Consider the following 57671-nt stretch of genomic DNA (forward strand, 5'->3'; position numbering starts at 1 on the left):
GTGTTGCGCCCGGGACGGCGGGTCCGCAGCCCAGCCGAGCGCCGGCCCGCAGGCGGGGCTCGGGTGCCCCGCCTCGGCGAACCTCAGTGCTGCATCGCGGCGAGCACTTCGGGATCGAGCACGGAGATCGAATGGGACTCCTGGAAGGCGCGGACGCCTTCGATGCCCTGTTCGCGGCCGATCCCGGAGTTCTTCACTCCGCCGAAGGGCGCGCGCAGGTCGAGCCGGGGTGCACCGTGGTCGTTGACCCACACGTACCCGCACTGGAGCTGACCGCCGACCCGTTGAGCCGCTTCGGGGTCGGCCGTCCACACGGATCCGCTCAGGCCCGCCCACGTGTCGTTGGCTGCGGCGATCGCCTCAGCCTCGTCGTCGAAGGGGATGAGCGGGATGACGGGACCGAACTGCTCCTCGGTGACCACGCGCAGCGATGTGTCGGGGTCGATGACGAGGGCCGGGCGGACGAAGTTGCCGCCGCTCATCTCCCCGTCGGGAAGCTGCGCGTACTCGCGGACCTCGGCGCCCGAGGCCTTCGCCTCGGCGATGAGCTCGTCGACGAACTCCTTCTGCTTCGGCGAGTTCAGCGGACCCATCGTCGTCTCGGGATCGAGCCCGTAGCCGAGCCGGACCTTCTCCAGCCGGGCCGCGAGTCCGTCGGTGAGTTCGCCGATGCGGGACCGGTGGACGAAGATGCGCTTGGCGTTCATACAGATCTGACCGGCGGTGTCGTAGATCGCGGAGAACAGCCGATCGAGGTGGGCGTCGTCGAGGATCGCGTCCTCGAGGATGAGCGCGGCGTCGTTGCCGCCGAGCTCGAGCACCACCGCGGTGAGGCTGCCGGAGGCCATCTCCATCATCTTCTTCCCGCCCCCGACGCTGCCGGTGAAGCTCACCTTCGCGATGTCCTCGTTGTGGATGAGGGCGGACATGTTCTCGTCCTTGCCGGTGATGACGTTGAGCACGCCCGGGGGCAGCTTCTCCGCGATCCGCTGGGTGACGAGCGTGGTGGCCAGCGGGGTCGACGGCGGGGATTTGACGATGACGGTGTTGCCGGCGAGCAGCGCGTGCGGCAGGGAGGCGCCGAGGATGGCGATCGGCCAGTTGAAGGGGACGATGATCGTCACGACCCCCATCGGCTTGTGCGCGACCTCGGTGCGGGTGGGGATCCCCGGTGCGGAGTCGAGCACCGTCGAGCGCTCCACCTCGTCGACGAGGTCGAGGGCGAGGTTCCAGCGGATCTCGAGGACGAGCGGGTCGACCCACGCCTCCTGGACGATCTTGCCGTTCTCCTGCGAGAGGATGCGGGCGTCCTCGTCGCGGTCGTCGGCGATCCCGGCGATCGCGGTGCGCATGTGCTCGGCGCGTTCGGCGGCGCTGAGCTTGCCCCAGGATGCGGCGGCGGCCTTGGCGGAGGCGACCGCCTCGGCGACGTCGTCCTTGCTCGCCGAGGCGGCCCGCCCGACGATCCGGCCCGGCTTCGCGGGGTCGGGAACGTCGATCGTCTCCGGCGTGCTGCGGTGTTCGCCGTTGATGTAGAGGTCGGTCTGCACGGTCGTGGTCTCGGTGGTGGCGGTCATGGTTCTCACCTCTCTGTGATGGTTGCGGTGGTGCGGTGGGTGTGGTGCGGTCGGTCTGCGGATGGACGGGGTCGAGAAGGGGTCAGTGGAACGGGTAGAGCGTCTGCGGATTGGTCACGAGGATCTTCTCGCGCGTCGCCGCATCGGGGGCCATCTCGGCGAGGAAGTCGAGGAGGTCGCCGTCGTCGGGCATGTGGCGCACGTTCGGGTGCGGCCAGTCGGTGCCCCAGAGGATGCGGTCTTCGGCCTTCGCGATGAGCTCGCGAGCGAAGGGGACGACATCGGAGTACGGCGGCTCCCCGGTGGCGCTGAGGCGTTCGGCACCGGAGATCTTCACCCACGCCCGGTCGTCGTCGAGGAGGTCGAGCAGGGTCGCGAAGGGCTTCTGGTCCAGGCCGTCGCCGGTGCGCACACGCCCCATGTGGTCGATGATGTAGGGCGTGGGCATGTTCGCCAGCAGGTTCGTGTAGTCGGGGATGTCCTTCGCATCGAAGTGGAGGACGATGTGCCAGCCTTTCGGAGCGACGCGGTGGACGAGCCGCCAGAACTTCTCGAGGTCCGGTCTCCCGCCGAGGTGGGCGACGAAGTTGAAGCGGATGCCGCGGACCCCGGCCTCGTGCATGCGGTCGAGTTCGGCATCGGTCGTCGCATCGTCGATCATCGCGACCCCGGAGAACCGGCCCTCACCGCGTTCGATGGCGTCGAGCATCGCGGAGTTGTCCGTGCCGTGGCAGCTGGCCTGGACGAACACGGCCCGCTCGAGGCCGAGCGTGGACTGGAGGTCGAGGAAGTCCTCGTACCCGGAATCCGGTGGGGTGTAGGAGCGGTTCGGCGCGAACGGGAACGTCGCGGCGGGGCCGAAGATGTGGCAGTGGGCGTCGACGGAGAGCGGCGGAGGAGTGAACGCGGTGGGTGCGTGCGGGTTGCGCACGGGGGCGGGAATCGTGGGGGCATCGGTCATATCGGCTCCTCTGCTGTGGTCCGGCGGTGCGGGTGACGAGTGGTGGCTTGGGTCCGCGGCGGTCAGGTATGCGGCTCTCGGGTCTGCGGCGGTTCGGACTCAGCGGCCGAAGGCCGTTCCGTCCATGAGCTTGCGGGCGGTGCGGACGATCCCGGCGCGACGGATCTCGAGACCGCCGGCACCCCAGTCGGCGTCGACGATGGCGGAGAACGTGCCGGTCGGGTGCTCGATGACGATGGGGGCGGGGCTGCCCGGGGCCGCCTCGGCGGGGGTGGTGGGAGTCTGTGCGAGGGCTGCCGCGGGGGTGCCGGGGATGAGGGTCGCCGTGGCGACGGAGACCGCCGCGAGGACCCCGATGGCGGCATGGACGCGGTGGGGGATGAACGACCGGGTGGAGACCGTGCCGCCGGCGGTCGGCGGACTGACGAGGACCATCTTCGGCACCGTCGTGTGCGAGACGTCGCCGAGGTTCATCAGGCGTCCCGCTTCGAGGCGGAGGCGTTCGACGCGCTCCCGCAGCACGGTGTCGTCCTCGAGTGTCCCGGGTGCCTCCCGGCCGCTCACCCCGAGGTCGGCGGCTGCAAGGACGACGACGGGCATCCCGTTGTCGATGAGCGTGACCTCGATGCCGTCGATGACGTCGACGGGACGGCCCGTGGGCAGCAGCGCCCCCGTGCTCGACCCGGCGATGTCCTCGAAGTCGAGGTCGACCCGGGCACCGGGGAACGGCACGCCTGAGATCATCGTCTGCCCCCGATAGTCGGGGACGCCGCCGATCAGCGGGAAGACCGCGGTGGCGAACGAATCGGTGTTGACCATGCGGATGCGCACCCGGGCCTGCTCACCCGAGGCGGCCACGAGGCCCCGCTCCACGGCGAACGGGCCGACCCCGGCGAGGATGTTCCCGCAGTTCTGCTTCTCACTCACCGTCGCCTGATCGACGCCGAGCTGGAGGAAGAGGTAGTCGACGTCGTGCCCCGCGCCGGCGGGGGAGACGACGGCGACCTTGCTCGTCAGCGTCGTCGCCCCGCCGAGGCCGTCGATCTGCCTGGCGTCCGGGCTGCCCATGATCTCGAGCAGCAGCGCATTGCGCGCGCCCGGATCCGAGGGCAGGTCGGAGGCGAGGAAGTACAGGCCCTTCGAGGTGCCCCCGCGCATGATCATGCAGGGCACCCCGAGCGGGGCGAGTGAGTGGAACGTCGTTGTGTCCGCATTCATGACAGCATTGTAGACATTATTGTTCACCATTGCTTGTGAATCTCATCCCGGCGCCGAGGCGGGGCAGCCTCGGCGCCGGGACGAGGGGTCTCAGAGGTTGAAGACCTTGCGGGAGGTCTCGCCGAGGATGTTGCGCTTGCCCTGGTCGGAGAGGAACGGGATGTGCATGATCCGTCCCGGCACGTCGAAGTCCCAGTGCGGCCAGTCCGAGGAGTACATGAGCGTGTTCTCGGCGTCGATGGCGTCGAACGTCGACTTGAGCAGGGCGTCGTCGGTGATCTCGAGCGGCTGCGAGGTGTAGTACATCTCGCGCATGTACTCGCTCGGCAGCTTCGTGAGCATCGGCGCATCTGAGGTCCGCAGCACGTACTCGTGGTCGAGGCGCTGCATCATGAACGGCAGCCAGGCGAGCCCGCTCTCGATCCAGATCACCTTGAGGTCGGGGAAGCGCTCCGGGATGCCGTTGATGATCCAGTTCGTCAGGTGCGTCATATTGCACGTGACGAAGGACATCGCGTGGACGGAGAGGAAGCGGTTCATCGTCTTCGTCATCGTGTCGCCCCACGAGGGTCCGGCGTGGAAGCCGATGGGCATGCCCAGGCGCTCGAGTTCGGCGTAGACGGGGATGTAGGCGTTGTTGTGCACGCCGACGTGCCGCTGCGAGGTGACGAGGAACCCGATGACGTCGGGGTGGTCGTGGTAGCGGCGGATCGTCTCGAGCGAGGCCGCGGGATTCTCGAATGGGAGTCCGAGCATCGTCTTGATCCGCGGGTCCTTGCCGAGCACGGTCGAGGTGAACCACTTGTTGTAGGCGTTCATCAGCTGCAGGCCGATCTCCGGGCTCGGGTGGAGCCCGATCTCGAGCATCGGCTGCGGGAAGACGACCTGGACGTCGATGCTCATCGAGTCCATGGCCCGCTGGATGAGGGTGACGTCGCGGTGGTTGTCCCCGGGCGGCACGTATTCGGCGAGCTGGGCCTGATGCGGGATGCGCCCGCCGACGTCCTGGAAGGTCAGGCCGGGTGTGAACGCCGAGAGCGCGGTCTCGCCCTGCGGCCAGTCGGCGAGGTGGCGGCGGCCGACGTCGCGGAGCACGGGATCCTCGATGTTCTCGATGATCTCCGGCCATGAGTCGAGTTCGACGTGGTGGGAGTCGACGTCGACGATGAAGTAGTCGTCGAGGCCGAACTTCGCCGTATCCTTGCGGGCATTGGCGAGGATCTCCCGGGAGTCGGTGGCTACGGTGATCTGCTGGGTCGGGTGGAGTTCGACCTTGGTCTCGCTCATAGGGAGAGCATTTCGTCGTCGTGGTCGGCGTTCTCCGGGTTCTCGCGGGAGAACCACAGCGCCAGATCGAAGGGGTTGATGTCCTGCGAGCGCATGAGCGCGGTGACGAGCCGCAGCACGTCCGTCGTCGTCGACTTCTCGCCGGGGATGTCGAGCTGGCCGGTCGGCGTCGTCGCCGCCGCCTTCGTGTACAGGGTCGTGAGGTCGGCGAGAGCGGTGAAGAGATCCTCGATCTCGATCGCGTCGACGCGTCCCTCAAGCAGTTCGCCGAGGTAGGCGTGCAGGTCCGCGGAGATGTCGGCGAACGTGCGCGTCGTCTTCGGGGCCCCGGGTGCCGCGGCGGTGGTGGTCTCAGCGGAGGTCGACATAGATCTCCCCTTCCTCTTCGGTGACGGTGTAGGGCTGGAGTCTGAGCTTGTCGGTCGTCGCGTGGCGGCCGGTGGTGACGTCGAATTCGGCGCCGTGCCACGGGCAGACGATGTGGAGGCGGTCGACGTCGTAGAGCATTCCGGTCACCGTCCGGTCCGGCTGCACATCTTCCTTCACCCGCGGTGTCAGCAGCCCCTGGCACACGGGTCCGCCCTGGTGCGGGCAGGTGTTCGCGTAGGCGTAGACCTCGTCCTTGAAGCGGAAGAGGCCGATCGTGCTCTCACCGATGTCGACGATGAGCCGGCGGCCGTTGCTGAGGTCGGCGCTGTGGGCGACCCTGACTCGACGGATCTGCTTTGCTGGCATGGTCATCCTTCTCTGGCCGCCGAGGCGGTCGGCTTCGTTGCCTGCCATCGCGGAGTGGGGTAGTGCGCCCCGCGATGTTGTTTGTGTACGAACGATCGTAGACAGACGATCGACGTCATGGCAAGGGTCTGCGTGAAATTCGCAGCTGTTACGATGACCGGGTGCCCCACGGAGATCAGATGTATCCGGAGTTCTTCCGCCTGGTTCGGCGCATGCAGCAGCGGCATGCGCAGCTGTGGGCAGCCGGCGACATCCCGATCACGCGGGTCCAGTTCGTCGCCCTGCGCACCCTCGTCGGCAAGCCCGGGATCGAACCGGTCGAGCTCGCCCGACTCCTCGAGATCGACAAGGCCACCCTCGCCGGAGTGCTCTCCCGGCTCGAGGCCACCGGCAACATCCGCCGCGAGGTCGTGCCGTCCGATCGCCGGCGCCGCCTCCTCTTCGTCACCGATGCGGGACGAAAGCTCGTCGCCGACTTCGAACCGGTGACGATCGAGATCAACCGCCGGCTCTTCGCGCCGGTGAGCGAGTCGCAGATGCGCGAACTCCTCAGGCTCATCAGCTACGTCGCCGATGAGGGCAGCGAATAGGCGACCGAACCGACGGCTGCCGCCGGATCCAGCCGGCCCGGTCCGGGTCGAAGCGTTCCCAAAGATTGTTGACAAAATGATTGACAATGTTGTGACGCGGTCGTTAGCGTGACGAGTGGGAGACCTCGCAACGGGCGAGTGCTCCTCCTGGTCACCGGGGACTGAGCCGGCGGACGCGCAGACGCAGCGCCGCCTCGGCGTCGTCGATGGGCCGGGACCGTGTCTCAGGCACCTGCACCCTCTGCGGGTCGGCCGGGACGTCGACTGTGCCAGGGAGAGGCTGAACATGACAACGAAACCGCAGAACCTCCAAGAGGTCATGGACCAAGCGGGAAGCACCGTCGAGCTGCTGCGCAACTCGCAGGTGGGCAAGTACATCTATCCCGTCGTCCCCTCCGAATTCACGAACTGGCGGCGTGAGCAGGAGGCGTGGCGCAACGCCGCGGTCCTCTTCGATCAGTCGCATCACATGGACAGCCTGCGCATCGCCGGACCGGACGCGCTCAAGCTCCTCTCCGACACGGCGATCAACTCGTTCGCGAACTTCCCCGTCAACGCCGCCAAGCAGTACGTGCCGACCGCCTCGAACGGCGGAGTGATCGGCGACGGCATCCTCTTCCACCTCGATGACGAGGAGTTCCTCTACGTCGGCCGCTCCCCGGCCGCGAACTGGCTGACCTGGCGCGCCGAGGACGGGGACTACAAGGTCGACCTGACGATGGACCGCCGTTCCCCTTCGCGCCCCTACGGACACGAGGTCAAGCGCGAGTTCTGGCGCTACCAGATCCAGGGACCGCGGGCCTGGGAGGTCATCGAGAAGCTCCAGGGCGGACCGGTCGACAAGCTCAAGTTCTTCCGCATGGGCACCCTCAACGTCGGCGGCACCGAGGTGCGCACGCTGCGCCACGGCATGGCCGGCGCCCCTGGCCTCGAACTCTGGGGACCCTACGCCGACGCCGATCGCATCCGCGAGACGATCCTCGAGGCCGGCGCCGAGTTCGGTCTCGAGATGGCGGGCATGCGCGCGTACTCCGGCAACACCTTCGAGTCCGGGTGGATCCCCTCGCCGCTGCCGGCGATCTACACCGGCGAGTTCGAAGAGGCCTACCGGAAGTGGCTGCCGGCCGACAGCTACGAAGCCGTCAACGCCCTGGCCGGCTCCTTCGTCTCCGACTCGATCGAGGACTACTACCTCAACCCGTGGGAGCTCGGCTACGGCTCGTTCGTCAAGTTCGACCACGACTTCATCGGCAGGGATGCCCTCGAGAAGGTCGATGTCGACTCCCAGCGCCGCAAGGTCACCCTCGCGTGGAACGCCGAGGACCTGACGAAGGTGCTCGGATCGCTGCTCGACCCGAATTCGGTGGGCAACCAGTTCTTCGACTTCCCGAACGCGAACTACGGGTCGAGCAACTTCGACTCCGTCATCGACGCCGACGGCAAGGTCGTCGGTTTCTCGATGTTCACCGGCTACACCGCGAACGAGCGCACGGGCCTGTCGATGGCCACCGTCGACCCGAGCGTGCCGATCGGCGCCGAGGTGCGCGTGGTCTGGGGTGAGCCCGACGGCGGCAGCCGCAAGACCACCGTGCAGCCGACCGACCAGGCCTTCGTCCGGGCGATCGTCAGCCCGGCGCCGTACTCGGCCGTCGCACGTGAGGAGTACCAGCAGGGCTGGCGCACCGCGAGCTGAGCCCACAAACTTCACCCGACGTCCCAAATGCGACCCGGCGCCGCATCCCATTTGGGACGTCGGGTGAAGTGAGGGAGGGATTCGGTCTGCGGGCCGGGTCCCTCCTCGGCGTGCCCGGGCCGGTTGTCCTCGAGTGCGCTGTGCCACTACACTGGGTGCGGACAATTTCATACGCCGTTAAGACATGACGTGGGAGAGCTGCGCAGCCGCATCAGCACTGTGCAGCGCCGTAGGTGCAATTCCCTCCCCGGGAAACTCTCAGGCCCAGTACCACCGATTGCAGGCATATCTGGAGGACCGCCACCTCGTCGCACCCCGTGCTGCGAACCGGCGCTCCGACAGATCGGGGAGGACCTTCACTGCTCAGTGCGTCCTCCACAGGTGGGCGCGACACCGACCAAGGACGGCAATTGACCAGTTCACTCGCCCACACCACGCAGGCCACCGGAGACACGGCGCGCCCGTTCTCCGACCGGCACATCGGACCCCGCGCTGACGACACCGAGGCGATGCTCGCCGAACTCGGCTACGAGTCCCTCGAAGCACTCTCCACCGCCGCCGTCCCGGCCTCCATCCAGATCGACGGCCTCAATCTGCCCACCGGCAAGTCCGAGACCGAGGTCCTCGCCGACCTCCGCAACCTCGCCTCCCAGAACGTCATGCGCACGCAGATGATCGGCCAGGGCTACTTCGACACCGTCACCCCGGCCGTCATCCGCCGCAACATGGTGGAGAACCCCGCCTGGTACACGGCGTACACGCCCTACCAGCCCGAGATCTCCCAGGGCCGCCTCGAAGCTCTGCTCAACTTCCAGCAGGTCGTCGAAGACCTCACCGGCCTCGACATCGCCAATGCCTCGCTGCTCGATGAGGCCACCGCCGTCGCCGAGGCGGTCCTGCTCATGCGTCGGTCCGTGAAGAAGGGCTCCACGGTCGTCCTCGACTCCGAGCTCCACCCGCAGGTCATCGCCAACGTCCACGTCCGCGCCCGCGCGCTCGACTTCGACGTCGTCGTCGCCGACCTCTCCGAAGGCCTCGTCGGCGAGGACATCTTCGGCATCGTCTGCGCCCAGCCCGGCACCACCGGCGCCATCCGCGACTTCACCGCAGCCGTCGAAGGCGCTCACGAACGCGGGGCGCTCGTCACCTTCGACACCGACCTCCTCGCCCTCACCCTGCTCAAGGACCCGGCCTCGCAGGGCGCGGACATCGCCGTCGGCTCGGCCCAGCGCTTCGGCGTTCCGCTCTTCTTCGGCGGACCCCATGCCGCGTTCATGTCCGTCAAGGACTCCTTGCAGCGTCAGCTGCCCGGCCGCCTCGTCGGCGTCTCGAAGGACGCCCAGGGCAAGCCCGGCTACCGTCTGGCCCTGCAGACCCGTGAGCAGCACATCCGCCGGCAGAAGGCGACGAGCAACATCTGCACCGCGCAGGCCCTGCTCGCCAACGTCGCCTCGATGTACGCCGTCTACCACGGCCCCATCGGCCTGACCCGCATCGCCTCCCGCATCCACCGCCTCGCCGAGGCCTTCGCTGCGGCCGCCGACACGGCACCGGGCGCCGAGGTGGTCACCCGTGACTTCTTCGACACCGTGGCCATCCGCGTCGCCGACGCCGAAGCCGCCCGACTCGTCGCCGATGCCGCCGGCTTCAACATCCGCGTCATCGACCCGAGCACGATCGGCGTCTCCTTCGGCGAATCCCACACGGTCGCCGACGCCAACGCCCTGCTCGCGGCCCTGAGCATCGCGGCCCGCATCGACGCCGATAACTTCGCGGCCGCCTCGGCGGGGACCTTCGGACCCAACCAGATCCCGGAACCGCAGTTCGATGCGAACCTGCACCGGGACACCGAGTTCCTCACCCACCCGGTGTTCAACACGCACGGCTCCGAGACCTCGATGATGCGCTACCTGCGCACCCTGGCCGACCGGGACCTCGCGCTCGACCGGACGATGATCCCGCTGGGTTCGTGCACGATGAAGCTCAACTCGGCCATCGAGATGGAGCCGATCACGTGGCCCGAGTTCGCCACGATCCACCCCTTCGCCCCGATCGAGCAGACGCAGGGATGGCGCACGCTCATCGGCCGCCTCGAGGACTCCCTCGTCGAGGTCACCGGCTACGACCGCGTCTCCCTCCAGCCCAACGCCGGTTCCCAGGGTGAGTTCGCGGGCCTGCTCGCGATCCGCCTCTACCACCGGGAGAACGGCAACCCGCAGCGCACCGTGTGCCTCATCCCGCAGTCGGCTCACGGCACGAACGCCGCCTCCGCGGTGCTCGCCGGCCTCGAGGTCCAGGTCGTCGCGACGGCCGACGACGGGTCGATCGACCTCGACGACCTCGACGCGAAGATCGAGAAGACCGGTGACCGGCTCGCCGCGATCATGATCACCTACCCGTCGACGCACGGCGTCTTCGAGTCCGAGGTCCGCGAAGTCTGCGACAAGGTCCACGCGGCCGGCGGCCAGGTCTACGTCGACGGCGCGAACCTCAACGCCCTCGTCGGTCTCGCGAAGCCCGGCGAGTTCGGCGGCGACGTCTCCCACCTCAACCTCCACAAGACCTTCTGCATCCCGCACGGCGGCGGCGGCCCCGGTGTCGGTCCGGTCGCTGTCCGCGAGCACCTCGCCCCGCACCTGCCCGGCAACCCCGTCAACCCGGACCTCGTCTCCGGCGACATGTCGACCGTCGATCTCCCGGTCTCCGGCTCGCTCTACGGGTCTGCAGGCGTCCTGCCGATCAGCTTCGCCTACCTCGAGCTCATGGGCGGGGAAGGGCTGCGGGAGGCGACCCGGGCGGCCCTGCTCGGCGCGAACTACATCGCGAAGAAGCTGGGCGACGTCTTCCCGGTCCTCTACTCGGGGGAGAACGGACTCGTCGGGCACGAGACGATCCTCGATCTCCGTGAGATCACCGCGAAGACCGGTGTCACCGCCGAGGATGTCGCCAAGCGCCTCATCGACTACGGCTTCCACGCCCCGACGCTCGCGTTCCCGGTGCCCGGCACCCTCATGGTCGAACCGACCGAGTCCGAGGACAAGGCCGAACTCGACCGGTTCATCGAGGCGATGCGCAGCATCCGGGCCGAGATCGACCAGATCGGCACCGACTACTCCTACGAGGAGTCTCCGCTCAAGGCGGCCCCGCATCCGGCGACGGTCGTCATGGACGACTGGGACGGCAAGTACAGCCGGGAGACCGCGGTCTTCCCGGTCCCCGGCCTGCGCCTGACGAAGTACTTCCCGCCGGTGAGCCGCATCGACGGCGCGTACGGCGACCGCAACCTGGTGTGCTCCTGCCCGCCCCCCGAGGCCTTCGAGACGACCGAGAACGAGGACGACTGATGAGTGAGACGACCCAGATCAGGCAGACCCCGCTGCACGGCGAACATGAGAAGCTCGGGGCGACATTCACCGACTTCGGCGGCTGGGACATGCCGCTCAAGTACGGCTCCGAACTCGCCGAGCACCGTGCGGTGCGCGAGGCCGCCGGCATCTTCGACCTCTCCCACATGGGCGAGGTGCGCATCACGGGCGCCGCGGCCGCGGCGTTCCTCGACTACGCGCTCGTCGCGAAGTACGCGACGATGAAGGTGGGCAAGGCGAAGTACGGAGTCATCGTCAACGCGCAGGGGTACCTGCTCGACGATCTCATCACGTACCGCCTCGGCGAGGAGGAGTTCCTCATCGTCCCCAACGCCTCGAACACGCCGGCCGTCGTCGAGGCCCTGCAGGAGCGCCTGCAGACCTTCCTCACCGAGGTCGAGCCCGGCGCCGATGTGCGCATGGCCGATGAGTCCGCGGACACTGCGCTCATCGCCGTCCAGGGTCCCACCTCGGAGGCCATCATCCTCACCGCCCTCGACGAGGGTGCCGACGGGGAGTTCGGTCCGGCGACGACGAGCGTCGATGAGGACCCGACCGGGACGATCACCGTCGGCCAGGCCGTGCGGGAGCTGAAGTACTACGCGTGGATGCCGGTGACGATCGCCGGGATCGACCTCGTGCTCGCCCGCACCGGCTACACCGGTGAGGACGGCTTCGAACTCTACGTCCCCAACATCGCCGCAGTGCGCCTGTGGGAGACCCTCGTCGCCGCCGGCGCCGAGCACGGCCTCGTGCCGGCAGGGCTGGCCGCCCGCGATTCGCTGCGCCTCGAAGCGGGAATGCCGCTCTACGGCAACGAGCTCACCCTGGACACGACCCCGTACGATGCGGGGCTCGGCCGGATGATCGGGTTCAAGACGAAGGAGACGTTCGTCGCCCGCGACGAGCTCGCCGCCCTCGGGGAGACCGAACCGCAGCGCGTCCTCGTCGGTCTCGTCTCCGAGGGCCGCCGCGCCGCACGTGCAGGGTCGGCGATCATCGTCGACGGCGCCGAGGTGGGGGTCGTGACCTCCGGGCAGCCCTCGCCGACGCTCGGCCACCCGATCGCGCTCGCCTCCCTCGACCGCGGCCTCGCCGTGCCCGGCACCGAGGTGTCCGTGGACATCCGCGGCAAGGCACACGACTTCCGCGTGGTCGAACTGCCGTTCTACAAGCGTTCGGCAAACTGACGCATCACAACCGGTGAGACTTGTCCGCGTGACTCGTACACTGGTCACACCTGCTCGCCACAACCGCTGTTCGACAGCAGAAAGGGAAGATCATGGCTGATCTGCCTGCACTTCCGAAGGACTTCTCGTACTCCGCCGAGCACGAATGGGTCAACCAGGGCCCCGACACGATCGCGGGACAGACCGTGAAGATCGGCATCACCGCGGTCGCCGCGGATGCCCTCGGCGAAGTCGTCTACCTCGATCTGCCGAGCGTCGGCGACGGCGTCAAAGCCGGGGAGACCTGTGGTGAGGTCGAGTCGACGAAGTCGGTCTCGGACCTCTACTCGCCCGTCGGCGGCGAGGTCGTCTCGATCAACGACAAGGTCCTCGACTCGCCCGGACTCGTCAACTCCGACCCGTACGGCGAAGGCTGGCTGTTCGAGGTCAACGTCGACGAGGTCGGCGTGGTCATGGACGCCGACAGCTACGCGAAGAACAACTCGCTGTAAGCCGTCCGCGGCCCCTGCGGACCACACGGTCGAACGGGTCGCACACCGAACAATCGACAGGGTCGGTCATATCCGAATGAGTCCGGATGCGGCCGACCTTGTCGTTCCCCCGAGAGAAACGTTGGACTACCCATGCCACTGAGCGTCTTCGATCTCTTCACCGTCGGCATCGGCCCGTCGAGCTCCCACACCGTGGGTCCGATGCGCGCGGCCGTCAGCTTCCTCGACCTCCTCGGCGAGAAGCTGCAGGCGGTGGCGAGCATCCGCGTCGACGTCTTCGGCTCCTTGGCCGCCACCGGCGCCGGTCACGGAACCTTCGACGCGATCCTCCTCGGGCTCGAGGGGTGCCGTCCCGACGCCGTCGACGGCAATGAGCTGACCGCGCGGCGCACGCGCATGTCCGAGACCGGGGAGATCATCCTCGGCGATTCCACCGGCAACGGCGTCGAACTCGCCTTCACCGAGACTGACATGGTCAAACGTCCGCTCACGGTCCTGCCCCGGCACACGAACGCCCTGACTCTGGCCGCCTTCGACGAGGCGGGACAGACCCTGGCCGAGGAGACGTACTACTCCGTGGGCGGCGGCTTCGTCACCTCGGAGACGGAGTTCGTCGAGAAGGAGAAGGCCGCCGAGGCGGTCGCGGACACGGGGGCCGCCGCCGGGCCCGCGGTCGGCGGTGGGGTCGGGGCCGCCGAGGCGGGGGAGTCCGGACGCGTCGTCGAGGACGCGGACGAGGAGTTCGACGATGAGCTCGACGATCCGTCGAACGCCGACGAGGACCAGGAGTTCGCCGTCGCCGAGGCGGTCGTCGACGCCGAACTCGAAGCCGCCAGCGAAGAGCTGCCGTACCCGTTCCATTCCGCCGCCGACCTCCTCGAACAGTGTCGGAGGCATGGGCTCTCGATCGCCGAGGTGATGCTCGCGAACGAGGAGACGATGCGGGAGAACGAGGAGATCCGGCACGGGCTCCTCCACATCTACTCGGTGATGGAGGAGTGCGCGTCGAACTCCCTCGACCGCTCCGGTTACCTGCCCGGCGGGCTCAAGGTGCGCCGGCGGGCGCATGACTGGTACCTCAAGCTCAAGGCCGAGGACCCCGACCGGGACCCGAAGTTCTACCTCGAATGGGTCAACCTCGTCGCGATGGCCGTCAACGAGGAGAACGCCTCGGGCGGACGCGTCGTCACCGCGCCGACGAACGGGGCTGCCGGCATCATCCCCGCCGTCCTCCACTATGCGCTGGGCTACGTCGACTCCGTCGTCGACGGCGGTGAGGGCGCCAAGCACGAGGCGATCATGACGTTCATGCTCACGGCTGCCGCGATCGGCGTGCTCTACAAGGAGCGGGCCTCGATCTCCGGCGCCGAGGTGGGCTGCCAGGGTGAGGTCGGATCCGCCTCGTCGATGGCTGCCGGAGGCCTGGCCGCGGTCATGGGCGGGACCCCCGAGCAGGTCGAGAACGCCGCGGAGATCGCGATGGAGCACAACCTCGGGCTCACCTGCGACCCCATCGCCGGGCTCGTCCAGGTCCCGTGCATCGAGCGCAATGCGATCGCCGCGGGCAAGGCGATCAACGCCTCCCGCATGGCGCTGTGGGGCGATGGTCAGCACCGGGTCAGCCTCGACGAGGTGATCGAAACGATGCGCCAGACCGGCGCGGACATGTCGTCTAAGTACAAGGAGACAGCGCTCGGCGGGCTCGCCGTCAACGTCGTCGAGTGCTGAGGGCGCGGGGTGCGTTCTCGTGTGCCGCGCCTGCTCCGGGTGCCCCGAGTGAGCACAACCTGACCTGCCTGCGCGCCTGGAACCCGAGTTCCACGTCACGATAAATGTAACGAACCGATAACGAAGATTCCCGCCGAGGCGGTCGCTGCCCTGCGATCGCTCGATCCCCAGCGATGCCCTGGGCAAGGTCGGGTGCCGCCTCGGCGAGGATGGACTCCGCACACGGCAGACGGGGCACCGGATTCGGGGCGAAACCGCCGATGCGAGATTGACGCTCGCGGTCATCTCGTTAGGTTGGTGGGCGTGAGAAACGCACTCGCTCAACCTCAGACGACCGATGTTCGCACTCCCACTCTCGAGGACGGACAGCATCTGTGGCGGCTGGCGAAGGATTCCGCCGTCCTCGATCTCAACTCCTCGTACTCGTATCTGCTGTGGTGCCGGGACTTCGCGGACACCTCGGCGATCGCCTGGATAGAGAACGAACCCGCAGGGTTCGTCACCGGGTACACGCGACCGGACAACCCGGACACCCTGATGATCTGGCAGGTCGCCGTCTCCACGGACTTCCGCGGGCGGGGGCTGGCCTCGACGATGCTCCACGCACTCGCCGACCGGACCAGGGCGCTGCGGTTGGAGACGACGATCACCGACGACAATGCGGCCTCGAACCGCCTGTTCCAGGCCTTCGCCGAGCAGCGCGGAGCCGGCCTCGACCGCAGGCCGCTCTTCACTCCGGACCTCTATCCGGACGGCCACGACACCGAGTACCTCTACGAGATCGCCCCGCTCTGATCTCAGCGGGAACCAGTCCCCGGTGACCGCACCCCGCCGAGGCGGTGGTCCGGAACGCTCCGACCGCCTCGGCGGCCATCCACGCACCGACGGCGGGCCCGATGCCCGACCTGCAGCCGACCGGCACGTCCGGCGGCCTGCACCAGCAGCCAGCCCGGGTCTGCCGGCGGCCTGCACCAGCAGTCGAAAGGAATCACACGATGACCACGACCAGCACTGATACGACGACCACGACCACCCCTGACATCTTCGAGACGCGGGAATCCGCGGTGCGCGGATACTCGCGCTCATGGCCGGCGACCTTCGCCAAGGCGCAGGGACCTCGGCAATGGGACGAGGAGGGCAACGAGTACCTCGACTTCTTCTCCGGTGCCGGCGCGCTCAACTACGGGCACAACAATCCCGTCGTGATGAACCCGCTCATCGAGTACCTGCAGTCCGGGGCCGTGCTCCACTCGCTCGACATGAAGACCCCGGCGAAGCGGGAGTTCCTCGAGACGTTCGAGGAGCTCATCCTCGCCCCGCGGGGACTCGACTACACGGTGATGTTCCCCGGACCGACGGGGACGAACACGGTCGAGGCCGCACTCAAGCTCGCCCGCAAGGTCACCGGACGCCAGCACGTGCTCTCCTTCACCAACGCGTTCCACGGGATGACGCTCGGGTCGCTGTCGGTGACGGGGAACTCGATGAAGCGCGAGGGTGCGGGCATTCCGCTGACGAACAGCTCGAAGATCCCCTACGACGACTACTTCGACGGGGAGACCCCGGACTTCCTCTGGCTCGAGAAGGTGCTCGAGGATTCGGGCTCCGGCGTCGACAAGCCGGCGGCGATCATCGTCGAGACCGTCCAGGGCGAAGGCGGTGTGCGCGCGGCGCGGGCGGAGTGGCTGCGGGGGCTCTCGGCGCTGTGCGGGAAGCACGAGATCCTCCTCATCGTCGACGACGTCCAGGCCGGCTGCGGTCGCACGGGCACGTTCTTCAGCTTCGAGGAGGCCGGGATCGAACCGGACATCGTGTGCCTGTCGAAGTCGATCTCCGGCTCCGGGCTGCCGATGGCGCTCACGCTCTTCCGCCCCGAACTCGACGCGTGGGAGCCCGGTGAGCACAACGGAACCTTCCGCGGCAACAATCCCGCCTTCGTCACGGCGACCGCGGCGCTGAAGACCTTCTGGGCCGACAATGCGTTCCAGAACGAGCTCGCCGACACGATCGCCCACCTCCACCAGCGACTCGACCGGATCGCCTCGATGGCCGAGGGCGCCACGGTGCGCGGGCGCGGTCTGCTCGCCGGACTGCTCTTCGACGACCCCGCAGTCGCCGGGAAGGTCGCGGCCCAGGCGTACGTCAACGGCCTGCTCATCGAGACCTCGGGTCCTCGTGACGAGGTCGTCAAGATCATGCCGCCGCTGACGATCTCGGATACCGACCTCGACGCCGGTCTCGACATCCTCGAGGCCGCGGTCCTCGCCGTCGCCCCGGCCGGGGCTGGGGCGGCGCCGGCGATGGCATGAGCGGGGCGTCGGACCTCCTCGGCGGGGATGCGGACTCAGACCACGGAACGCAGGACTGCCGCACTCACTCCGATTCGCTCTGACCAAGCGCACTGATTCTGAGGCAGCGCACTCACTCTGACGAAGCACATTCGCTCTCACGAAACAGCTCGAAAGGACACCACATGTACGTGATCAACCGCGATGACCTCAACGGAACCGACCGCGACGTCCAGTCCGAGACGTGGCGCAGTCGGCGGATGGTGCTCGGGCGCGAGGGCGTGGGCTTCTCGTTCCACGACACCGTCATCTACGCCGGCACCCGGTCGACCTTCCACTACCAGAACCACATCGAAGCCGTGTACTGCGTGCAGGGCGAGGGCACGCTCACCGATGAGGAGACGGGAAAGACGTATCCGCTCTCGGACGGGACGATGTACCTGCTCGACGGGCACGAGAGGCACACCGTCGTCGCCAACACCGAGCTGCGCATGGCCTGCGTGTTCAACCCGCCGGTCACCGGACGCGAGGTCCACGACGAGAACGGTGTCTACCCGCTCATCGTCGAAGAGACCATCCCTGTGTGAGGCATTGCCCGAGCGCACTCATGGTTGTGGCCGGTCTGCGCTGAGTTGGTCCGTTCGGTGACTGGCCATTTCTGGGGGCCGACTGTCACAACGGCCAGCCGCCCGGCCGCCGGGCGTGCGGTCTGGCGAAGACCCTCGGCTGCCGATCGCTCGCTTTGGCGAAGACCCTCGGCCGCAAAACGGAAAGGGCTCACTTGAGTCTGGAGGGCACAGTTGCGCAACTGTGCCCTCCAGACTCAAGTGAGCCCTTTGTCAGCTTGGACCGGCGAAGGGCGCCCATTCTCCGTCCCAGTGGGCACCCCGCGAGCCGCCTCAGCGGGTCTTCGCCTCCCGCTTCGCGTCCTTTTTCGCCTCCCAGTACGCGCGGGTGGTCACTTCGTCGGAGCCGTCCCATGCGTCGATGCCGTCGACTCCGGGCAGGTCGTCGCGGTTGAAGACGGGCTCGAGTCCCTGTTTGCGCTGTGCGGTGTAGTTCTTCAGCACCTTGAGCGCGATGCGTCCGAGGAAGAACACGGCGACGAGGTTCGTCAGCGCCATGATCGACATGAACACGTCGGCCGCCGACCACGCGAGCGGCAGGGCGATGACGGAGCCGGTGAAGACGGCCGTCATGACGATGAGGCGGTAGGTGACGATCGCCGGTCGGGCGTTCTTCTTGAACAGGTAGGAGATGTTCGCCTCGCCGTAGTAGTAGTTTCCGAGGATCGAGGAGAACGCGAAGAGGAAGATCGCCACGGTGAGGAAGTGGACCGCCCACGTGCCCAGTTGCGAGGCCAGGGCCGTCTGGGTGAGCGAGGCGCCCTGGGCTTCGTCGTAGACGGGGTTGGAGAGGAGGACGATGAACGCGGTGATCGAGCAGACGAGGATCGTGTCGAAGTAGACGCCGAGGCTCTGCACGAGTCCCTGCTTGGCCGGGTGCGACACCGACGAGGTGGCGGCGGCGTTGGGGACGGAGCCCATGCCGGCCTCGTTGGAGAAGAGACCGCGTCGGATGCCCTGGAGGATGACGATGCCGATCCCGCCGCCGACGACGGAGTCGATGCCGAACGCGTTCGAGACGATGAGCGCGATCATGTCGGGCACCTCGGTGATGTTCATGGCGACGACGAGGATGCCGAGCAGCAGGTACGCGCCGGCCATGACGGGGACGATGACCGAGGACCAGGCCGAGATCCGCTGCACGCCGCCGAGGAACACGGCGCCGGTGACGAGGGCGAGGAAGATGCCGAGGCCGACGGGCAGCCAGAAGCTCTGGGTGGTGTCGACGTTGAGGCTCGTCGCGGTGGCGTCGACGATCGAGTTCGCCTGCAGGGAGTTGAACACGAGGCCGTAGGTGACGGTGATGATGACGGCGAAGAATGCGCCCATCCAGGGCTGCTTGAGGCCGACGCTCATGTAGTAGGCGGGGCCGCCTCGGTAGGAGTCCTTGTCCTTGACCTTGTAGAGCTGGCCGAGGGTCGATTCGACGAAGGCGGTGGCGGCGCCGAAGATCGCCATGAGCCACATCCAGAACACGGCTCCGGGGCCGCCGATCGAGATCGCCAGCGCGATGCCGGCGATGTTGCCGGTGCCCACGCGGGAGGCGGCGGAGATCCAGAATGCCTTGAACGAGGAGATCGACTTCGTGCCGTCCTTGTTCTCGCCGGGGCTCTCGCCGATGACGCGGAACATCTCCGGCAGCATTCGCAGCTGAACGACGCCGGTGCGGATGGTGAGGTAGATGGCGACGCCGACGAGGACGACGATGAGCACCCACCCGAGCTTGTCATTGACGACTGCGATGAGGTCCTGGAGGGTTTGCATGCTGGTGGTCCAATTCGTCAGGAGTTCTTGAGAGTTTCCTCACCTCATTGTGCCACCTGGCTGTGAGCGGCGTCGCACGCGGTGGGAGGTCACGATGATCGGTGACCTTGTCATGGCCGTAGTTCTCCACCTCGCCGAGGCGGTCGTCCTATTCGACGACGGTGAGGTCCTCGCCGTGCATCGTGCCCCGAGTTCGCGTCGAAGGGCCCGATCGCCTCCTCGATGCAGATGCAGAGGAAGTCGAATCCGGCCGACGAGTTCGCGTCGTGTGCTCCTCATGCCACAGGCCTCCTTCTCCTCATCGCCTATTCCCAGCCTATTCCTGCGACGAATCAGCGCGTTCCGATCCATGATTCACATTCGCGCAACCCAAACAACACTCGATCATCCCCTGTCGAGACTAAGCTGATCCGCAATCGCCCTTGAGGTACCACGATGACGGCACCACCGGCACCACCTCGGCGATGATCCCCGAAGGAGTCCCCGCAATGCCCATCACAGTCCTCACCCATCCTCCCAAAGGCGGCGTGCGCACGCCGGTGCCGCCGCTCGTGATCGCACACCGAGGTGCGTCCGCGGGTTGGCCGGAGAACACGATCCCCGCGTTCGTCGCCGGGATCGATCAGGGTGCGGACATGATCGAGGTCGACGTGCACATGAGTGCCGACGGCGAGCTCGTCATCGTCCACGACGTCACGCTCGACCGCACGACGAATGTCCGCAGCGTCTGCCCCGAACGCGCCGACACGAGGGTCAAGTCGATGACTGCGGCTGAGATCGCCGAGCTCGACGCCGGAAGCTGGAAGGGCGAGGCCTTCGCAGGGCTGCAGGTCCCCACCCTCGCCGAGGTGCTCGCCCTCGTCCACACGACCCGCACCGGCCTGCTCCTCGAGGTCAAGCATCCCGAGCTTTACCCCGGAATCGCCGAGGCGATCGTGGCGGCCTGCGATGAAGTGCCGGACTACCTCGAGCGGTCGTTGGCGGCCGGTCTCCTCGTCGTCCAGTCCGCTGACTGGGGCTTCGTCCGCGAGTTCCATGAGCTCGCCCCCGAGGTGCCCGTCGGGCTGCTCGGTCGTCCCACGGAACAGCAGCTGCGTGAGTTCGCCGCCTGGGTCGATCAGATCAACCCCGAGCACATCGACGCCGATGCCGACTACCTCACGATGGTCCACGAACTCGGGATGTCGAGCCTCGTGTGGACGGTCGACGCGGTGACCGACATGGAGAAGTCGATCGACTACGGGGCGGACGGCATCATCACCAACGTGCCCGACCTCCTCGTCGAAGTCGTCGAGGAGCTGTAGGTCCAGCCGGTTCTTGACCGGTCGGAACAGTCTCAGTCCGGGTCGTGCGCGGTGAGGAACTCGTTCACGATTTCGTGCACTTCGGGGCGACCAGCCCAGTAGGCGTGGCGAGCTCCTTCGAACTGCTCGACACGGACGTTGGGAACCTGCTGACGGAAGACCTCTGCGTTGGCCGGATCGACGAGTTCGTCGGCGGTGCCGAAGAGGACCAGCGTCGGGACGCTGATGTCCGATGGCCGCGGGCCGTCACGGCGATCGGAGGCCTCGCCGTGCACGCGCATCGCCTCGGCGGACTGCGGTGAGAACTTCAGCTCAGAGACCTGCCGCGGATTCGCAGCGATCCACTCATCCGGGTAGAACAGTGCCGTCAGAGTCTTGGGGTCGCCGACTGCCAGCGCAGTCGCGCCCGAAGCCGGACGGGGAGGACCGGTCTCATCGCCGACACTGACGGCGCCGGCGACGACAGAAAGCGCACGGTCAGCGAAGTCCGCACCGATCCACTGGACGATCCGGCCGCCCATCGAATGCCCGTAGAAGTGCGCTCGGTCGATGCCCGCCGCGTCGAGGACCGCAATGACATCGCGGGTGAAATCGCGAGTCGACCAGTCGGGGGAGAACTCCGACGAGCTCTCGCCTGTGCCCCTGTGGTCATAGAGGACTACCGTGCGATCCCCGAAGTCGCTGCGAACGGAGTCCCACGCGTGGTGATCGAGGGCGCGTCCTTGGACGAGCACCAACGGGGGCAGCGTCGACATCCCCTGCTCGATCGAATACCAGAGTCGGGCACCATCATGAGCTTCGGTGAACGTCATGTCCTTACGTTAACCGGTGCCTCTGACACAGAGACGACGGCCACAGGCGTTCCCGCCCGGCCGCTCACTCCCGAGGCGCGCGCCCGGTGCCGCTGAGCGGTGTGTCCCAGCTGGTCGAATCGGCCACGGGGAAGCGGCGGCCGGTGACCTCCTCGGCGATGATGCGGACGAACTGGTTCTTCTTCCCTGCCTGCCACGGGGTGACGTCGAGGGAGATCGTGTCGAGCAGCTCATCGGTGCGGATGATCGGCTTCGCATGGCCTTTGAGGACGACGCTCCACGCGTTGCCGGTCTCCGGGTCGTAGCCGTCGACCTCGAAGGCGACCTGCGGGTGGTCGTGGATGGCCTCGATCTTCGTCCCGCCGCCCGAGCGGAAGACGACTGAGGAATGCTCGATGGCGTAGTTGACGGGGAAGATGTCCGGGTGGAGGTCAGCGCCCTCGCCGACGACGACGGCCAGGCACCCGATCGTCGTGCTGCGCAGGCAGTCCCAGCACTCGTCGACATCGAGGGTCATGTTCGGCTCTGCGTTCATCGCTCCGCCTCCTGATGTGGCCGGGCAGCTGTCGCCGGATGCGACTGCCATCCCGTGAACTTCTACACAGTGTAGAAGAACGTCGGGGGATCGGGAAGCGTCCGCCGGGATGCGGGAGACGGGGTCTCAGGACAGGGCCGGCTGTCGGCGACGCGCGAACCACGCCCGCACAGCTATGACCACGGCGAAGAGCGCGGTGCCGACCGCGAGGACCGGGAAGACGCAGACGAGGATCAACGACAGCACAATGGCGAGATAGCCGGTGGCCTCCGGCACGATGAACAGCGAAACCGAGGTCGCGCAGAGCACGCCGCCCGCCGCGATCGTCAGGTAGGCGAACAACCCGAATCCTCGTGCGAGACTCGTGTGAGCCTCGAAGGCGGCCACGCAGCGGAGTGTGCTCAGAAGCGCGAGCACCCCGACGGCCGACCAGATCGCAATCGCAATGTCGGGCTGCCAGAGTGGTGTCGCCTCGGAGGCGAATTCGTCGCCGAAATCCTGCACGGCGAAGGCGGGGATGATGGCTGCGACGGCAATGACGACGACGGCCGAGAAGATCAGACCGGTCAGCCATCCAGCACGCGACTTCGGTGTCCCGCGGGAATCGTCCATACGGGGATCATCTCATGTGCGCTTTCGCGACGCGGCGCCCTCGGTTCCGTCGAGCAGGTCGGTGCCCTTCCCTCCGGCTCGCCGATCGGGTCGCTGCCCTCCCTCGTCCCACCAGCGAACCTCTCCCCGTCCCAGCCGCCACCCCCTTCCCGTCCCCTCGCCCTCCCCGCCGGGAGATGAGACGCTGGAGGCATGGCCAACGAACTCGCCGCATCGACCAGCCCCTACCTCCGCGCCCACGCCGACAATCCCGTCGACTGGCGGATGTGGACGAAGGACTCCCTCGCCGAGGCGGCCGACCGCGACCTGCCGCTGCTCATCTCGATCGGCTACTCCACGTGCCACTGGTGCCACGTCATGGCCCACGAATCCTTCGCGGACCCGGCCGTCGCCGCCCTCATCAACGACCGCTTCGTGCCCATCAAGATCGACCGCGAAGAGCTGCCGGACATCGACGCCCACTACATGAACGCCCTCCAGGCCATGCGCGGCCAGGGCGGCTGGCCGATGACGATCTTCGCGACCCCCACTGGCAGCCCGTTCTACGCCGGCACGTACTTCCCGCCGTCCCCGCGCGGCACCGTCCCCTCCTTCACCCAGGTCCTCGACGCCGTGTCCCAGACGTGGACGGATCGGCGCGCCGAGGTGACCGAGATGTCCCAGCGCATGGACCGCGGTCTTGCCGAGATGGCCACCGCCGTCACCGATGCCCTCCCCGCCGAGGCGGTCGCCGAGTCGCTGACAGCCGACGAGCTCGACGCGGCCGCCGCCGCCCTCCTCGACACCTACGATCCCTCGTGGGGCGGTTTCGGCGGCGCCCCGAAGTTCCCGCCGTCGATGAACCTCCTCCAGCTGCTCGCCGCGTTCGTCCGCTTGGGCGGGACCACCTCGGCGAAGGAGGGCGGGAACGACGACGCCGGAACGGCTGAGACCGACCCCATCGCCGAGGCGAAGCGGACCGGACGGCTGAGCATCCTCGGGGCGGACGGGCACCTCACCGGCGAGTTCGTCCTCGACTGCCTCATCGCCGTCCGCAGCACCTTCGCCCACATCGCCGCCGGCGGGATGCGTGACCAGGTGCGCGGCGGCATCGCCCGCTACAGCGTCGACCGGCAGTGGTTCGTCCCCCACTTCGAGAAGATGCTCTACGACAACGCCCTCTACCTGCGCGCGGCCGTGGAATGGGCGAAGGTGGAGAGCGCCCTCGACCCGACCTCGAAGTGGCTGGCGCTGGCCGAACGCGAGATCGAGGACACCGCCGACTTCATGATCGCCTACCTCTCGGTCGGTGACCGCTTCGTCGCCGCCCTTGACGCGGACTCCCTGGGCGCGGACGGACGGCTCGAGGAAGGCGCCGCGTACGTCGTCACACCCGAGGAGTTCGCGCAGATCGGGCACGCCGGCGTCCTCCAGCTCGTCGACTCCCCGGCCGCTGCCGAACTCCCCGGACAGGTCATCGGGGCACCGCGGATCCTCGACTGGCTGGGCATGGACGACGTCCCCTTCGATCCCGACCACCCGGCCCCATGGGCGACCGCCGGAACCAGCGAGCAGATCGCAGCCCTGCGGACCCTCCTCGACAAGCGCCCTCGCCCGGCCAGGGACGAGAAGACGATCACCGAATGGAATGCGCTGGCCATCACCGCCCTCGCCGAGGCGGCCCTCTACCACCACCCTGACCAGCGCGCTTCCGTGTGGGGGAGTATTCCGTCTTTCTTCTGGGACGAGATGTACACCCGGTTCGTCACCGGCATCGGCGACATCGACGACACCCGCGAGGAGGTCGAGGTCCCCGCGATCGGCGACCTCGACGTGCGGCGCAGCTTCACCGGCCGCGATCCGGGACCGGGAGCGGCGGGTTTGGCCGACTGGGCGCAGATGCTCACCGCCGGGATCACGGTCCTCCAGCTGCGCAACGCCGGGCTCGCCGGCGGTGTCGGCGAGTACGCCGACCCCGGGACGAGCATCGACCCGCATGCTCTCACCCTGGCAGGGTTGGCCGGAATGGCCGAGGTGATGCTGAAGAAGTTCACCTCATGGTCGCCGGAGGGAGATGCCTCCGGCGACGAGGCGGACGACGGCGGCACTCTCACGGTCGTCGACTCCGAACCCGATGACCTCCTCGGCGTGCGCGGATCCGACCCGATCGACAACGCGCTGCCCTCGGCCCGGGCGGCGGCCGCCGAAGCCCTCCTGCTGCTCGGCGAACTGGGAGTCGAGGATGACGACAGCTCGAGCCTGTCGACAGGGACGATCCTCGATCTGCGCGATCGACTGCTCGGGGTCTATCGGGCGCTCGCCGGCCGGGCGCCGCGCGGATGCGGCCACGCCCTCTGGCAGGCCGAACGCGCACTCGCCCCGATCCGGGTTGCGAGCCGCGACGACGCCCTGCTCACGGTCGCCGCGAGGCATCCGGCCGTCACCCTGCTCACCGACTCGACCGGGGTGCCCGATGCCGGCGGCGCCGAGGTGGCCGTGCCCGAGGGTGCGGCGATCGTCTGCCGGGGTACCGCGTGCTCACTGCCGGTGTCGACTCCGGAGGCGCTCGCCGCCCTGCTCGACGGGTGAGCGCACTCCAGTCTTGGCGCGAGCTCATTCACACCGGCTGAACTCACTCGACGAGGCGAAGGCCCCGATACCGGTTGAGGGCCGCCGCCATCTCCTGCGGCCGGGGCCTCGCCACGTGTCCGGGATGCCTGCGGTGTCCGGTGAGGCCGTCGATGCCCTGGGCGTCGAGCATCTGTTCGATCTCGTCCAGTGCCTCGACCACCGAGGTGGAGCCGTCGAAGATTGTCGCCATGTATTCCAAGGCCTCGGCCACCCCGTTCGTCTGCTCGGGATCGACGAGCTGAGAGACCGCGGCCAGGTCGATGAAGGACTTGCCGAACTGGATGAGGTCGAGTCCCTTGGCCTTCGCGCCCTTCGTCTTCGCCGCAGGCTTGAGCGCATCGGCGGTGGGGATGCGGGCTGGCGGATCACCGAAGACATCGTCGCCGGACCGTTCGTCCCGGGTGAGATCGGCCGGGTCGACGCCGACGAGTTCATGGGCCTCCTCGGTGACATCGGCCGGAACATAGGCGTCCATGGCGATGATGAGATCGGCGACCTCGAAGAACGCACTCGACCCGCCGGCGACGAGCACCGTCGAGACTCCACGCTCACCGAGCAGTGGGCGCACGCGCTCGACGAAGGGCGTGATCGGCTCCCGGTTCGACGGAATGAGCGCCCGCATCCGCTCATCGCGGATCATGAAATTCGTCGCGGAGGTGTCCTCGTCGATGAGCAGAGTGCGGGCGCTCGCCTCGACCGCCTCGACGAGGTTGGCCGCCTGGGACGTCGACCCGCTCGCATTCGTCGTCGAGAAGAATCTCGTGTCAGTGCCGGATGGGAGGTTGTTGATGAACGGTGAGATGTCATCGCCGGTCACCGCCCGTCCGTCCTCGGCCCGGATGGCGGTGGCACTCGGCTCGGTGATGACCCACTCACGGCCGTCGTCGGCGATGTGCGGGTAGACGCCGCGCTCAAGCGCGCGCAGAATCGTCGACTTGCCGTGGTAGCCGCCGCCGACGATGACGGTGACGCCGCGGGGGATCGCCATGCCCGTGACGCTGCGGCCGCTCTCCAGGTCGAAAGTGCGCTCGAGGCTCGTCGGACTGCGGAACGGCACGGCCGCCTCGGCGTCCATCGGCCGATCCGAATCGCCGGAACGGCGGGGTAGGATCGAACCGTTGCCGACGAACCCGAGCAGATCCTCCTCGCCGAGGCGGTTCTGCAGCTCCGTCTGGTCGCGCAGCAGCTGGACGTGGGCCCGCAGGGCGTCCCCGTCGATGTCGGCATAGAGGAACATTGCGCGTGCAAGGTCGATGACGTCGCCGGTGACGGTGTCCGCGGCCTGATGGCCGAGGATCCGGCGGCCGCGGGCCGGCAGGTTGACGAGCAGGCGGGCTTCGAACCCGGCGTCGTCGATGATGACGTTCGTCCGCTCGAGCACCTCCTGACCCGGGTGGCCGAGGTTGATCGCCCGCCCGTGGTGACGGCGGATGACGGCATTGCCGACCCGGAGCAGGTAGTCGGAGGCGGCGACTCTGTCGAGACGCGTAGTCGTGAGATCGGCGGGGAACCCGGCGTCGGCACGGTCGACGCGCACGCGGACCTTCGACGGTGAGGCGAACGGATCGACCTGAACACGGTCGACGATGAGGGTGACCGGACCGAAGCGGTACTGCCCGGTGATCTGCTTGTACATCCCGTAGCTCTTGCCATCGAGACGGTGGAGGGTGTCGGCGAGGGGGGATCGTTGGGCGCTCATTGTGAAATGCTACGCGACAACCGGGATCGACCAGTGGAAAACTTCTGGTGTCTCACCTCTTGCATGTGACACCAGTATGGTGTCATTATGGATGCATGAACATCACACGACATGTCGAAGAGCTGCAGAACCAGCTCACGGCGGCCGCTGCCGCCGGCGATGACACCACTCGCGAGGCCGCCCAGCGACTCGTCACCGCGATCGAACCCGCCGCCAGGGTGACGATCCTCGACGCCCTCACCGATGCGAGCGCAGAGCTGACCACGGCGATCGCACCCGCCTCGATCGACGTCCGCCTCCGCGGACGCGACGTCGACTTCGTCGTCGACGGACTGCCTGATCCGGCAGTCCCCGCGGCCTTCTCGGCGCATGAGCCGGCCCAGCCTACCGACGCCGCAGAGGCTTTCGACCTCGACGAGGCGAGCACCTCGCGGACGACCCTGCGCCTGCCCGACACGATCAAGGCCCGTGCGGAGAAAGCCGCGAAGGCCGAGGGGATGTCACTCAACGCGTGGCTCGTCCGCGCCATCGCCGCAGGTCTCGACACCCGCGGCACCGAACAGACCCGAACCAGCAGAATCTCAGGATGGATGCGATGACCAACACCACTGCCACAGTCCACCAGGCCGTGACGATCGACGTTCCCGCGGCTGCCTTGCTCGTCACCGCGAGCGACCGCAGCGACGTCGACGTGACGATCGAACCCTCCAACCCCGACCGCAGCGCCGACCGCGAGGCCGCCGAACGGATCACCGTCACCGAGACCGAGAACGGCATCGCCGTCACCGGCGAGAAGCGACTGCTCATCGGGTCGAACGGCTCGGCCGACGTCCGCGTCGACCTGCCCGTGGGTGCCGACCTGCGCGCGACCATCGCTGCAGGAGCGGTGAGGATGCAGGGCGACCTCGGTGCCGTACGGCTGAAGATCTCCGCCGGTGATGTCAAGGGTGACACCATGGTGTCACTGCAGGCGAAGGTCAGTCACGGCAGCATCGCCGTCGCCGAGGTGGCCGAGGGCGCCGATGTCCAGCTCTCCAGCGGTGAGGCAGAGATCGGGCGCATCGGGGGTGGGCAGACCCGGATCAAGTCGGGACACGGGTCGATCCGCGTCGATGACCTCGCCGGTTCTGCCGAACTCATCACCGCAACCGGCGGCATCGCCCTCGGCGACGTCGACGGCGATGTGTCGGCGACCTCGGGTCACGGCACTCTGCGGGTCAATCGTGCCCGCGGCGGCCGCCTCGAGCTCAGCTCGAACTTCGGCGGCATCGACGTCGCCGTGGCACCCGGCGCACCCGTGTGGGTCGACGCCGATTCGAAGAACGGCGTCGTGCGGACGGACCTCGAATCCGACGCCGGTCCGCTCGGCGACGAGAAGCCCGTCGAAGTCCACGCGCATACGAAGTTCGGAGACATCGCCATCGACCGCGTCCGATGAGGAGAGACGCGCGCCGGGGTCGCGCCTGAATCGATCGTTCCCGTGAGGTGAGGAGCTTCCGGGCCACCAGGCGGTGATCCTTCGCCGCCTCCCCGTTGCGGACGCACCAAGGTCACAATCCGGTAGCACCCATCCCACAGCCGCTACCCGTCTCACAACCCAGCAGCACCTGCCCTGGTCGAGTGCGCCCGAAAACAGGTGCTGAACCGAAGCAACGCGCCACAACAGAACACGGTTCGTTCGAGCTGATCACGACACTCACCCGAGTAGGAGAAGTGACGGCTCACACGAGCCATTCTCCACGGCTCAACCGAGTCGTATAAGTGACGGCTCTCGAGCCGCGAATAAGGAGGATCCCATGTCGGATCTGGCAATCAGGACCACGAATCTCACGAAGTCCTATGGCAGGACGACCGGAAGGAAGACCAGCAGGACGACAGTCCTCGATGGCATCGATCTCTCTGTCGCCGCAGGTGAGGTCTTCGCCCTGCTCGGCCCCAACGGCGCAGGCAAGACGACGACGGTCAACATCCTCTCGACCCTGCAGCACCCCGACGGCGGCAGCGCTGAGATCTTCGGCCTCGACGTCGTCTCCCAAGCCGGAGCAGTGCGTCCGCTCATCGGCCTGACCGGGCAGTTCTCGGCTGTCGACGGGCTGCTCACGGGGCGGGAGAATCTCGCGCTCGTCGCCGCTCTCGCTCATCTGCCGAAATCGGAACAGCGAGCACGGGTCGAGGAGCTGCTCGAGCGCTTCGACCTCGGCCAGGCCGCAGCGAAACAGGTCTCGACGTATTCGGGTGGGATGCGAAGGCGACTCGACCTGGCGATGACGCTGATCGCCCGTCCGCGGCTGGTCTTCCTCGACGAGCCGACGACCGGCCTCGATCCGCGCAGTCGCCGGACGATGTGGGACATCGTCTCAGAGCTCGTGGCCGCCGGGGTGACGATCTTCCTCACCACGCAGTACCTCGACGAAGCCGATGCGCTCGCGGACCGGATCGCCGTGCTCGACGGCGGGCGGATCGTCGCCGACGACACTCCGGCCGGACTCAAGCGGCTCGTGCCGGGTGCCCGCGTCGACCTCGCCTTCGCCTCGGCGAGCGACCTCGACCGTGCCACCGGTCTGTGGCCGGGAGCCCATGCGCGCCCCGAATCCCTGACCCTGTCGGTACCCGGAGACGGGGGAGCGGCCCACCTGCGGCAGATCCTCGGCGGACTCGAATCGGCAGGCATCGAACCGAGCGGGCTCGCCGTTGAGACCCCGAGCCTCGACGACGTGTTCTTCGCCCTCACCGGACACGGGGCCGGTCCAGTGGAACCGGCCGGAACCCCCGGCACCGGTGAACCGGATGCCCCCGCCGGCGCAGCCGCCCCGGCCGACACCGCCGACCCGGAAGCCGACCAGGGACGGTCGACGGATGCCGGGGGCCGCCTCGGCGGAGGACCGCCCACCTCCATTTCGACACCCGATACGACACGGAAGGACACGGAACGATGACTGCGACAGCATCTCTCGACATGGCCCAGCAGAGGACCCGACGATCGGTCCGTCACACCTGGTCGGACACGGTGACGATGGTGAAGCGTCAGTTCGTCCACGCCGCACGCTATCCCGTGTGGATCTTCCTCGTCGTCGCTCCGATCGCGATTCTCCTGCTCTCGGTCTTCGTCTTCGGCGAAACGCTCGGCAGGGGACTGGGCGGCGACTCCGGTGACTATCTCGACTACATCATGCCGGGGATGATCGTGCTCACGATGGCCGGCGGAATGCAGCTGACCGCGCTCTCGGTCTCCCAGGACATGAACGAGGGCATCGTCACCCGGTTCCGGTCGATGTCGATCTCGCGGGGCGCGGTCATGGCCGGCCACGTCATCGGCAACGGCCTGCAGCAGTGCGTCGCCGTCGTCCTCGTGCTCCTCGTCGGCGTCGCCATCGGATTCCGACCGCAGGCGGGACCACTCGAGTGGCTCGGATTCGTCGGCTTCGCCGTTGCCATCCTGCTGGCTCTCGGGTGGTTCGCCGTCGCGCTCGGAGTGACGGCGAAGTCGGTCGAATCGGCGAGCAATGTGCCGATGCTCTTCATGTTCCTGCCGATGATCGGCTCCGGATTCGTACCGACCGACACGATGCCCGAGTGGTTGCAGGCCTTCGCGGACTGGCAGCCGTTCACGCCGATCATCGAAACCGTGCGCGGGCTGCTCATGGGCACCCCGATCGGTTCCAGCTGGTGGATCGCGCTGCTGTGGCTGGCCGGCATCGGGGTCCTCGGCTATGTGCTCGCCCGCGTCGCGTACGAACGCCGGGCGGCGAAGTAGGCGAGTCGCAGTCGACCGCCGAGGTGGGAGTCGGAAAGGGGACGACCGCCGAGGTGGGTCGGGGAGAGGCGGGTCGCTGGGGTGGGTCGGGGTGGGGGAGCTCGCCAAGGTGGGCGCGAAGCGGGAAGTTCGCCGAGGTGGGCGCCGCTCCGAGCGCCACCCCCGCGTCCCGAATATCGGACCTGCGGGTAACGATCGGACGGGGTTTTCGCCTCAGGGGCGAAGGAGTGCCGAAGTCTGGGTATATTGTGAATCAGCTCACAATGTGGTGTGCGTGAGCGGGTGTCCGACCGGCTCATTCTCGCCGGGACGCACCCCGCTGGCCACCGGCACCACCGGCAGCACCTGCACCGCTGACCACCGACCGCCACACACCGCCACGCGACCACCCTGCGACACCGAAGGGACACCGATGTCCGACCGTCCGTCCGGGACTGCCACCAGTCCGCTTCCCCAAGCGAACGTCGACGACCTCATCGCGCAGTACGACGAGGAGCTCCCGCAGCGCACCCTCACCCGCCGCCTCGACCTCGGTGTCGCGATCGTGTGCTTCCTCATCTCGCTCTTCGTGCTCAACCAGGTGTTCTTCCCGCTCAAGCAGGGCAACCAGTACTACCTCATGTGGTTCCTCGCGTTCGTCCTGCCGCTCGTCTTCATCTGCTACCGGCCCGGGTTCGGGCGACGGAAGGAAGCGGGAGAGAGAGCCGCAGACGCCGCCGCGGAGGTTGCCACCTCGGCGACGGGAGCGTCCACGGCAAACGAGTCAGCGGACCCGACCCAGGGCAGCCCCACCTCGGCGAGGACATCGAAAGCCAAGACCCAGCCCCGGGCCAAGCCCCAGCGCTCCACGGACAATCCCTCGGTCATCGACTGGATCCTCGTCGTCGTCACCTTCCTCACCTGCGCCTATCCGGTGCTGCCGTTCTTCTCCGGCGGCTTCAACGAATTCCTCAACCGGCAGGGCTCGCTCTCGACCCTCGACGTGACGATGGGCGGGATCCTCCTGCTCCTCATCCTCGAAGCGACGCGGCGGACCACCGGCCTCATCCTCCCGATCTTCTGCGTCGTCTTCTTCCTCTACAGCTACTACGGGGCCTACATCCCCGTCGGCTGGCCCGGCGCGCACGCGGGACAGAACTTCGACCAGATCATCAACGCGCTCTACAACGACGCGTCGGGCTTCTACGGCATCCCGCTCGACGTCGCCGCGACCTACATCGTCCTCTTCACGATCTACGGCGCGGTGCTCGACAAGACGGGGGCGGCGAACTTCTTCATCGACCTGAGCTTCTCCCTGTTCAAGAAGTCGAAGGCCGCGCCCGGGCGCACGGTCGCCCTCTCCGGCTTCCTCCTCGGCACGGTCTCGGGATCGGGCACAGCCACGGCGGTCTCACTCGGCGCGGTGACGTGGCCGGTGCTCAAGAAGGCCGGCTACCCGAAGGAGAACGCCGGCGGCATGCTCGCGGCCTCGGGCATCGGCGCGATCCTCTCCCCGCCGACCCTCGGCGCCGCCGCATTCATCATCGCCGAGCTCCTCAACGTCTCCTACGGCCTCGTCCTCCTCTGGGCGGTCGTGCCGACCCTGCTCTACTACCTCGGCATCTTCCTCGCCATCGAGATCGACTCCCGCAAGATCGACGTCGACTACCGCCCGCCGCCGGGCCTGCGCTCGTGGCCGATCCTCAAGAAGGGCTTCTACCACTTCATCTCCCTGGGCATCATCGTCGTCTTCCTCGCCCTCGGCATGGCCCCGTTCAAAGCCGTAGTCTACGCGACGCTGGTGGGCATCGGGTTCGGCGTCATCGAGATCGTGCTCACCCACCGCGGGCAGCCGGCGGCGATCCTCCGCGCGGTCTGGGACGTCATCTTCGGCGCCCTGTCGACCGGCATCCGCTCGGTGCTCCCGGTCACCAGCGTGTGCGCGGCCGCCGGCATCATCGTCTCGACGATCACGAAGACCGGCCTCGGCCAGGTCATCTCCGACATCCTCGTCAAAGGGGCGCAGGCGATCTCGACGAACCCGACCGCCGTCCTCGTCTTCACCTGCATCTTCGCCGCGATCGCCGTGACCGTCCTCGGCCTCGCGGTGCCGGTGACCGCATCGTTCATCATCAGCTGGGTCATCGTCGGACCGGCGCTGATCACCCTGGGCGTGCCCGAGGCGGCCGCCGCGATGTTCATCTTCTACTACGCCGTCCTCTCCGAGGTGTCCCCGCCGACGGCCCTCGCCGCCGTCGCCTCCTCCGCGATCACCGGAGGTCGGGTCATCGCGACGATGTGGCAGGCCTGCAAGTACGCGATCCCCGCCTTCCTCGTGCCGCTCGCCTTCACCTTCACCCCCGAAGGCGCCTCCCTCGTCGCGCAGGGCGGATTCCTCGGCGCGGTGTGGACGGGGGTCGTGTCCGCGTTCGCCGTCGCCGCGCTCGCCGCCGGCGCCGGAGGCTGGATCGTCCGCCGGGCAGGCTGGCCCGAACGCATCCTCTGCTTCATCGCCGCCGGCGCCCTCCTCTACCTCCAGCCGCTGTCTATGATCATCGGCTTCGCCGCCCTCGCCCTCGCCGTCATCGTCCACCTCGTCCTTCGCCGCCGGGTCAAGGACAGTGATCCCACCCCCGCCGAGGCGGCCCTGCCCAAACCCTGAACCGACCGTCCCCGCGGCGCTGAGTCCTACCCGCGGACACACACAGACCCACGGCACACCCAGACCCACGGAGTCCACGCAGACCGACTGAAACCACAGACCCACGGAAACACTGAGAGAGGAAGAGCCCATGAAGAGAACGAAGATGTTCACCGTCGCCGCGGCCGCCGTCGCCGCTGTTCTGGCGCTGAGCTCGTGCGGCGGCAAACGGGAGAACACCCCGGCCGCCTCCGGCGGCGACGGCTGCACCGCGGCCTCGGGTCAGATCACGATCGCCACGGGCAACTCGACGGGCGTGTACTACGTCCTCGGCGGCGGACTGGCGCAGCTGATCTCCGACAACACCGACCTCAAGGCGACTGCGGCCGAGACCGGCGCCTCGGTGCAGAACCTCCAGCAGCTGGCGAAGGGCGACTACGACATCGCCTTCTCCCTCGCCGACACTGCCGCCGACGCCGTCAACGGCACCGCCGACTTCGCGGAGCCTGCGGAGATCTCGGCGCTGACCCGCATCTACGACAACTACACGCAGGTCATCGTCCGCAAGGACGCGAACATCAAATCGATCGAGGACTTCAAGGGCAAGACGATCTCGACCGGATCGCCGAAGTCCGGCACCGAGGTCATCGCCAACCGCCTCATCGAATCCGCGGGACTCGCCGACGCCGATGTCACCAAGCAGCGGCTCGACCTGGCGAAGACCGTCGACGGGATGAAGGACGGAACGATCGACGGCATGGTGTGGTCCGGCGGACTGCCGACGGCGGGCGTGACCGATCTCTTCACCTCCAACGGCGGCGACGTCGAGTTCCTCGACATCTCCGCGCTCGAGGGGCAGATGAAGGAGCTCAACCCCGTCTACGAGGTCGCCGAGATCCCGGCAGACACCTACAAGGGTGCGGGCGCCGTGAAGACGATCATCACCCCGAACGTCCTCATGGTCCGCAACGACATGGACGAGGGCACGCAGTGCGCGCTGACGAAGCTCATCTTCGAGAAGAAGGCCGATCTCGAGAAGGTGCACGCAGCGGCGAAGGGCATCAAGCTCGACACGGCGATGCCGCCCGAGCCGATTCCGCTCGCCCCCGGTTCGCAGACCGCACTCGACGAACTGCAGAAGTGAGGCCCTGAACCGGCCGGCTCGCGATCCACGCGGGCTCTCGATCCACGGGGCGGCGGAATATCGACGCTTCCACGAAGCCGGTTTCTGCCGATCCACGCGGCGCTCGATTTCCGCGTCGCGGGCGACGCGGATTTCCGGCGCCGCGTTGATCGACGTTCTGGGGTCCGGCCCCGCGTGGGTCGACGGTGCGNGGCCCGATTTAGTTGGGCTGACGCTGGTTTCGGTTCGCTGTTGAGGGGCGCCGGGTGCGGATGATGCGCCCGGCGCCTCTGCGTATTCGGAACGCGGCGCCGGGTGCCTCTGCCTGTCGGGTCGCGGCGCCCGGCGCCTCTGCCTGGCAGGTCCCGAACTTCCGGCTCTCGATCCACGCGGCGGCGGAATATCGACGCTCCCACGAAGCCGGCTTCTGCCGATCCACGCGGCGTACGATTTCCGCGTCGCCCGCGCCGCGTGGATCGGCCCCGCGTGGATCGGCCCCGCGTGGATCGGCCCCGCGTGGATCGGCCCCGCGTGGATCGGCCCCGCGTGGATCGACGGTGCGGGTTCCGGCCCCGCGTGGATCGACGGTGCGGGTTCCGGCCCCGCGTGGATCGGCGGCGAGAGAGGCGCCGCAGCCTCGCCGCTCACGCCCCCTGGAGGAACGCCTTCGCGGCCGCGCCGAGGGCGACGACGTCGCTGATCGCGCACATCTCGCGCGCGGAGTGCATCGAATACAGCGCCGGGCCCACGTCGACGGTCGTCATGCCCATCCGCGTCGCCGTCAGGGGTCCGATCGTCGACCCGCACGGCACCGAGTTGTTCGACACGAAGTCCTGGTACTCGACCCCGGCGGCCGCGCACGCCTGCGCCCAGACCGCCGTACCCACCGCGTCGGTCGCATACCGCTGCTGCGCGTTGTGCTTGAGCAGAGGACCTCCGCCGAGGCGCGGCCGCACCTGCGGATCGTGCCTCTCCTGATAGTTCGGGTGCACGGCATGACCGGCGTCGGAGGACACGCACACCGAGGCGGACAGTGCGGCGAGGTAGTCGCTGCGTGAGGCTTCGGGGTAGAGGGCTGCGACGATGCGCTCGGCCACATCGGCGAGGAACGGCCCGCTCGCCCCCGACCGGGAGTTCGACCCGATCTCCTCATGATCGAACCCGGCGAAGATCGCGACCCGGTCGAGACCGTCAGCATCGAGGCCCGCCATCGCCGTGACCCCGGCGTGGACGGAGAGGAGGTTGTCCAGCCTCGGCGAGGCGAAGAACTCCTCAGCGGCCCCGAAGAGCGCCGGCTCCTGGACGGGGATCGTGTAGACGTCGTGGCCGACGACGAGCTCCGGGTCCACCTCGGCGGAGGCGGCGAGGATCTCGATGACGTCGGCCTCGGCGAGGTCGGCGAGACCGACGATGGGGGTCGTGTGCCGCTGCTTGTCGAGGGTGAGGCCCTCGTTGACCTGTCGGTCGAGGTGGATGGCCAGCTGCGGGATGCGCGCGATCGCCGGGGTGCGGGCGAGGACGACGCTGCCGTCGGCGAGGCTGAGGCGACCGGCGAACGCAAGCTCCCGGTCGAGCCACGAATTGAGCAGGGGGCCACCGTAGATCTCGACGCCGACCTGCCGCACGCCGGCGGTCGTGAAGTCATCGCCGGGCTTGAGCTTGAACGCGGGGGAGTCGGTGTGGGAGCCGAAGACGCGGAAGGGCGGGATCGCCGAGGCGGTGGTGGTCGCCTCGGCGGGAGTCATCCACGCGATGATCGCCCCGTCACGGACGACGTAGTATCCGCGGCCGGATTCGAGGGCCCACGGCTCGCGTTCGTCGAGGCGGTGGAAGCCCGCGGCGTCGAGGCGGGCGGCGGCTGCGGCGGTGGCATGATAGGAGCTGGGAGAGGCAGAGACGAATTCCGAGAGATCGGCTGCGACCTGCGCGTTTGCTGTCTGGTCCGTGGAAGGAGTGCTCATTTTCTCAGCCTATCCTTTGCGGTAGCTTTGACCACAGGGGTCGAAGCGACAGACGCAGGACACCGCGAAGCGAGAGATGCGGGACACCGCGGAACGACCGACGCGGGACACTGCGAAGCGATGAGCGAGAAGGCGAGGAGAGTTCGACGTGAACCAATTCGTGGCCGAATGGAACACCTGGCGGGACTCACGGAACTCATCATTGGCGACCCCCTTCGGCTGGCTCAGCGTCGTCGGCCTGCACTGGCTCGACGAGGAGACCACCTGGGCCGATGCCCCCGGAACCTTCACCGTCACCGACGACGGCTGGGTGCGCCTCGCCCTCGAACCGGGGACGAAGGCCGGTCCCGCGGCGGCCACCTTCGACCTCCTCAACGCTCCCGCGACCGGCGGCGGAGCTGACAGCACCGCGTCCGGTGGGTCCGCGTCCGGCGGCGACACGGCCGACGACAACGACAGGGCCGACGGCGGCACCGCGCGTACCGACGACACCGCCGGCCGCCTCGGCGAGGATGGACGCCCCGCAACACCATCGCCCCAGGTCAGGGTCGAGGACAACGGGTTCAGCGCGAAGCTGCCCGCAGGCGGTTCGCTCGACTGGTTCACGGTCGGGCACGTGCTCTATGAGCTCATCGACCGCGGTGGGCGGATCGGGGTGCGGATCCGGGACGCGAAGTCGCCGCTGCTGAGCAAGTTCGTCGAGGTTCCCGTGTTCGACCCGAATCCGGACTTCGTCTTCCTCGGCCGCTTCACCCCGTACGCCGAACCGCAGGTCAGGCCCATCGCCTCGGCGGCCGAAGGGGTCGACCTGACGACGACGGCCGTCGGCGAGGTGACCTTCACCGGCCCCGACGGCGAAGTCACGCTCGTCGCCTCGGGATGCCCGGCCACCGGCCTGCAGCTCGACTTCCACGATGCGACGAACGGGGACGCGACCGCGGCGTGGCGGACGCTCGACCTCGGCATCCCCAACGCCGACGGCTCCCTCGTCGTCGACTTCAACCGCGCCGTGAACTACCCGTTCGCGTTCTCCGCGTTCGCGACCTGCCCGGCCCCGGTCGCGGAGAACGTCGTGCCCTTCCCCGTCACCGCCGGTGAGCGCCGGCCCCCGTTCTTCTACTCGGAGGCCGGCATCAACGTGCCGTTCCTCTTCTACGTGTGGTGGGATGCCCCCAGCGCCGAGGTGACCCGTCCCTGGTACGCCCGCTTCGGCCTCGACATGACCGTGCTCAACCCCAACGAGGATGCCGTCGACCAGTCGCTCGTCGGCTTCGACGGGGTCGCGATGTCCGGTGGAGACCTGACGCCGCTGAGCCGGAAGGCGCGGTCACGGCTCGTCAAGGTCGCCACCGATGCCCTCACCTCGCGGCTGCCGGTCATCGGGATGGGCGCGTTCACTCACTTCGTCGTCACCGCCCAGCGTGAGCTGCGCGAAGCGCAGGGCCACGCCGAGGCGACCCCGGAACCTCCGACGCCGACGCCGGCCCGCGTGCCGATCGTCATGAACAGCGAACTCGACCCGAAGTCGGTGGGCCTCGACGTCGTCCACACCGATGCGACGGGCCTCATCTACGCCGAGGCGGACATGACCCTGCCGCTCGAATCCTCGTTCAGCGAGATCGCCGAGTTCGAAGCCGCACTCGCGGCGAAGGCGCCGATCGGCAGCTGGGAGGAGTTCGACTTCCGCGTCGTCACGATGGTCCGCCGCCACCGGTAGAGACGCGCGTCCCCTGCCTCCGAGCAACCTTGAGGGCGCTGAGCAACCCTGCGCAGGGTGGCTCAACGCCCTCAAGGTAGCTGAGGAGATACGGCGCTACCAGATCGTCACGCGCTCCGCGGGAGCGAGGTACATCTCGTCGGTCTCCTCGACGCCGAACGCATCGTGGAAGACCGTCATGTTCTTCACCACCTGGTTGCAGCGGAACTCCTCGGGGGAGTGCGGGTCGATGCTCAGACGGCGGACGCGTTCCTCGGTGCGCATCTTCACCCGCCACGCCTTCGCCCACGCGGTGAAGAACTCCGCGGCCTCCTCCGCGCTGGGCTCCCGGCCGAGTTCGAGTTCGAGGGCCTTCCAGCCGATCGACAGTCCGCCGAGATCGCCGATGTTCTCACCCACCGTAAGTGCGCCGTTGACGTGCTGGGACGCCTCGAGACCTGCGGGAACGAGGGCGTCGAACTGGGCGATGAGGGCCTGCGTACGCTCCTCGAAGCGCTCCCGGTCCTCGGCCGTCCACCAGTCGACGAGGTTGCCGTCGCCGTCGTAGCGCGAGCCCTGGTCGTCGAAGCCGTGGCCGATCTCGTGGCCGATGACCGCGCCGATCGCCCCGAAGTTGTGCGCCACCGAACCCTCGGCGTCGAAGAACGGGGGCTGGAGGATCGCTGCCGGGAAGACGATCTCGTTCATCACCGGGTGGTAGTAAGCGTTGACCGTCTGCGGGGTCATCAGCCATTCGGTGCGGTCGATCTCCCCGCCGATGCGCCCGATCTGGCGAGCATGCTCGGCGCGGGCGGCGCGACGGACGTTGCCGACGAGATCGGTGGGATCCACCTCGGCGGGATACTCACGCCACTTCACCGGGTAGCCGACCTTCGGGGTGAACTTCGAGAGCTTGACCAGCGCCCGCTGCTTCGTCTCCTCGCTCATCCAGTCGAGCTCGGTGATCGACTTCTCGTGCGCCTTGATGAGCATGTCGACGAGGTGGTCGATCGCGTCCTTCGCCGCCGGCGGGAACTCGGCCGCGACGTAGAGTTTGCCGACGGCCTCGCCGAGGAGGGACTCGACGAGCCCGACCCCGCGCTTCCAGCGGTCCCGCAGCGCCGGGGTGCCCGAGAGGGTGCGGGAGTTGAAGTCGAAGTCCTCTTCGACGATGTCGTCGGTGAGCAGCGAGGCATTCGATGTGAGCACGGACCAGCGCAGCCAGGTCTTGAGCGTCTCGAGGTCGGTCTCGGCCCAAACGCCCGCCATGCCCTCGACGAAGGAAGGCTGGCCGATGACGACGGTGTCGAACTCTCCGTCGATGTCGGCGGTCAGCGAGGTGAACCACGCGTCGAAGTCGAACCCGGGTCCGAGCTCGCGCAGCTCGGCCAGGGTGCGCTTGTTGTACGTCTTCTCCGCATCCCGGGTGGCCACCCGGTCCCAGTGGTGGCGGGCGAGCGCGGTCTCGAAGGCCATGACCTTGGCGGCCACCTCGGCGTCGGAGATCCCTGCGGCCTCACCGAGCCCAGCGAACGCGGACATCCTCTGCACGTGCGCGAGGAACTTCGTGCGCACCTCGGCGAAGTCGTCGTTGAAGTAGTAGTCCTCATCGGGCAGGGAGATCCCGGCCTGGACGAGGTAGAGGGCGTAGACGTCGGAGTCCTTCGCATCGGCGGTGACGTACCCGCCCAGCAGCCCGCCGATGCCCTCGGTCTCGAGGCGGCCGAGGAGGTTCGCGAGCTCGGACTTCGACTCGGCGGCGTCGATCGCGGCGAACGTCGCCTCGAGCGGGGACACACCGAGGTCGTTGATGCGCCCAAGGTCCATGAACGAGGTGAAGAGGTCGGCGACCTTCTGCCCCTCGGATCCCGGCTCCTGCTCCGCGTCGACGGTGTCCTTGATGATCGCCCTGACCTTCGTCTCCGCGGTGTCGAAGAGCTCACGCATCGCACCGTCGCCGGCCCGGTCGTCGGGGATCGTGAACGCGTCGATCCACCGGCCGTTGATGTGGCGGAAGAGGTCGTCCTGCGGACGCACCGACTCGAGTGGGGCCAGGTCGGCGGCGGAGTCCGCGGACTCCGGATTGACCGGGGAGTTCGAGGTATGAGATGTCATGGTGCAACAGTATCGTGGACACCGGTCCAGCCCGCTGAGTGAGGAGTGAGAGTATGCCCCTGCCGTCCGTCGTGTTCGTGTGCACCGGCAACATCTGCCGGTCCGTCACCGCCGAACGCGTCCTTGAGCGTCATCTCGCCGACACCGGCGCCGAGGCGGTCGTCGACTCCGCCGGGATCAGCGACGAGGAGGAGGGCAACCCGATCGACCCCCGGCAGGCCCGTGTGCTCGCGGCGGCGGGCTACCGCACCGAGGGTCATGCGGCTCGGCAGATCACGCGGGAGTGGCTCGCCCAGCGCGACCTCGTCATCGCGATGACCGACCGACACCGTCGTGCCCTTGAGGGGCTCATCGCCGACCTGCCCGCCGAGGTGCGCCCGGAGCTGCGGATGCTGCGCGAGTTCGATCCGGAGGCCGCCGGTCAGAGCCCCGTCCCCGACGTCGCCGACCCGTGGTACGGCGGCCGGTTGACAGATTTCGAAGAAACTCTTGAGACAATGGTGAGGTCCGTGCCGGGAATCACAGATCACCTGCACGTCGTCGCCGGGCAACCTCGGTGATACTGACATCAGGGATACTGACACCAGGGACGAGGTTGCCGGCCGGCTGGGCGTCAAGGCACCCGAACATCGTTGAAGGAGAAACTCGCATGACTCGCACACAGTGGTCCGCTCTCAGGCTGGTCTTCGCCGCACTCATCGTCGCCGCCCTGAGCGTCGTCGCGGCGGCACCGGCCAGCGCCCACGACCAGCTGATCTCGACGAACCCCGAGAACGGGGCACAGCTCGACAAGCAGCCCGAGTGGCTCGAGATGAACTTCTCCGGCGAGATCCAGGCCGTGGGCTCCGAAGTCATGGTCAAGGTCGACGGCACCGACGTCTCCGCAGGTGAGCTCACCGCCGAAGGCAAGAAGCTGTCCGTCGCCCTGCCCGACAACCTCAAGCCCGGCGCGTACACCGTCGTGTGGCGCGTCGTCTCCTCCGACGGCCACCCGATCTCCGGCAACTTCGCGTTCACGATCGGCGACGCCGAGGGTGCCGGCGGCTCCGTCGAGCAGACGACGCAGGCAGGTCTCGGCGGCGCTGTCGTCGACGAGCCGGGTCAGAACACCGAGACCCGCGGTGAGATCGGCGAATCGACCGGCAGCGACACCGGCATGTCGATGCCGATGATGGTCCTCCTCGGCGTCGGTGCCCTGGCGATCATTGTCATCGTCGTCCTCCTCATGCGCCGCAAGGCCCAGGGCCTGCCCGGCACGAAGGACGACACGACGAAGGACTGACGCACGAGTCGTGGCGTGGTGCGCCGCGCCGCTCCGTGCGGCGCGGCGCGGGCGATGCGGCGCAGGGCGCGGCGCTCGAAGCGTCGCGGCCAAACGAAGCGGCATGTCATACCGCGCTCGAAGCGTCGCAGGGCGCGTGACGCGGCACAAAGCGCACTGCGAGGCACACCAGGTCCCCGGATGAACGCATTCGGGGACCTCGTGCATTCACGGACGCCTGTCGATCCACGCGGAGCTCGAATATCGATGCGTCCGCGAATCGCGGCTCGCCCGATCCACGCGGGGCCGGAAATCCGCGTCGCGGGCGACGCGGAATTCGTGCCCGGCGTGGATCGACGGTGGTGAGGCGAGGCGCGGTCGGCTCAGCTGTCCGGGCCCGCGGAGGCGCGGGCGACGCGGGCTCCGGTCGCCCGGTCGCGCGCGGATGCCGTGCTCGACGTGTGCCTCGCCGAGGCGGCCGCCGCCTCGACGATGTCCCGCACAGGTTCCGACGCCCACGCTGCCATCGCGACCTGCTGGGCCACCTGCGCATCCCAGGTCAGGGGCGGGGAGACCTCGTCGGCCGCCTCGGCGGCATGGAGGAGGGCGATGATCGTTTCGGTCCGCACATCCGGCTGGGCCCCGCCATCGAGGACCGCGGTGAGCGCTGCCCGCAGCCGCTCTTCCGGGCCCGGGTCGACGACCTCCCACGACGAGGTGGGGAAGAGGCCGAGGAAGCGCGAGCGGTGATGGTCGAGGATGCCGTGGTTGCCGAGCCGGACGAGGAGGACATCGTCGAGGCGGGGGAGCAGGATCGGCAGCGCCGAGGCAAGCGGACGCTCCTTCTGCCCGAGGAGTGCGATCGCGTTGACGAACATCGGATCGGTGGGGCGAGGGACCTCGGCCGGTCGGATGAACGGCGAACTCGGATCGGGTCCGGGGAGGATGTCGACGAACCCGGCCTCGGCGAGGTCGACGAGAAGGGCGCCGGTGAGCGCGGACTCGAGGCCCGGGGTGATCGTGGGGACCTTCCCGCTCTCGGGCAGGAGGAGCAGCATGAGGTCCTCGCTGATGAGGAGGGTGCGGCGAGCGGTCATCGTCGGGTCCTTCGTCCGTGGGCTGGAGGGCTGGTGTACGTGGGCTGGAGTGCGGGTCTCCGTGGGCTGGTGGGTGAAGCGGCGCGGATCGAGTGCAGCGGCGTCCGCGTTCCGTGGGAGTCAGTGTAGCCTCCTGCCGGTTCGGTCCGAGGGAAGATCGCGGGAGACCCAAGGCTCATCGCGGAGACACAGTTGGTCGCAGAGTCTCAGGGGCGGTCGCGTCGGGTGTCGGGTCGCTCATGGTCGTCTCCCATTCGTGCAGGGGGAAGACCGCCCTCTCCGCGGGCGAGGGCGATCGCGTCGCTGCGCCGGCTCACTCCGAGCTTCGCGAAAAGCGAGTTGATGTGGGACTTCACCGTCGAGACTCCGAGGAACAGGTGCTCGGCGATCTCTGGGTTCGTCGCTCCTTCGGCCATGAGCCGGAGGACATCGGCCTCTCGCACCGTGAGTTCGGGGAACCGTTCGTGCAGCGAAACGGGGTGGGCTTCGGGGAGGCCGGCGACGACCCGACCGGCGATGCGCGCATCGAGCGGAGTGCCTCCGGCCGCCGTCGCCCGGATCGCGGCGATCATCTCCTCCCGGCCGGCATCCTTCGTGAGAAATCCGGCGGCCCCGGCTCGCAGCGCCGAGTCGATGCTCGCATCGTCGCCGAAGGTGGTGAGCACGAGAACCCGCACCCCCGGACAGGACTGCGCGAGCCGCGCGGTCGCCTCCGCCCCGCCGAGGTTGGGCATCCGCAGGTCCATGAGCACGACGTCCGGGGTGAGCTCCTCGGCGAGGGCGACGGCCTCGATGCCGTCGGAGGCTTCGCCGATCACCTCGATGCCCTCGGCGAGGGAGAGCACGGTGACGATGCCGTCGCGGACAAGGGCCTGGTCGTCGGCGACGAGGACGGTGATGCTCATCATTCGGCTCCCACCTGGGTGGTGGACGCATCGGGCGAAGCGGGGTCCACGGCAGTCGAGGGTGTGAGTGGGATCCACGCGGTGGTCTCGAAGGTCCGTTCGTCGACGAGGTGTCCGTGCGCTCCGCCGCCGAGTGCCTCGCAGCGCTCCCGCATGCCGCGCAGCCCGAATCCGTTGGGCCCGCTCGTCGCGGCGGCGACAGCACCGGGCGGAGTCGAGGCAACGGGCGAGGTCGAGACGCCGGTGATAGTCGTGGCACCGCTGGGAATCGAGGAGTCTGAGGGAGCTGGGAATGTCGGCGAATCACCGACGACGGGGTTGCGGGCAGTCACGCGGACGACCGGGACGATGTCGGCTGCGGAACCGTTCATGCTGTGCCCGCGCGTGGCGGGCCCGGAGGCGCCAGCGTCCCGGGTCCCAGCTTCGCCAACCTCGGCGTCCTCGACTCCAGCGTCGCCAACACCGGCATCCTCAACCGCCGGGCCATCAGCTCCGGGCCCGAATGGTCCCCGGTCGATCCGTACCTCGAGGGTGACCGGTCGGCCGGGGGCATGACGGCGGGCGTTGGTGAGCATCTCCTGGACGGCGCGCAGCAGAGCCTCGGTGCCCGTGGGGCTCAGCCGCCCCAGAGCTGCGGTGGGCCCACCCGGCGCAGCGCCGTCCTGCCCGTCCGGCACAGTCCCGGCCGCCCCTTCAGGCACTGCCCCAGCCCCACCCCGCCCGTCCGGCAGAGTCGCGCGCACCTCGCCGCCGCTGTCCCGGTGGGCGCGCAGCAGTGCGCGAACACCCTCGAGCAGATCCTGCTGCGGCGCCTCGCGGAGCGCCGCGACGGCTCGGCGTGATTCGGCGAGGCCGTCAGCGGCCAGCCCCCTGGCCCTATCGATCCGAGTCTCGAGTTCGCCCCAGCGCCTGGCCTGCGCCAGAGCGGCGGCCGCATCGAGCTGGAGCGTCAGCGCACCCAACGAGTGCGCGAGCACGTCGTGGAGATCGCGGGCGATGCGCGCGCGTTCGGTCAGGGCGGCCGTCGTCGCCCTCTCCCGCTGCAGGGTCAGCTGCTCCTCGAGAAGCTCCCGCGCCTGCCTCTCGGACTGGATGCGACCGGCACGCAACCGGGTGAGCAGCCCCACCCCGGCGCCGACGAGGAGATTGATGATCACGAGCTCCGTCGGCGCCCCCACGACGAGAGCCGACACCGTCAGGCCGCAGACGTCGGCGACGATGGTCAGCGTCACGAGGATCACCGAACGGTCGGACCGGCGCAGGAGTCGGACGAGCCCCGCGATCGCCAGGGGCACCATCGTCGTCTCGGGGGCGAAGGCCAGAGCACACGCCATGACCTGGGAGACGACGAGGAGCAGGGTGCCCGTCGTGTGCTGCCTCGGCGAGGCCTCCCGGTAGTCGTCGGTGAGCGCCCCGAGGAACATCTCCGCCACCCACAGGGCGACCGCCGCGAGAGCCGCCGCGCGCAGTGCGGGTCCGGTGACCTGCCAGGAGTTGACGGCGAAGAACACGCCGAGCACGATGCCGAGGCCGAAGGTCAGCGCCTTCGCCTGGCGGGATCGAAGCCGGATGCCTCCGCGCACGTCGTGACGGCGGGAGGGATCCGGCTTCATGGCGGCGATCATACCGCACCCCGGTGCGTCCGAGTCTCCACTGACGATCATGTCGACCGGCTCGAGATCAGCGGGGTCACTGCCCGCTCAGGGCGGCGGCGGGAACCGTGTGTGTCGGGCCCGAGTGCGCCCGCTGGACGGCGACCTGGGTGCTGGTGAGGCGGGCGAGGCCGAGCGAGATGAGGAACAGGCCCGTGACCGAGACGAGCTGAGGTGAGATCAGGGCGGCGATCCCCACGTTCATGCCGATCCGGATGATGATGAAGCCGATCCACAGGCCGACCCCGAGCCAGCCTCCCCGGACCCGGACCTGGCCTGCGGCATCCGTCTCGACCGCGGAGAGCCTGCCCATGACCCATCCGCCGGCCAGCGAGACGAGGACGGTGAGCGCGATGACGAGCATCGCTGAGACCAGCGAGGCATTGCTGCCCTGCAGCTGGAGCGGCAGACTCGCTACTCCGATGATGATGACGACCACGGCGATGCGCGTCATCCTCGAGGCGCTGCGCCAGCTGAGCTGACGGAAGAGGATGAGAGCGAGCACCACTGCGATGAGGAGGACATCGACGATCGACATCCAGGGGACGGTGGAGAGATTCATGACTGGGCCTCCAGACGGGCGACGGGATCGCCCGGTGCGATCCACTGCCCCCATCCTTCGCCGCGGCTCTGTCCACGCGAACCACCCGCGGGTGGAGATCCGGGTGGAGAAGCCCTAGACCTCCATCCGCACGTACCGGGCGAGCTCGGAATCCTCGGCGGCCAGAGTCCGTGCCGTGCTCAGCACCATCCGCTCCATCGCCGAGGCGGCCGCTGTGGGCCGGACGTCCGCGCGGGAGGCGAGGCTGACGATGCGGGAGAGACCGGGATCGACGAGGCGGATCGACCGCAGGCGGGGCCGGTGGACGAGGACCATGGCCGGGACGATCGCGAGCCCGAGTCCGCGTTCGACGAACCGGATCGCCGCATCCATCTCGACGCCTGCGACGACGACATCGGGGGTCAGTCCCGCCGCCTCGAATGCCGCCGAGGTGGCCTCCCGGAGGTCGTAGCCGTGATGGAAGACGACCTGCGGGCGGGCGGCCACCTCGGCGAGAGTGATCGTGTCCGTACGCGCCAGCCCGGCGCCGGCACCCCCACCGCGAGCGCCGGCCTCACCATCGTCCGACACATCGCCCCCGTCATCGCAGGCGGTGATGACGACGAGGTCCTCGCGCAGCACCTCCTGCATCTGCAGCCGGGGCGTCTGCGCACCGAGGTCGACGGTGCGGGTGATGAGCGCGAGGTCGAGCTGCCCGGCGCCGAGGGCCTCGACGAGTTCGCGCGAGCCCTTCTCCACGACCTCGAGCTCGATGCCGGGATGCTCGGCATGGAAGCGGCTGAGCGCCTCGGCGACGAGGCTCACGCACAGCGTCGGGGTCGCGCCGAGGCGGACCCGGCCCTGACGCAGGCCGGCGAGCTCATCCATGTCGAGGCGGATCGCCTCGGCGTCGGCGAGCATCCTCCGCGCCGTCGGCAGCAGGGCAGCCCCGGCCGCGGTGAGCGTGATGTGTCCGCGGGCGCGGTGGAAGAGCTCGGCCCCGAGCTCCTTCTCCAGGGTCGAGATCTGCCGGGACAGGGACGGCTGGGCGAGGTGGAGGGTCGCGGCGGCCTTCGTGAAGTGCCCGGTGTCGGCGACCTCGACGAAGCTCGCGAGCTGTTCGAGATTCATGGAAATAGCGTATCGCTATCGTGTTGAGTCAAACAATGCATTGGACGTATCGAATAGGCAATCCTAACGTGGAACGCATGAGCAGAGAACAGGGCAATGCCCGAAAGAGAGAACACTCACTGTCGACCTCGGTGCTCGTCATCGGCACCGGCGGCTCCGGCCTCCGCGCGGCCATCGAAGTCGCCGAATCCGGCGCCGACGTCATCGCCGTGGGCAAACGACCGAAGTCCGATGCACACACCTCGCTCGCCGCCGGCGGCATCAACGCCGCCCTGTCGACGATGGACCCCGAGGACTCGTGGCAGCAGCACGCGGCCGACACGATCAAGGAATCCTACGACCTCGCCAACCCGCGCACCGTCGAGATCGTCACCCAGGGCGCCGAACAGGGCATCGCCGACCTCGAACGCTACGGCATGAACTTCGCCCGCGAAGAGGACGGCCGGATCTCCCAGCGCTTCTTCGGCGCCCACACCTGGCGGCGCACCGCCTTCGCCGGGGATTACACGGGACTCGAGATCCAGCGCGCGCTCATCCACCGCGCCGAAGAGCTCGACGTCCCCGTCCTCGACACCGTCTACATCACGAAGCTCCTCGTCGCAGACGGCCGGATCTTCGGCGCCTACGGCTTCGACCTCGTCGACGGCACCCGGTACCGCATCCACGCCGACGCCGTCATCCTCGCCGCCGGCGGACACAACCGCATCTGGCGGCGGACCTCCTCACGCCGGGATGAGAACACCGGCGACTCCTTCCGCCTCGCCGTCGAGGCCGGCGGCCGTCTCCGCGACGCCGAACTCGTCCAGTTCCACCCCTCGGGCATCCTCGAACCCGAGAACGCCGCCGGCACCCTCGTCTCCGAGGCCGCCCGCGGTGAGGGCGGCATCCTCCGCAACGCCCTCGGCGAGCGGTTCATGGAACGCTACGACCCCGAACGGATGGAGCTTTCGACCCGTGACCGGGTCGCGCTCGCCGCGTACACGGAGATCGCCGAGGGGCGCGGGACGGAGAACGGCGGCGTGTGGCTCGACGTCTCCCACCTGCCGCGCGAGACGATCATGACCCGGCTCCCGCGCGTCTACCAGACGCTCATGGAGACCCAGATGCTCGACATCACGACGAGTCCGATCGAGATCGCCCCGACCGCGCACTACTCGATGGGCGGGGTGTGGGTCGACCCCGTCGACCACAGCACCGACGTCGAGGGCCTGTGGGCCATCGGCGAGGCCTCGTCCGGGCTGCATGGGGCCAACCGCCTCGGCGGCAACTCCCTCATCGAGCTCCTCGTCTTCGGTCGCATCGTCGGCCGCTCCGCCGTCGCGTACTCCGATGAGCTCGAAGCGCAGGTGCGGTCCCAGGAGTCCCTCGCCGAGGCGCGCGCTGAGATCGATGACCTGCTCGCCTCCGATGGGGCGGAGAACGTCCGGGCCCTGCAGCGCGAGGTCCGCAACCTCATGACCGAACACGCCGGCGTCGTCCGCGATGAGGCCGGTCTGCGGGCCGGACTCGAGAAGCTCGCGGCGATCGAGGAGCGCATGGCCGGCGTCGGCATCCACCCCGACATCGCCGGATTCTCCGACCTCGCGCACGCTTTCGACCTCAAGTCCTCAGTGCTCGCGGCGCGGGCGACCCTGGAATCAGCACTCGAACGCCGGGAGACCCGCGGCTGCCACAACCGCAGCGACTTCCCGGATCTCGATCCGGAGCTCACGGTCAACCTCGTATGGTCACCGTCGACCGGGGTCGTGCGGGAGACGATCCCGGCCGTCGACCCCGAGGTCGCCGAGCTCATGCACACCGGTGAGATCAGCCAGGAGGGCAAGCTCGTCGAGTGAGGTCACCGCCCGGCGCGGGTCTGCGAGGGCTGCTCGCCGAAGACGCGCCGGTAGGCGGCGGCGAAGCGGGAGGGATGCGAGAAGCCCCACCGGAACGCGATGTCGCTGATCGGCTCCTCCCCGGCGAGGATGTCCGCCCGTGCCGCGTCCAGCCGCTCCTGCTGCACATGCTCGAGCGGGGAGGTGCCGAGCTGGTCGCGGAACGCCCGCTGCAGGGTGCGCACGCTCAGGCCGGCCGCCTCGGCGATGTCGGTCACGGTCAGCGGTTCGCCGAGGTGGTCGGCGATGTGATCGAGGGCCAGCCGCACCCGCTTCGTCGTCGCCGGACCCGCGCTCGCCGCGGAGTCCTCCGCAAGCCCGAGGTCGGGGTGGCCGAGGACGAGCTGGGTGAGGAGGAGGTCCTCGACGGATTTCGTCATCAGCTCAGGCATGTCACCGCCGGCACGGCCACCGGACACGAGTCCCTGGAGGACCCCGAGCCACGCGCCGAACCCCGGGCCCAAAGGCAGGGAGTGGCTGCGGAAGCGGGGCGACGGAGGTGCCGCGCGACCGAGCACGGACTGGCTGTGGGCGCGCAGCACCGCGGGGTCGACGCGCAGGTGGATCTGGTCGTACTCGGCGCCCAGGGACATCCGCACCCGGGCGCCGGGGAGGAGGATCGCGGCACTCGAGGCGGGGGCGACGGGGATCGAGTCGGATCCGATGTCGACGCGGGCACTGCCTCGGCGGGCGATGAGGAAGCCGAGGTAGTCCTCGTGTTCGGGCAGGTCGACCCTGACCTCGGTGCCGAGGGAGAACTGGAGGATCCGCAGCCGTTCAAGGTCGAGCTTCCAGACTTCGGGCGCGAAGGAGCCCTCGTCGACGCCGAGCAGCCGGTGCGGGCTCAGCGAACGACCGACGTCGCGTTCGAACTCCCCGACGCCTGCAGGCTTGGTCACCCCGGTCATGGTCCCCGATATTACCGCGCGGGTGTTGCGCAGCTCACAGATTCGTGTCGCAGATCGGACAGCGGTGTCGCACATCGTGTCGTCGGGGGCGTGAGGGATTCCTATCGTGAGGACACGGTTCTAGAGAGAACCTGCCATGTCAGACACGAAGGAGTGCCCATGAGCACCACCGATCAGCGCACCGTCGGAAGCGATCCCACCGAGGCGGCCGCGTCGACGACCTATGACGTCGCCGTCGTCGGCTACGGTCCCTCGGGACTCGTCCTCGCCTCGGCGTTGGGCCGGCGCGGCCACCGCGTCGTCGTCATCGAACGCTGGAAGACCCTCTACGGGCTCCCGCGGCTCAACCACATCGACGGGGAGGTCGCGCGCATCATCCAGAACGTCGGCGACGTCGAGGTCGCGCTCAAGGGATCCGCCCCGGCCGACGAATACGTCTGGCGCAACGGCGCGGGCGAGAAGCTGCTCACCGTCGACTGGTCGGGGGAGTCCTCGGGCTTCGCGGCGCACTACACGATGTACCAGCCCGACATCGAGGACGCGATCGACGCCGACGTCCGCACCCGCGACAACGTCGACGTCCTCCAGGGGTTCAAGGGCATCGACTTAAGCCAGGACGCCGACGGCGTGACCCTGCGCGTGCGCCCGTGGTCGCGGGACGATGAGACCGCAGCCGACCACGGTGAGGACGACCTGATCATCCGCGCGAAGTACATCGTCGGCGCCGACGGGGCGAACAGCTTCGTGCGCACGGCGCTCGGCATCGACCGCGACGACCTCGAATGCAACGACGTGTGGCTCAACCTCGACACCGAGAAGGTGCGCGATCTGCCCGAGCGCTTCGACGTGAGCACCCAGTTCTGCGACCCCCTGCGCCCGAACATGTCCATGCCCATCGGGCCCGGGCGGCAGCGCTTCGAGGTCGCCGTCCTGCCCGGTGAGAACCCGGAGGAGGCGCTGACCGAGGAGCATGCGTGGAAGTGGTTCCGCGAACGCCATGACCTCGGTCCCGAGGACGTGCGCATCCTCCGGCACATCGTCTACGTGTTCTCCGCCCGCACCGCGCACCGGTGGCGCGACGGCCGGGCCTTCCTCATCGGGGATGCCGCCCACACGATGCCGCCCTACATGGGGCAGGGCGCGTGCTCGGGCATGCGCGACGGGCTCACGCTCGCGTGGAAGCTCGACCTCGTCCTCCGCGGGCACGCCGACGAGGCCTTCCTCGACACGTACGAGGAGGAGCGTCGCCCCCACGTCGCCGCGATCCAGGCCGGAAGCATCGCGCTGGGTAAGATCGCGAACATGCTCGACGTCGATGCCGCGAAGGCCCGCGATGAGGCGTTCTTCGCCGGTGAGACGCTCGATGCGCCGCCGTTCCCGACGATCGAGTCCGGGTACCTCGCCCGCGGTGAGCAGCCGTATGCCGGCACCCTCTCCCCGCAGGGCAGGATCGCCAAGGACGGTGCCACGGCGCTCTTCGACGACATCATCGGCAACGGCCTCCACCTCGTGACCTCGGGTGATCCCGCGACCGTGCTGTCGGCGGAGCAGTTCGACCGCCTCGCCGAGGTGGGGGCCGCCGTGGTCTCGACCGCGCCGGGCACCCCGTGGTCGGTGACCGATGTCGACGGCACGTACCGCGACTACTTCGCCTCGACGGACTCAGAGGTGTTCATCGCCCGCCCCGACTTCGTCGTCTTCGGCACCGGGGCGATGGCCGATGCGCCGGCCCTCGTCGACGACATGATCGCCCAGCTGCGCTCGGGTGGGCAGGATGCGGCGGCGTCGCGTTCGTCCTTCGCCGAGGCGGGGGTGCGATGACGCGAGCCGACCATCCGAGCAGCGGGGTGTGGCGCCGACCCGATGTGTGCACGTTCGCGGCACACGCTCCCGACGAACACGGCGGCGAGCGGCACGGCGCAGACCAGCCAAGCGCTGAGCTGCGCAAAGAGCTCGACGCGCACTGGCGGGCCATGCCCGCCCAGCGGCTCCTCGACGGCGGCATGGTCCACGGTGACGTGCTGCGCCTGCAGGCCGCCACCGACTCGGGACAGCGGTGGGACGAAGCGGCCGAGCGCCTCGGCGAGGCGCAGGTGCTCCGCGCCGAGGCGGCCGCCGGCGAGGGCCGCTCCCGCACCGCGATCGACGCCTACCGGGCCGCGGTCGCCGACTTCCTCTTCGCGCAGATGCCGCTGCCCGACGGCGACCGGAAGTCCGCGCTCTACTCTCGGGCCAGGGCGGCACTGACCGCGATCACGCAGATCCCCGCCTCGTACCTGCAGCGCATCGAGGTGCCGTTCGCCTCGGGCTCCCTTGTCGGCTGGCTGCGCGTGCCCGCCGAGGCGCGGGCGAGCGTCATCGTCTTCGGCGGTCAGAGCGGCTGGGGTGCGACGTACTACCGCCTCTCCGATGCGCTCGCCGACCGGGGGATCGCCACGCTCATGGCCGAAGGCCCCGGTCAGGGGGAGAGTCGGCTCGTCTCCGGCATCCACCTCGACGTCGACGTCCCCGCGGCCTTCTCGCGTTTCGTCGACGCCCTCGAGGCCGTCCCCGAGCTCACGGGGCGGCCCGTGGGGATCTGGGGCAACAGCCTCGGCGGGACCTTCGCCGCGATCACGGCCGCGGCCGACCATCGGATCACCGCGACCGTCGTCAACGGGGGATTCGCCGCCCCGACGCTGCTGCCGTTCCAGACCTTCCGTGAGCAGGCGGCGGCGATGCTCGGCTCCGACGACGAAGCGGCGATCGCGGCGAACTTCGCCCGCCTGGCCTTCGACCCGGAAACCGACCGGGTCACGGGCGGGATCCTCGTCATCCACGGCGGCGTCGACCCGCTCGTCGACCGGGAGGACCAGACGCCGTTCCTGAAGGCGAGCGAGGACTCGACGCTCCTCGAATGGCCGGACGGAGACCACACGATCTACAACGACAGCGAAGCGCGCACCGCCGCGGTCGCCGACTGGCTCGCCGATCGCCTGAGCTAGGGCGCAAGCCTGGTCGCAACGCCCGATGGTGGAGGTGTCAAAAGTGCGTTAGGAGGTGTTAAGACGGCGTCAAGATCGGCCCCGACGGCCTCGGGGCGCATGTGAGATGGGTGAGTACCGCACGACGGCGCAGGCCGTTGTCGTGCACTGATCACCAGCTCACGAGAAACCGAGGCCCCACCGTATGGATGCCCCCTTCGCCGATCTCCTCTTCCTCCTGCTCGCCCTCGCGACGATCGCCGGACTCGTCGCCCTCGCGAAGGTCTTCGAGAAGGTCACCGCCGAGAGCGCGAGAACCGCGCGCGCCGCCGACCCGACCACCCCCGGCACCCAGCCGGGCGCAGGTTCCCCCGGCTTCCAGCCGGGAGCAGGCTCCCCCGGCTCCCAGCCGACCACCCCCGGCACCACGGGGGAGGCCCGCGCATGACCTGGCTGACCGGCATCACTCAGATCCTCCTGGTCCTCGGCCTCCTCGCGGCCGTGCACGTGCCCTTCGGCAACTACATGGCCGGGGTGTTCCTCTCGACCAAGGACACCAAGGCCGAATCGCTCTTCTACCGGCTCACCGGCGTCGACCCGAACTCCGAGCAGCGGTGGAAGACCTACTTCCTCTCCGTCCTCGGCTTCTCGCTCGTCTCCATCGCGCTCCTCTACGGTCTGCTCCGCCTCCAGGAGTTCCTGCCGCTGTCCAACGGCAAGACCGCGGTCGCGCCCGACCAGGCGTTCAACACCGCGATCTCCTTCGTCACGAACACGAACTGGCAGTCCTACTCCGGTGAGGCGACGATGGGCTTCCTCACGCAGATGGCCGGACTCGCGGTGCAGAACTTCGTCTCCGCCGCCGTCGGCATCGCCGTGGCCGTCGCCCTCATCCGCGGCCTTGCGCGTCAGCGCTCACTGTTCATCGGCAACTTCTGGGTCGATCTCACCCGCACCGTCATGCGCATCCTCCTGCCGATCTCCGTGATCTTCGCGATCCTCTACATCGGCCTCGGCGTCATCGACAACCTCACCCCCGATCAGGTGGTGCGCACGGTCGCAGGCGGTGCCGAGGCCACGCAGACGATCCCGGGCGGACCGGACGCCAGCCAGGAGGTCATCAAGCACCTCGGCACGAACGGCGGCGGCTTCTTCAACGCGAACTCCGCGCACCCGCTCTCAGCCCCGAACGCGCTGGTCAACCTCGCCAACATCTTCCTCATCCTCCTCATCCCCTCCGCCCTGCCGCGCACCTTCGGCGTCATGGTCGGCAGCCGGAAGCACGGGTGGGCCATCCTCGGGGTCATGGCCACGTTCTTCGTCCTCTCGCTCACCGCCGTCATCCTCACCGAGACGACCCTGTCCACCCCGGCCACCGTTGCCGCCGGGGCCGCGATGGAGGGGCGGGAGACCCGCTTCGGCATCATCCCCTCGGCCTTCTTCGCGGTGTCGACGACCCTGACCTCGACCGGTGCCGTCGACTCGTTCCACTCGAGCTACTCGGGGATCGGCGGTGGGGTGCTCATGCTCAACATGATGCTCGGCGAGATCGCCCCCGGCGGGGTCGGCTCGGGCCTCTACGGCATGCTCGTCGTCGCGATCGTCGCGGTCTTCGTCTGCGGCCTCATGGTCGGCCGGACCCCGGAGTTCCTCGGCAAGCGGATCGGCCGCACGGAGATCACGCTCGCCTCCGCGGTCATTCTCATCACCCCCACCCTCGTCCTCGCGGGCACAGCCGTGGCGACGATGTGGCCGGGTGCTGCGGACTCGATCCTCAACACCGGCAGCCCCCACGGCCTGTCCGAGATCCTCTACGCCTTCACCTCGGCGGCGAACAACAACGGATCCGCGTTCGCCGGGCTGAATGCGAACACGGCGTTCTTCAACACCGCCCTGGGCCTGGCCATGCTCATCGGCCGGCTCGCCCCGATCTGCGCGGTCCTCGCCCTGGCCGGTGCGTTCGCCGCCCAATCCACCGCCGAGGCGACCCCCGGCACCCTGCCCACCCACCGACCCCTGTTCGTCGGGGTCACCGTCGGCGTCGGACTCATCGTCAGCGCCCTGACGTTCCTGCCCGTCCTCGCCCTCGGCCCGATCAACGAAGGACTCCTCTGAGATGAAGACCGACCTGTCCACCACCTCCACGCCCCACCTCGTCGAGGACACCCCGACGCCCCCGTCCGGCGCAGACCACCAGACCACGCCTGCCCCGCGGCCGACGAGCACGGGCCGTTCGATCACCCTGCCCGCCCTCGCCCAGGCCGCACTGATCGGGCTGAGGAAGTTCGACCCCAGGGTCGCCTGGCGCAACCCCGTGATGTTCCTCGTCGAGATCGGCGCAGTCGTCACCCTCGTCCTCGCGATCGCCGACCCCACCCCGTTCACGTGGGCGATCAGCGTGTGGCTGTTCCTCACCTGCGTCTTCGCCAACACCGCCGAGGCGCTCGCCGAAGGCCGAGGCAAGGCGCAGGCCGACTCCCTGCGGGCGAGCCGGGTGAGCGCGAACGCGACCCGCATCCTGCCCGGCGGCACCCGAGAGACGATCCCCGCCTCCCAGCTGCGGGCCGGGGACACCGTGCTCGTGACCGCCGGTGAGGTCATCCCCGGCGACGGCGACGTCATCGAAGGGGCAGCGACCGTCGACGAGTCCGCGATCACCGGCGAATCCGCGCCTGTCATCCGGGAGGCCGGCGGGGACCGGTGCGCGGTGACCGGGGGGACGAAGGTGCTCTCCGATTCGATCACCGTCTCCGTCACCGCGAGCCCCGGGGAGTCCTTCCTCGACAAGATGATCGCGATGGTCGAAGGCGCGAGCCGGCAGAAGACCCCCAACGAGGTGGCCCTCGGCGTCTTCCTCTCCGTGCTCACCCTCATCTTCATCCTCGTCGTCGCCACCCTCGCCCCGATCGCGGCGTTCTCCGGCGCCCCGCAGTCGCTGACCGTGCTCATCGCCCTCCTCGTCTGCCTCATCCCGACGACGATCGGGGCGCTGCTCTCGGCGATCGGCATCGCCGGCATGGACCGGCTCGTCGCCGCGAACGTGCTCGCGAAGTCCGGTCGCGCCGTCGAGGCCGCCGGCGACGTCTCGACCCTGCTGCTCGACAAGACCGGGACGATCACGATGGGCGACCGGCAGGCCACCGACTTCGTTCCCTTCGGGGGCACCACCGATGAGCAGATCGCCGAGGCGGCCCGCCTGTCCTCCCTGGCCGACGAGACCCCGGAGGGGCGGTCCGTCGTCGCCCTGGCCGAAGGCGAGTTCCGCATCGACGCAGCCGGACTCGAGGCCTTCCCCGACGCCGAGTTCATCCCGTTCTCCGCCTCAACCCGGCTCTCAGGCATCGTCCTCCCCGGTCAGGCGGGTGCCGGGTCCCGCACGGTCGTCAAGGGGGCGGCCCGGGAGGTCATCGCGTGGGCGATCGACCGCGGTGCGGACATCCCCGCCGAGGCGAGTGCTGAGGTCGAACGCATCAACACGGGAGGCGGCACCGCCCTCCTCGTCGCCGAAGCCGTCGACAGCGCCGCCGACACGACCGCCGCGAACGGCACCGCCCTCCTCGTCGCCGAAGCCGCCGAGAAATCCTCGGCCCGGGTCCTCGGGGTCATCGACCTCCGCGACATCGTCAAGCCGGGCATGGCCGAGCGCTTCGCGCAGCTGCGGGCCATGGGCATCCGGACGGTGATGATCACCGGGGACAACGAACTCACGGCCCGGTCGATCGCGAAGGAGGCCGGGGTCGACGACTATCTCGCCGAGGCCACGCCCGAGGACAAGCTCGCCCTCATCCGGTCCGAGCAGGCGGGCGGTCGGATGGTCGCGATGACCGGGGACGGGACGAACGATGCGCCCGCGCTCGCGCAGGCCGACGTCGGGGTCGCGATGAACACCGGCACGACCGCGGCGAAGGAGGCCGGCAACCTCGTCGACCTCGATTCGGATCCGACGAAGCTCATCGACATCGTCCAGGTCGGCAAGCAGCTGCTCATCACCCGGGGTGCGCTGACGACGTTCTCGATCGCCAACGACGTCGCGAAGTACTTCGCGATCGTGCCCGCGATGTTCCTCCTCGCGTTCCCCGGACTCGGGGCGCTCAACATCATGGGCCTGCACAGCCCGGAGTCGGCGATCCTCTCCGCGGTGATCTTCAATGCGCTCATCATCCTCGCTCTCATCCCCGTCGCCCTGCGCGGGGTGCGGTTCAGGGCCGCGACCGCCTCGGCGCTGCTGGGCAAGAACCTGCTCGTCTTCGGGCTCGGCGGACTCATCGTCCCCTTCATCGGGATCAAACTCATCGACCTCGTCATCAGCCCCTTCCTCTGACCGGTCACCACACCCCCGTCCGCGGCGGCCGGGTCTCACGCCGCCGCGGCGCCCCATCAAACCCGCATCCGCACCTCACAGTCAGGACCTCCCATGCTCATCCGTCAGGCCTTCACCGGGCTCCGGGCCCTCCTCGTCTTCACCCTCCTCCTCGGCCTCGCCTACCCGCTGGCGATGGTGCTCATCGCCACAGTCGTGCCCAGCCAGGACTCGGCGATCCGGAACGCCGACGGCGTGGTCGTCGGCTCTGCGCTCATGGCCCAACCGGTCACCGGCGACGACTGGTTCTACCCCCGGCCGTCCGCCGGGGACTACGACGGACTGTCCTCGGGCGGGTCGAACCTTGCGGCGACGAACCCCGAACTCGTCACCGCGATTACCACGCGGAGGGCTGAGATCGCCGAGCGCGAAGGCGTCGATGAGGCCTCGATCCCCGCGGATGCGGTGACCGCTTCGGCGTCCGGCCTCGATCCGGAAATCAGTCCTGAGTATGCTCGACTGCAGATCACTCGGGTCGCCAGGGAGACCGGGCTGAGCAGGGAGGAAGTCGAGACGATGGTCGAAGCCAACACGAAGCAGCCGCTGCTGGGCTTCATCGGCGTGCCCCGCGTCAACGTCGTCACCCTCAACAACGACCTTGCGAACAACACCGGCGCCCGCATCG

Annotated in this window: 46 protein-coding genes and 1 riboswitch (1 of these 47 only partly in view); of the genes, 27 read left to right on the forward strand and 19 right to left on the reverse strand. The window is 68.6% G+C overall.

Annotated elements, in window-relative coordinates:
* Nucleotides 1-83 precede the first annotated feature (83 nt).
* The 6 genes from AAHA49_RS13295 to AAHA49_RS13320 form a co-directional block, all read right to left on the reverse strand.
* The gene (locus AAHA49_RS13295; protein WP_342038616.1) at nt 84-1577 is read right to left on the reverse strand and encodes an aldehyde dehydrogenase family protein; all 1494 of its coding nucleotides are present in this window, start codon (nt 1575-1577) and stop codon (nt 84-86) included.
* Between the two features lie 82 nt (nt 1578-1659).
* Nucleotides 1660-2538, reverse strand: coding sequence for an amidohydrolase family protein (locus tag AAHA49_RS13300; RefSeq protein WP_137826924.1), 879 nt, complete (start codon nt 2536-2538; stop codon nt 1660-1662).
* A 99-nt stretch (nt 2539-2637) separates the two neighbouring features.
* Nucleotides 2638-3756 carry a 4-oxalomesaconate tautomerase gene (locus AAHA49_RS13305; RefSeq protein WP_342038617.1) on the reverse strand — a complete coding sequence of 373 codons (1119 nt, stop codon included), beginning with the start codon at nt 3754-3756 and terminating at the stop codon, nt 2638-2640.
* 90 nt (nt 3757-3846) lie between these two features.
* Nucleotides 3847-5043 carry an amidohydrolase family protein gene (locus AAHA49_RS13310; RefSeq protein WP_137826218.1) on the reverse strand — a complete coding sequence of 399 codons (1197 nt, stop codon included), beginning with the start codon at nt 5041-5043 and terminating at the stop codon, nt 3847-3849.
* Nucleotides 5040-5411, reverse strand: coding sequence for a hypothetical protein (locus tag AAHA49_RS13315; protein WP_342038618.1), 372 nt, complete (start codon nt 5409-5411; stop codon nt 5040-5042). Before AAHA49_RS13315 ends, AAHA49_RS13310 begins: the two co-directional genes overlap by 4 nt.
* Entirely contained in the window at nt 5395-5778 is a 384-nt protein-coding gene (locus AAHA49_RS13320; RefSeq protein ID WP_137826220.1) for a Rieske (2Fe-2S) protein, read from the reverse strand. The genes AAHA49_RS13315 and AAHA49_RS13320 overlap by 17 nt, the downstream gene beginning before the upstream one ends.
* 179 nt (nt 5779-5957) lie before the next feature.
* Here AAHA49_RS13320 and AAHA49_RS13325 point away from each other — a divergent pair, with 179 nt between their 5' ends.
* From AAHA49_RS13325 to AAHA49_RS13365, 9 genes are all read left to right on the forward strand, one after another.
* Nucleotides 5958-6368, forward strand: a complete 411-nt coding sequence (locus AAHA49_RS13325; protein WP_342038619.1) for a MarR family winged helix-turn-helix transcriptional regulator — start codon at nt 5958-5960, stop codon at nt 6366-6368.
* Nucleotides 6369-6654: 286 nt separating this feature from the next.
* Nucleotides 6655-8061: a vanillate/3-O-methylgallate O-demethylase gene (gene ligM, locus AAHA49_RS13330; protein ID WP_137826222.1), complete on the forward strand. Its 1407-nt coding sequence runs from the start codon at nt 6655-6657 to the stop codon at nt 8059-8061.
* 180 nt (nt 8062-8241) lie between these two features.
* A riboswitch (glycine riboswitch) is annotated at nt 8242-8344 on the forward strand.
* Between the two features lie 127 nt (nt 8345-8471).
* Nucleotides 8472-11405 (forward strand): aminomethyl-transferring glycine dehydrogenase, encoded by a 2934-nt coding sequence (gene gcvP, locus AAHA49_RS13335; RefSeq protein ID WP_342038620.1) that lies wholly within the window; start codon nt 8472-8474, stop codon nt 11403-11405.
* Entirely contained in the window at nt 11405-12616 is a 1212-nt protein-coding gene (locus tag AAHA49_RS13340) for a glycine cleavage system aminomethyltransferase GcvT (protein ID WP_342038621.1), read from the forward strand. Before gcvP ends, AAHA49_RS13340 begins: the two co-directional genes overlap by 1 nt.
* 92 nt (nt 12617-12708) lie before the next feature.
* Nucleotides 12709-13107 (forward strand): glycine cleavage system protein GcvH, encoded by a 399-nt coding sequence (gene gcvH, locus AAHA49_RS13345; protein ID WP_339393414.1) that lies wholly within the window; start codon nt 12709-12711, stop codon nt 13105-13107.
* A gap of 132 nt (nt 13108-13239) precedes the next feature.
* Nucleotides 13240-14835 (forward strand): L-serine ammonia-lyase, encoded by a 1596-nt coding sequence (locus AAHA49_RS13350; RefSeq protein WP_342038622.1) that lies wholly within the window; start codon nt 13240-13242, stop codon nt 14833-14835.
* A gap of 372 nt (nt 14836-15207) precedes the next feature.
* The gene (gene ectA / locus AAHA49_RS13355; protein WP_425286521.1) at nt 15208-15630 is read left to right on the forward strand and encodes a diaminobutyrate acetyltransferase; all 423 of its coding nucleotides are present in this window, start codon (nt 15208-15210) and stop codon (nt 15628-15630) included.
* Nucleotides 15631-15830: 200 nt separating this feature from the next.
* On the forward strand, nt 15831-17144 hold the full coding sequence (gene ectB, locus AAHA49_RS13360; RefSeq protein WP_342038624.1) for a diaminobutyrate--2-oxoglutarate transaminase: 1314 nt from the start codon (nt 15831-15833) through the stop codon (nt 17142-17144).
* A gap of 164 nt (nt 17145-17308) precedes the next feature.
* Complete coding sequence (locus AAHA49_RS13365; RefSeq protein ID WP_342038625.1) at nt 17309-17710, forward strand: ectoine synthase; 402 nt, start codon at nt 17309-17311, stop codon at nt 17708-17710.
* Between the two features lie 312 nt (nt 17711-18022).
* On the opposite strand, the gene AAHA49_RS13370 is transcribed toward AAHA49_RS13365, so the two are convergent.
* Entirely contained in the window at nt 18023-19513 is a 1491-nt protein-coding gene (locus AAHA49_RS13370; RefSeq protein WP_342038626.1) for an alanine/glycine:cation symporter family protein, read from the reverse strand.
* A 488-nt stretch (nt 19514-20001) separates the two neighbouring features.
* On the opposite strand from AAHA49_RS13370, the gene AAHA49_RS13375 reads away from it, so the two are divergent.
* The gene (locus AAHA49_RS13375; RefSeq protein ID WP_342038627.1) at nt 20002-20817 is read left to right on the forward strand and encodes a glycerophosphodiester phosphodiesterase; all 816 of its coding nucleotides are present in this window, start codon (nt 20002-20004) and stop codon (nt 20815-20817) included.
* Nucleotides 20818-20849: 32 nt separating this feature from the next.
* On the opposite strand, the gene AAHA49_RS13380 is transcribed toward AAHA49_RS13375, so the two are convergent.
* From AAHA49_RS13380 to AAHA49_RS13390, 3 genes are all read right to left on the reverse strand, one after another.
* Complete coding sequence (locus tag AAHA49_RS13380) at nt 20850-21629, reverse strand: alpha/beta fold hydrolase (protein ID WP_342038628.1); 780 nt, start codon at nt 21627-21629, stop codon at nt 20850-20852.
* A gap of 64 nt (nt 21630-21693) precedes the next feature.
* Complete coding sequence (locus AAHA49_RS13385) at nt 21694-22164, reverse strand: pyridoxamine 5'-phosphate oxidase family protein (RefSeq protein WP_339393403.1); 471 nt, start codon at nt 22162-22164, stop codon at nt 21694-21696.
* 126 nt (nt 22165-22290) lie between these two features.
* The gene (locus AAHA49_RS13390) at nt 22291-22776 is read right to left on the reverse strand and encodes a hypothetical protein (protein WP_342038629.1); all 486 of its coding nucleotides are present in this window, start codon (nt 22774-22776) and stop codon (nt 22291-22293) included.
* Nucleotides 22777-22968: 192 nt separating this feature from the next.
* Here AAHA49_RS13390 and AAHA49_RS13395 point away from each other — a divergent pair, with 192 nt between their 5' ends.
* The gene (locus AAHA49_RS13395; RefSeq protein ID WP_342038630.1) at nt 22969-25344 is read left to right on the forward strand and encodes a thioredoxin domain-containing protein; all 2376 of its coding nucleotides are present in this window, start codon (nt 22969-22971) and stop codon (nt 25342-25344) included.
* A 43-nt stretch (nt 25345-25387) separates the two neighbouring features.
* On the opposite strand, the gene AAHA49_RS13400 is transcribed toward AAHA49_RS13395, so the two are convergent.
* The gene (locus tag AAHA49_RS13400; protein WP_342038631.1) at nt 25388-27085 is read right to left on the reverse strand and encodes an ABC-ATPase domain-containing protein; all 1698 of its coding nucleotides are present in this window, start codon (nt 27083-27085) and stop codon (nt 25388-25390) included.
* 95 nt (nt 27086-27180) lie between these two features.
* Here AAHA49_RS13400 and AAHA49_RS13405 point away from each other — a divergent pair, with 95 nt between their 5' ends.
* The 6 genes from AAHA49_RS13405 to AAHA49_RS13430 all read left to right on the forward strand — a co-directional run bounded on the left by AAHA49_RS13405 (nt 27181) and on the right by AAHA49_RS13430 (nt 34603).
* Nucleotides 27181-27684 carry a toxin-antitoxin system HicB family antitoxin gene (locus AAHA49_RS13405; RefSeq protein ID WP_339393400.1) on the forward strand — a complete coding sequence of 168 codons (504 nt, stop codon included), beginning with the start codon at nt 27181-27183 and terminating at the stop codon, nt 27682-27684.
* The gene (locus AAHA49_RS13410; RefSeq protein ID WP_339393399.1) at nt 27681-28523 is read left to right on the forward strand and encodes a DUF4097 family beta strand repeat-containing protein; all 843 of its coding nucleotides are present in this window, start codon (nt 27681-27683) and stop codon (nt 28521-28523) included. Before AAHA49_RS13405 ends, AAHA49_RS13410 begins: the two co-directional genes overlap by 4 nt.
* A gap of 358 nt (nt 28524-28881) precedes the next feature.
* The gene (locus AAHA49_RS13415; RefSeq protein WP_339393398.1) at nt 28882-30021 is read left to right on the forward strand and encodes an ATP-binding cassette domain-containing protein; all 1140 of its coding nucleotides are present in this window, start codon (nt 28882-28884) and stop codon (nt 30019-30021) included.
* A complete protein-coding gene (locus AAHA49_RS13420; protein ID WP_342038632.1) occupies nt 30018-30839 on the forward strand; it encodes an ABC transporter permease in 822 nt (273 codons plus the stop codon). The genes AAHA49_RS13415 and AAHA49_RS13420 overlap by 4 nt, the downstream gene beginning before the upstream one ends.
* Before the next feature lie 412 nt (nt 30840-31251).
* Nucleotides 31252-33480, forward strand: coding sequence for a TRAP transporter permease (locus tag AAHA49_RS13425; RefSeq protein ID WP_342038633.1), 2229 nt, complete (start codon nt 31252-31254; stop codon nt 33478-33480).
* Nucleotides 33481-33610: 130 nt separating this feature from the next.
* Nucleotides 33611-34603 (forward strand): TAXI family TRAP transporter solute-binding subunit, encoded by a 993-nt coding sequence (locus AAHA49_RS13430; protein WP_342038634.1) that lies wholly within the window; start codon nt 33611-33613, stop codon nt 34601-34603.
* Between the two features lie 623 nt (nt 34604-35226).
* Here AAHA49_RS13430 and AAHA49_RS13435 read toward each other — a convergent pair.
* Nucleotides 35227-36543: a M18 family aminopeptidase gene (locus AAHA49_RS13435; RefSeq protein ID WP_342038635.1), complete on the reverse strand. Its 1317-nt coding sequence runs from the start codon at nt 36541-36543 to the stop codon at nt 35227-35229.
* Between the two features lie 148 nt (nt 36544-36691).
* Between AAHA49_RS13435 and AAHA49_RS13440 the strand changes: the two genes are divergently transcribed.
* Entirely contained in the window at nt 36692-38260 is a 1569-nt protein-coding gene (locus AAHA49_RS13440) for a DUF1684 domain-containing protein (protein ID WP_342038636.1), read from the forward strand.
* A gap of 96 nt (nt 38261-38356) precedes the next feature.
* On the opposite strand, the gene AAHA49_RS13445 is transcribed toward AAHA49_RS13440, so the two are convergent.
* A complete protein-coding gene (locus AAHA49_RS13445) occupies nt 38357-40354 on the reverse strand; it encodes a M13 family metallopeptidase (RefSeq protein WP_342038637.1) in 1998 nt (665 codons plus the stop codon).
* Between the two features lie 53 nt (nt 40355-40407).
* Here AAHA49_RS13445 and AAHA49_RS13450 point away from each other — a divergent pair, with 53 nt between their 5' ends.
* Together AAHA49_RS13450 and AAHA49_RS13455 are read left to right on the forward strand one after the other, a co-directional pair.
* Complete coding sequence (locus AAHA49_RS13450) at nt 40408-40914, forward strand: low molecular weight protein-tyrosine-phosphatase (RefSeq protein WP_342038638.1); 507 nt, start codon at nt 40408-40410, stop codon at nt 40912-40914.
* An 89-nt stretch (nt 40915-41003) separates the two neighbouring features.
* Nucleotides 41004-41636: a copper resistance CopC family protein gene (locus AAHA49_RS13455; RefSeq protein ID WP_211978270.1), complete on the forward strand. Its 633-nt coding sequence runs from the start codon at nt 41004-41006 to the stop codon at nt 41634-41636.
* 362 nt (nt 41637-41998) lie between these two features.
* Here the strand turns inward: AAHA49_RS13455 and AAHA49_RS13460 are convergent, their stop codons facing one another.
* The 5 genes from AAHA49_RS13460 to AAHA49_RS13480 form a co-directional block, all read right to left on the reverse strand.
* Complete coding sequence (locus AAHA49_RS13460) at nt 41999-42712, reverse strand: GOLPH3/VPS74 family protein (protein WP_211978269.1); 714 nt, start codon at nt 42710-42712, stop codon at nt 41999-42001.
* Nucleotides 42713-42918: 206 nt separating this feature from the next.
* Nucleotides 42919-43617, reverse strand: a complete 699-nt coding sequence (locus AAHA49_RS13465; protein WP_211978268.1) for a response regulator transcription factor — start codon at nt 43615-43617, stop codon at nt 42919-42921.
* The gene (locus AAHA49_RS13470) at nt 43617-45230 is read right to left on the reverse strand and encodes a histidine kinase (RefSeq protein ID WP_342038639.1); all 1614 of its coding nucleotides are present in this window, start codon (nt 45228-45230) and stop codon (nt 43617-43619) included. Before AAHA49_RS13470 ends, AAHA49_RS13465 begins: the two co-directional genes overlap by 1 nt.
* A 76-nt stretch (nt 45231-45306) precedes the next feature.
* Nucleotides 45307-45831: a hypothetical protein gene (locus tag AAHA49_RS13475; protein ID WP_342038640.1), complete on the reverse strand. Its 525-nt coding sequence runs from the start codon at nt 45829-45831 to the stop codon at nt 45307-45309.
* 114 nt (nt 45832-45945) lie between these two features.
* The gene (locus AAHA49_RS13480; RefSeq protein ID WP_342038641.1) at nt 45946-46941 is read right to left on the reverse strand and encodes a LysR family transcriptional regulator; all 996 of its coding nucleotides are present in this window, start codon (nt 46939-46941) and stop codon (nt 45946-45948) included.
* Between the two features lie 77 nt (nt 46942-47018).
* On the opposite strand from AAHA49_RS13480, the gene AAHA49_RS13485 reads away from it, so the two are divergent.
* Nucleotides 47019-48776: an FAD-binding protein gene (locus AAHA49_RS13485; protein WP_342038642.1), complete on the forward strand. Its 1758-nt coding sequence runs from the start codon at nt 47019-47021 to the stop codon at nt 48774-48776.
* 2 nt (nt 48777-48778) lie between these two features.
* On the opposite strand, the gene AAHA49_RS13490 is transcribed toward AAHA49_RS13485, so the two are convergent.
* Nucleotides 48779-49714: a helix-turn-helix transcriptional regulator gene (locus tag AAHA49_RS13490; protein WP_342038643.1), complete on the reverse strand. Its 936-nt coding sequence runs from the start codon at nt 49712-49714 to the stop codon at nt 48779-48781.
* 168 nt (nt 49715-49882) lie between these two features.
* On the opposite strand from AAHA49_RS13490, the gene mhpA reads away from it, so the two are divergent.
* The 6 genes from mhpA to kdpC all read left to right on the forward strand — a co-directional run.
* On the forward strand, nt 49883-51544 hold the full coding sequence (gene mhpA / locus AAHA49_RS13495) for a bifunctional 3-(3-hydroxy-phenyl)propionate/3-hydroxycinnamic acid hydroxylase MhpA (protein WP_342038644.1): 1662 nt from the start codon (nt 49883-49885) through the stop codon (nt 51542-51544).
* The gene (locus AAHA49_RS13500) at nt 51541-52707 is read left to right on the forward strand and encodes an alpha/beta hydrolase (RefSeq protein WP_342038645.1); all 1167 of its coding nucleotides are present in this window, start codon (nt 51541-51543) and stop codon (nt 52705-52707) included. Before mhpA ends, AAHA49_RS13500 begins: the two co-directional genes overlap by 4 nt.
* Nucleotides 52708-52891: 184 nt before the next feature.
* On the forward strand, nt 52892-53134 hold the full coding sequence (locus tag AAHA49_RS13505) for a hypothetical protein (RefSeq protein ID WP_342038646.1): 243 nt from the start codon (nt 52892-52894) through the stop codon (nt 53132-53134).
* The gene (gene kdpA / locus AAHA49_RS13510) at nt 53131-54801 is read left to right on the forward strand and encodes a potassium-transporting ATPase subunit KdpA (RefSeq protein WP_342038647.1); all 1671 of its coding nucleotides are present in this window, start codon (nt 53131-53133) and stop codon (nt 54799-54801) included. Before AAHA49_RS13505 ends, kdpA begins: the two co-directional genes overlap by 4 nt.
* 1 nt (nt 54802) lies before the next feature.
* Nucleotides 54803-57007 carry a potassium-transporting ATPase subunit KdpB gene (kdpB, locus tag AAHA49_RS13515; RefSeq protein ID WP_342038648.1) on the forward strand — a complete coding sequence of 735 codons (2205 nt, stop codon included), beginning with the start codon at nt 54803-54805 and terminating at the stop codon, nt 57005-57007.
* A gap of 93 nt (nt 57008-57100) precedes the next feature.
* A protein-coding gene (gene kdpC, locus AAHA49_RS13520) for a potassium-transporting ATPase subunit KdpC (protein ID WP_342038649.1) crosses the window boundary here: on the forward strand, nt 57101-57671 show its 5' portion. It continues 23 nt past the right edge of the window; the window shows 571 of its 594 coding nt (coding positions 1-571); the start codon lies at nt 57101-57103; its stop codon lies beyond the right edge, outside the window.

It is taken from the genome of Brevibacterium ammoniilyticum, from assembly GCF_038429965.1.
Taxonomy (GTDB): Bacteria; Actinomycetota; Actinomycetes; order Actinomycetales; family Brevibacteriaceae; genus Brevibacterium; species Brevibacterium ammoniilyticum.

What these genes read in the sequence shown, in the direction of transcription:
- AAHA49_RS13295 (WP_342038616.1), bottom strand. Translation starts at nt 1,577, where the DNA reads ATGACCGCCACCACCGAGACCACGACCGTGCAGACCGACCTCTACATC.
- AAHA49_RS13300 (WP_137826924.1), bottom strand. Translation starts at nt 2,538, where the DNA reads ATGACCGATGCCCCCACGATTCCCGCCCCCGTGCGCAACCCGCACGCA.
- AAHA49_RS13305 (WP_342038617.1), bottom strand. Translation starts at nt 3,756, where the DNA reads ATGAATGCGGACACAACGACGTTCCACTCACTCGCCCCGCTCGGGGTG.
- AAHA49_RS13310 (WP_137826218.1), bottom strand. Translation starts at nt 5,043, where the DNA reads ATGAGCGAGACCAAGGTCGAACTCCACCCGACCCAGCAGATCACCGTA.
- AAHA49_RS13315 (WP_342038618.1), bottom strand. Translation starts at nt 5,411, where the DNA reads ATGTCGACCTCCGCTGAGACCACCACCGCCGCGGCACCCGGGGCCCCG.
- AAHA49_RS13320 (WP_137826220.1), bottom strand. Translation starts at nt 5,778, where the DNA reads ATGCCAGCAAAGCAGATCCGTCGAGTCAGGGTCGCCCACAGCGCCGAC.
- AAHA49_RS13325 (WP_342038619.1), top strand. Translation starts at nt 5,958, where the DNA reads ATGTATCCGGAGTTCTTCCGCCTGGTTCGGCGCATGCAGCAGCGGCAT.
- ligM (WP_137826222.1), top strand. Translation starts at nt 6,655, where the DNA reads ATGACAACGAAACCGCAGAACCTCCAAGAGGTCATGGACCAAGCGGGA.
- AAHA49_RS13340 (WP_342038621.1), top strand. Translation starts at nt 11,405, where the DNA reads ATGAGTGAGACGACCCAGATCAGGCAGACCCCGCTGCACGGCGAACAT.
- gcvH (WP_339393414.1), top strand. Translation starts at nt 12,709, where the DNA reads ATGGCTGATCTGCCTGCACTTCCGAAGGACTTCTCGTACTCCGCCGAG.
- AAHA49_RS13350 (WP_342038622.1), top strand. Translation starts at nt 13,240, where the DNA reads ATGCCACTGAGCGTCTTCGATCTCTTCACCGTCGGCATCGGCCCGTCG.
- ectB (WP_342038624.1), top strand. Translation starts at nt 15,831, where the DNA reads ATGACCACGACCAGCACTGATACGACGACCACGACCACCCCTGACATC.
- AAHA49_RS13365 (WP_342038625.1), top strand. Translation starts at nt 17,309, where the DNA reads ATGTACGTGATCAACCGCGATGACCTCAACGGAACCGACCGCGACGTC.
- AAHA49_RS13370 (WP_342038626.1), bottom strand. Translation starts at nt 19,513, where the DNA reads ATGCAAACCCTCCAGGACCTCATCGCAGTCGTCAATGACAAGCTCGGG.
- AAHA49_RS13375 (WP_342038627.1), top strand. Translation starts at nt 20,002, where the DNA reads ATGCCCATCACAGTCCTCACCCATCCTCCCAAAGGCGGCGTGCGCACG.
- AAHA49_RS13380 (WP_342038628.1), bottom strand. Translation starts at nt 21,629, where the DNA reads ATGACGTTCACCGAAGCTCATGATGGTGCCCGACTCTGGTATTCGATC.
- AAHA49_RS13385 (WP_339393403.1), bottom strand. Translation starts at nt 22,164, where the DNA reads ATGAACGCAGAGCCGAACATGACCCTCGATGTCGACGAGTGCTGGGAC.
- AAHA49_RS13390 (WP_342038629.1), bottom strand. Translation starts at nt 22,776, where the DNA reads ATGGACGATTCCCGCGGGACACCGAAGTCGCGTGCTGGATGGCTGACC.
- AAHA49_RS13395 (WP_342038630.1), top strand. Translation starts at nt 22,969, where the DNA reads ATGGCCAACGAACTCGCCGCATCGACCAGCCCCTACCTCCGCGCCCAC.
- AAHA49_RS13400 (WP_342038631.1), bottom strand. Translation starts at nt 27,085, where the DNA reads ATGAGCGCCCAACGATCCCCCCTCGCCGACACCCTCCACCGTCTCGAT.
- AAHA49_RS13405 (WP_339393400.1), top strand. Translation starts at nt 27,181, where the DNA reads ATGAACATCACACGACATGTCGAAGAGCTGCAGAACCAGCTCACGGCG.
- AAHA49_RS13410 (WP_339393399.1), top strand. Translation starts at nt 27,681, where the DNA reads ATGACCAACACCACTGCCACAGTCCACCAGGCCGTGACGATCGACGTT.
- AAHA49_RS13415 (WP_339393398.1), top strand. Translation starts at nt 28,882, where the DNA reads ATGTCGGATCTGGCAATCAGGACCACGAATCTCACGAAGTCCTATGGC.
- AAHA49_RS13420 (WP_342038632.1), top strand. Translation starts at nt 30,018, where the DNA reads ATGACTGCGACAGCATCTCTCGACATGGCCCAGCAGAGGACCCGACGA.
- AAHA49_RS13425 (WP_342038633.1), top strand. Translation starts at nt 31,252, where the DNA reads ATGTCCGACCGTCCGTCCGGGACTGCCACCAGTCCGCTTCCCCAAGCG.
- AAHA49_RS13430 (WP_342038634.1), top strand. Translation starts at nt 33,611, where the DNA reads ATGAAGAGAACGAAGATGTTCACCGTCGCCGCGGCCGCCGTCGCCGCT.
- AAHA49_RS13435 (WP_342038635.1), bottom strand. Translation starts at nt 36,543, where the DNA reads ATGAGCACTCCTTCCACGGACCAGACAGCAAACGCGCAGGTCGCAGCC.
- AAHA49_RS13445 (WP_342038637.1), bottom strand. Translation starts at nt 40,354, where the DNA reads ATGACATCTCATACCTCGAACTCCCCGGTCAATCCGGAGTCCGCGGAC.
- AAHA49_RS13450 (WP_342038638.1), top strand. Translation starts at nt 40,408, where the DNA reads ATGCCCCTGCCGTCCGTCGTGTTCGTGTGCACCGGCAACATCTGCCGG.
- AAHA49_RS13455 (WP_211978270.1), top strand. Translation starts at nt 41,004, where the DNA reads ATGACTCGCACACAGTGGTCCGCTCTCAGGCTGGTCTTCGCCGCACTC.
- AAHA49_RS13460 (WP_211978269.1), bottom strand. Translation starts at nt 42,712, where the DNA reads ATGACCGCTCGCCGCACCCTCCTCATCAGCGAGGACCTCATGCTGCTC.
- AAHA49_RS13465 (WP_211978268.1), bottom strand. Translation starts at nt 43,617, where the DNA reads ATGAGCATCACCGTCCTCGTCGCCGACGACCAGGCCCTTGTCCGCGAC.
- AAHA49_RS13470 (WP_342038639.1), bottom strand. Translation starts at nt 45,230, where the DNA reads ATGAAGCCGGATCCCTCCCGCCGTCACGACGTGCGCGGAGGCATCCGG.
- AAHA49_RS13475 (WP_342038640.1), bottom strand. Translation starts at nt 45,831, where the DNA reads ATGAATCTCTCCACCGTCCCCTGGATGTCGATCGTCGATGTCCTCCTC.
- AAHA49_RS13480 (WP_342038641.1), bottom strand. Translation starts at nt 46,941, where the DNA reads ATGAATCTCGAACAGCTCGCGAGCTTCGTCGAGGTCGCCGACACCGGG.
- AAHA49_RS13485 (WP_342038642.1), top strand. Translation starts at nt 47,019, where the DNA reads ATGAGCAGAGAACAGGGCAATGCCCGAAAGAGAGAACACTCACTGTCG.
- mhpA (WP_342038644.1), top strand. Translation starts at nt 49,883, where the DNA reads ATGAGCACCACCGATCAGCGCACCGTCGGAAGCGATCCCACCGAGGCG.
- AAHA49_RS13500 (WP_342038645.1), top strand. Translation starts at nt 51,541, where the DNA reads ATGACGCGAGCCGACCATCCGAGCAGCGGGGTGTGGCGCCGACCCGAT.
- AAHA49_RS13505 (WP_342038646.1), top strand. Translation starts at nt 52,892, where the DNA reads ATGGATGCCCCCTTCGCCGATCTCCTCTTCCTCCTGCTCGCCCTCGCG.
- kdpA (WP_342038647.1), top strand. Translation starts at nt 53,131, where the DNA reads ATGACCTGGCTGACCGGCATCACTCAGATCCTCCTGGTCCTCGGCCTC.
- kdpB (WP_342038648.1), top strand. Translation starts at nt 54,803, where the DNA reads ATGAAGACCGACCTGTCCACCACCTCCACGCCCCACCTCGTCGAGGAC.